The organism is Cypionkella psychrotolerans, from assembly GCF_001294535.1.
In the GTDB taxonomy this organism is placed as follows: domain Bacteria; phylum Pseudomonadota; class Alphaproteobacteria; order Rhodobacterales; family Rhodobacteraceae; genus Cypionkella; species Cypionkella psychrotolerans.
The window spans coordinates 56834-104908 of the sequence record NZ_LGIC01000091.1 but is presented as its reverse complement, the minus strand read 5'-3'; the positions used below and the strand labels follow the sequence as shown (position 1 = coordinate 104908).

Sequence of the window (48075 nt, the reverse complement as noted above, 5' to 3'; positions counted from 1 at the left end):
GGGCTATGGAAAAGAGTAAGACATCAAACCGTTATTCACCGGAGATGCGGGCGCGTGCCGTTCGCATGGTGTTGGAGCATCAAGGCTCCTATGAAACGCAATCTGCGGCAGTTGCTGCGATTGCCCCTAAGATTGGCTGCATCCCGGAGACATTGAGGGTCTGGGTTCGGCAGGCGGAAAAGGACAGCGGAGCACGGGAAGGTGCGACCAGTGCTGAGCGTGACAAGATCAAAGAACTGGAACGCGAGGTGCGCCAGCTTCGGCAGGCAAACGAGATCCTGCGCAAGGCGTCAGCGTATTTTGCACAGGCGGAACTCGACCGCCCGTTCAAGCCATGATCGACTTTGTTGATGATCATCGCGTGGTTTATGGGGTCGAGTCTATCTGCAGGGTGCTGCCGATTGCCCCATCGACCTACTACGCCTGCCTCGCTGTGCGCGCCGATCCGTCCAAGGCCTCGGCACGCCAGCAGCGGGATGCGGCTTTACGGCCAAAAATCCAGAAGGTCTGGGATGACAACTGGGAGGTTTACGGTGTCCGCAAAGCCTGGCGACAGCTGTGCCGTGAAGGTGAAGCCGTGGCGCGCTGCACCGTTGCTCGCCTCATGAAAGGCATGGGTTTACGGGGAATCGTTCGAGGAAAGGCCATGAAAACAACGATCCCCGACACGTCAGTGCCATGCCCACGCGACAAGGTGAACCGCAAGTTCCGAGCGCTAGCGCCAAATATGCTGTGGGTCAGTGACTTCACTTATGTCTCAACGTGGCAGGGCTTTGTCTACGTCGCCTTCGTGATCGACACCTTTGCCAACAGCATCGTCGGCTGGAAGGCATCGCGGTCTGCCAAGACCGACTTCGTTCTCGATGCACTTGAGCAAGCGCTTTATGCCCGCCGTCCAACCTATCAAGGCGGGCTTATTCATCATAGCGATCGCGGCGGGCAATACGTGTCCATTCGCTACACCGAGCGATTGGCAAATGCGGGCATTGAGCCATCCGTTGGCAGCGTCGGCGACGCCTATGACAACGCTTTGGCCGAAACGATCAACGGTCTCTACAAAACCGAGGTCATTCGGCGGCGCAGTTCATGGAAAACCATGGAGGAGGTAGAATTGGAAACGCTGAAATGGGTCGATTGGTTCAACAACAGGCGGTTGCTTGAGCCTATCGGAAACATCCCACCCGCAGAGGCAGAGGAGGCCTTCTATGAAAACCTGAACGCACTCGATATGGTCGCGTAACACGGACTAATTGGTCTCCGGAAAACCCGGAGCGGTTCATTAAGCAGCAGCGTACCGGTCAACTTACCGTCCAGTTGCCACCGCAGAATTTCTGCAGTCGATGAGAAACGCCGTGCGGCAACCGTCAGATTGACGTAGCCTTTCTCCTCTCCGGAGATGAAGACGGTATTGGGCAGCACATTCGTCATGAATGCGGATAGGTCGTCATGGTTGAAATACCCTTGCGTCAACCCGACCTTCCCCTCGATAGTCGGCACCACCGAGGTGATCAACCCGTACTGCGCCAACTGTTCCGCATGGGTCTTACTGCACCCGAGCGCATGCTTCACCTGATTCAAGGGAATGGAGTTTTGGATGCGGGTGATCAGCCTCTCCCCTTGGTCTGCCGGGAAGACCCACTGGTTGAACGCCGCCGTGTCGGCAGTTTCCGGGATCATCCCTGCCTTACGCATAACCCTGTAAAGACTAAAGCGGTTGATCCCGGTCGCGTTCACCAGCGAGTTGACGGAATGGACACGACGCTGCGTAACCATCTCTCCAAGAATGACTTCACCGGGGCCGATCGCAAAATTTTCGACGATGGCATCGCGTACAATCGCCCGCAGCGGGCCGAAATCGTCAGATCTTTGGGTGTATTTCAGCCGGTTAAATAGAAATCCGTATGCTCCCTGTGGCCCAGTCCGGCCGCTGCGTCGGCCGGCGCTGATCCGCAACTGTGGGAATGACTCCATGATAGCGTCTGGGCCGCGCGAACATATCTGGAAACCGATATCGCCGGTACGCGCCTAATCTAGCTCGGAATAACGGCCGATCTTTGCCTCGGGACCGCCTTCGACAAGCGCACCCAGCATCTCACAGGCCTTGCTTCCGGGGGCGATCCCCTGCCCATCGAGCCAAGCCGCCGCGTTCTTCGCACCCCAGAGCCGATCCTCGACGTATGTTTGCAAGGCACCGGGAACTTTAGGGCCATCTTCAGCCGTGTTCGGCAGTTTGAAATCCTGTTCAACGACGAGCTTCTGCAGGTCGAAGGCCCTCACCGGATCCGGCGCGGGCAGCTCAACCAAGATCGCCCGATGCCGTGTGCAAATCACCACCGGGCGCAACAACCACGCCCACTGGAATCGCTACGCACCGCTTCCAGCATCAACTTGCCCTTCGGCGTCCTGACGGAAGCATTGGGGGCAAAAGCGGACAAAGGTCCGCCGAACCACCGTGAGACCAAGCTGCTCGCCCCGCAGCTGCAACAAGTCATTCGAAATGACGCTCAGAGTGTTGAACGCGATCTCCGCTGGTTGAAGGTCGGCCAGAGCCGCCATCCGATCTACGAAAGCGCCAGTACCGTTGCGGAAATCCACATGGTCGACCCCAACCGTAGCGGTTAAAGGTGCTTACAGGCACGCCGGCGTGGTAATATCCGATCCTGACGAAATAGCCCTGACTCACCTCGTCAGCATGGAACGGCAAATGGGGCATCAGGGAGTCCGACGTCATTTCGTCTTCCCTGCGCTCTTCCGCGGCCGTCCACACTTTTTGGGCGGCGCTGGCGCGGAAACACCCTCGAAAAAGACATTTGAAGCGTCAGGCCCGTCGGTCGTTGCCGCATGCGCCCGTGAGACCAATCGCTGTGTTTGAATGGGTTCTCAGGGTTAAAATGCAGGTATTTCATGTCGAAGAATTCGCGGAAATCCTCGATATCCACCGCATCTCCGCCTTGTTCGACCGCGCGGATGGCAGAGTTCACAATCAGGAATATGCAGCGTCCAAAGCTGCCATGAACTCCATCATAGATCCGGTCGGCAAAGTAAGGATCATTCTTGATGCTCGGTGCGAGGCGCACTCCCGCATCATGGTTGACCTCTTTCAAGGCACGATTGACCCGCTCAATCGACGCTGTCCGCGCGAATGGCTTTAGGGGAAGGTCCAAATAGCGCTCGGCGAGTTCAAGGTGTTCGGGGTCATCATAGATCAAATTCCGCACTTTCGGGGGTGCCAATAAGGATGATGCAAAAGCCGCCACCATCCTGAACAAGGGTCTTGAGGAAGATATTGATCACAGCCTTTGGGTCGTTCAGGTTATGGACTTCATCGATGACGACAATCGTGATTCCGGCCATGCGCAATCGGTGCGCGGCAAGGTCATCGGCTTCAGGGCGGATCATTTTTGACGGGAACTTAGGGTAGCCGTTCGAACGGCATAGGTCCTCACAAACGCTTTTTACGCTCGCCGCATGCCTCAGCCGACAATACGCTATCCGCTCCCCGCATTTCTTCTCATCAAAGCTGTCATTGAAAAGCCGCTTGAGGACCTGCCAGACCATGGTAGTTTTTCCGTCTTGCGAAATGGCGGTCACGCACACTCCCTTCCGCTCGTTGCGGAACGCTTTTCCCTCTGGCAGCAGGTTGCCGTCCTTGTCGCGCTTCAGGACCACCTCAAGCCGCGCGACAAACTGATTATCCCAGTCGCTGACGTAAGACCGCCGCAAGAGCCAACCCGAGAGTGCCTCAGTGTCTTCCTGGGCGGGGCGCGGGTCGCCTTCGAGGGGCAGGTCGATCTGATCGTCTGCGTCAAGCAACGCTCCGACTTCGAGGTTCATATCATTCATCAACACTACTCCTTCATGCCCGGCGTCCAGCCCGTCGTCATGCGACGACGGCCGAGCGTTGCGGGTGGCGTCCGGCGGCTTGTGGCACTGTTTTCATCGTGGAGGCATACACCCCGTAAATGCGTCCATGATAACGGACATCTTCACCCGAAGCGGAGTGTCGAGCCTGATCCCAAGCGCATCCAGCTTTGCCCTGCCAAGTCAGTGAAGCAGGAAGTCATAGGGCACGATTGCCATTAGGTCTGCATCGTATTCGTCGATGATAAGAACCTGGCCCGCACGTTCGACATGGGTAATCCCCCCCCGGAAGTAAGGGTCTGCATAAGTAGAGTTTTCTCGGCAAGATGGATGAGGAGATTCTGAATGAAGACAAGCAGATACACTGAGCCGCAGATCCTCGCGATCCTGCGTCAGGCTGAAGGCGGCATGCCGGTGGCCGAGCTGTGCCGGGTGCACGGCATGATGCCATTGCCCGGCAATGGTTTGTCTTCAAACCATGAGAGGGAACGCGTCCTTTTACAAATGGCGGGCGAAGTAGGGTGGCATGGATGCGTCGATGATCACCCCGACGCAGGCCATTGCGGAGGAGAACCGGCGGCTGAAGACGATGTTCGCCGAGCTGAGCATGCAAAATGACCTGCTCAAGGAGGCTCTTGGAAAAATAGATCGGCCATCCGTTGCCCGAAAGGCAAATGCATGCATTTGCCGTGGGTCAACGCCGCGAGATGGCCGGGAATGCAGTGGCGCGGCGCGGGATCAGCATAGCGCTGGCCTGCCGGACTTTCGGGGTCAGGGAGACCTGTTATCGCTATGGCCCAAAGTTGCGGGCCGAGAACGATGAGATCGCCGATCCGCTGGTCGGGCTGACCGACGCCCGCAAGACGTGGGGGGGCTTACAACAACGACCGCCCGAACATCCCTTTCATGGTTTGCAAGCAAACCATTGCCGGGCAACGGCGCATCGGCGGCATCACACCCGCCCAGAAACTGAAAATGGCCGCATAAGCTCTACGAGTGCACCCCGTTAGAAATGGAGGGATTACCCCTTGGTTGCGTCCGCTATCCGACCTGTGTCGGGAAAACAAAAAGATCGAGTGGTCAAAACCAGTCGTCACCAAACCACGACGGCGAAGTGTGAGCTAAAATTCGGTACACAGGCCTGCCCATCGCCCCAACTCGCAGGCAAGAGCAGCCGCCCTCAGCGAAACTAATCAATACCGAGTCAGCAAAAAAGAGCTTTCTGACCCGTCAACCGCCGATCAAGCGATCATCAAGGATTCGGGATCCAATACATACCTGCGATCTTGCGGTGATCAGAACCAGCTTACTTATGCCGCGACCAAAAGCTGAAACCAAAAACACTCAGAAAACTGAACAAAAACAAGGCCCGGTGAAACCGATGCTTCCTTACGGAACCAAAACACCCATTTTTGTGCGTTTTATGGGTCGTTTTTCAGATCAGCCCCAAGAAGCGCCCTCAGGCGTCCAGTTCCGCATCCCAATACAGATAATCCATCCAGCTGTCGTGCAGATGGTTCGGCGGAAAGCGGCGGCCATGGCCCTGCATTTCCTCTGCCGTCGGCATCCTTGGCACTTTTGCCAGATGCAGCCCCGCCTGTTTCAGTGTCCGCGAACCTTTGCGCAGATTGCAGGGCGAGCAGGCCGCCACCACATTCTCCCAACTGGTCACACCGCCTTTGGATCGCGGCAGCACATGATCGAAGGTCAGATCACCTTTGGCCGCGCAATATTGGCAGCAAAATTCGTCGCGCAGAAAAAGATTAAAGCGCGTGAAGGCCACGCGCTTTTGCGGTCTTACATAGTCCTTCAGCACCACCACCGAAGGTATGCGGAATTCTTGTCGCTGGCTTCGCACGACATGATCGTATTCGGCCAAAATCTGCACGCGGTCCAAGACCGCCGCTTTGATCGCTTCTTGCCAAGGCCAAAGTGACAGCGGGTAATAGCTGAGCGGGCGGAAATCCGCATTGAGCACCAGCGCCGGAAATTGCTTCAGCGCCGCAGGGTCGCGTACAAACTGGGTCCTAAAATCGCCGTCCATTCCGCAAGAGACTCCGTATTTCAACAGTCGTCAACAGGGTGCAGTCGTCTTAAGGCCAACCATATCTGGCGTTTTGCCAAGCGCAAGCCCAAGATATGTGGTAATCTGACGCAATGAGATCACAACAGAATGACACGCGCAGCGGCCGCTGTCTGCGGGCAAGTTTTAGGCAATCCGCAAAACACATGACGCATTTTCCCGCCGATCAAAGGTGTTGGCTCTTTCCAGACCCAGCCCGGCTCGCTATCACGCGAAAAACCCGGAGGAACCTGATGCCCCTGTCGCGCCGCGCCCTGTTGTCATTAAGCCTCAGCGCCCTGACGCTGGCCGCCTGTGGCGGTCGCAGGCCAGAGGCGCGCGCGCCCGCCTCTGGGGATACGCCGGAAATGCACGCGCTGATCGCGAAATGGGCGCGGATTCATGGCATCCCGGAAAGCCTGCTGCATCGGCAAATTCGCCGCGAAAGCGGCTACAATCCGGCGGCGCATAATGGCCCCTATTATGGTCTGTTGCAAATCCACCCACAAACCGCCGCGACGATGGGCTATCACGGCCCGGCCTCGGGATTGCTCGACGCCGAAACCAATCTGCATTACGCCGGAAAATACCTGCGCGGCGCGTGGATGGTGTCGCGCGGCAATGAGGACCGCGCGATGATGTGGTATGCCAAGGGCTATTACTACGAGGCCAAGCGCATGGGCATCCTGAAGGAAACCGGACTGCGGGGCTAAGCGGAAAACGAACGCGTTTTCCGACACGATTTCTGTGCCCGAAATCGGCTGTTGCGCCGAAAGTGTTAATTTCCCCTTAAGTCGCGCAGGTTAAGCACCTGAAAACGCTTAACCTTTTTTGGTCCCGCGTTGGGACCTCAATACCAGGCATCCCCCATCGACGCTTTCTTGGCCTCGACAAACTCGGTCAATCCCTGTGCCACGCCCGCATCCAAAACCGGGGCCTCATATTCTGCCAGCCGTTTTTTCCACAACTTGTTGGCCCGATACGCCGCATCATGCGACCCAGCCGCTTCCCATTTTTCAAACGGCTCATTATCCGACAAATCGCTGTCCCAGAACGCGGTTTCATAGTGGGCCATCGTGTGGGAACAGCCAAAGAAATGATTGCCCGGCCCAACCTCGGCAAACGCCTCGACAGCCAGCTGATCATCATCAATCTTCACGCCGTCCAGATAAGTATGCAGGCTGCCGCACAGATCCGCATCCAGCATGAATTTCTCATAAGACATGCTCAGCAACCCATCCAGAAATCCCGCCGAATGCAGGATGAAATTCGCCCCGCAATGGATCGCCGCCAGCATCGACATCGTCCCCTCCATCATCGCCTGCGCATCCGGCAGCTTTGAGGTGGTGAAATTCCCCGAACACCGCAAAGGCAACCCCAACCGCCGCGCCAGCTGACCGATAACCATCGAGCCAATCGCAGGTTCCGGTGTCCCAAAGGTGGGCGAGCCAGACCGCAAACTCATCGACGACAGGAAGTTGCCAAATATCACCGGTGCCCCCTTCCGCTCCAACTGGGTCAGCGCACAACCGGCCATCGTCTCGGCCAAAGACTGCGCGATGCCGCCCGCACTGGTCACCGGTCCCATAGCACCCCCGAGGATGAACGGCACCACAACCGCCGCCTGATTGGCACGAGCATAGGCGCGCAGGGCGTTGGTCATGGTGCCGTCCCAGACCAAGGGTGAATTCACGTTCACATTGCCAAGAATAACGCAATTATCGTTCACAAATTCCCGGCCAAAGGCGATCCGGCTCATTTCGATGCTGTCTTCGGCACGATCTTCCGAGGTGACAGACCCCATAAACGGTCGGTCCGACAGCGTCAGATGCGCCAGCACCATATCGAGATGTCGCTTGTTCACCGGAATATCGGTCGGCTCGCAGATCGTGCCGCCAGAGTGGTGAAAATTTGGGGAGGATTGCGCGAGTTTGATGAAATTCTGGAAATCCTCCAGCGTGCCAAACCGCCGTCCGCGGTCGATATCCATCACGAAGGGTGAGCCATAGGCGGGCGCGAACACCACGTTTTTACCGCCGATCCGCACCGAATTGGCCGGGTTGCGGGCGTGTTGGGTGAATTCGCGCGGCGCGGATTTCAGGATCTCGCGCAGCATCCCCGGCTCGAATTTTACCAGCAGACCATCGACCTTGGCTCCCGCCCGCTTCCAGTGATCAAGCGCCACCGCATCGTCACGGAATTCGATGCCGGTCTCGGCCAAAATCCGGTCGGCGGCGTGTTCCACCTTCAGCAGATTTTCCTCGGACAGCACATCATAGGTCGGGATATTGCGCACAATATAAGGCCGCCCCATACCGCCGCCCTTCTTCGCCCGTTCCACTTGCCGCGCTTGCCGCCCTGAACGCACACCTTGCTCTGTCATCGCCATCTCCCTCGACACCTATGTCAAGGATGCGCCGAATGGGCGTGGCAGCGCAGCCAACTCCGACAGTTGAAGGTCAGTTTCCGCCGCATCTCAGCGGAAACCGACATTTTGGCCTCAGGTAATTACGTCAGGCGTCACACGGCCCGTGAAGCTTTCGATCTTCGCCAGCGCATGCGCAGCCCGGATCACCGGGGCGAGTGCGTCTTGTGGGTCAAGATCAAGCCCGTCCGGCCCTGCCGCATAGCGTTCCAGATAGAGCCGCAGCGTCGCGCCCTCAGTACCGGTGCCAGACAAACGCAACACGATGCGGCTGCCGTCCTCGAACAGTATCCGCACACCTTGGGCTTTCGAGACCGAGCCATCGACCGGATCTGTATAAGCGAAATCATCTGCAGCTTGCACCGTTAGGCCTTCGAGTTGCGTCCCCGGTAGGCTGGTCAAAGACCCCCGCAAAGCCGCCATCATCGCATCGGCTTTGTCGCTGGCAATCGCTTCGAAGTCGTGACGGCTGTAATAGTTGCGGCCAAACTTTCCCCAGTGTTCCGCCAAGATCGCGGCCACCGACTGCTTGCGCACGGCGAGGATATTGAGCCAGAGAAGTATCGCCCAAAGGCCATCCTTCTCGCGCACATGGTCCGATCCGGTGCCAAACGACTCCTCGCCACAGATCGTGGCGCGGCCTGCATCGAGCAGGTTGCCGAAAAACTTCCAGCCGGTCGGGGTTTCATAACACGCAATGCCCAGCGAGGCCGCAACCCTGTCCGCCGCAGCGGACGTGGGCATCGAGCGCGCCACACCTTTCAGCCCGGCCTTATAGCCGGGGGCAAGATGCGCGTTGGCCGCTAGGACCGCGAGGCTGTCGGAGGGCGAGACATAGGCGCCCGCCCCTACCACCATGTTGCGGTCGCCGTCACCGTCGCTTGCCGCGCCGAAATCGGGGGCATTGTCACCAAACATTTCATCCATCAGCGCCTTGGCCCAAGTTGGGTTCGGGTCGGGGTGCATCCCGCCAAAATCCGGCAAAGGTGTTGCGTTGATGCAGGTGCCCGCCGCAGCGCCAAGGCGTTTTTCTAAGATTTCAACCGCATAAGGGCCGGTCACGGCGCACATAGAATCCATCCGCATCCGAAAGCCGCCTTTGAACATCGCCGCAATCGCCGAGAAATCAAACAAGCTTTCCATCAGCGTGGCGTAGTCGGCCACCGGATCGACGACATCGACGATCATGCCCGCCAACTGGCTGCGTCCGATCACCGACAGGTCAACATCCTGCGATTCCACGATGTGATACTCGAAGATTTCTGTCGTACGCTTGTACATCGCCTCGGTGACGCCCTCAGGCGCAGGTCCACCGTTCGACATGTTGAACTTGACGCCGAAGTCTTCATTCGGCCCGCCGGGGTTGTGCGAGGCAGACATGATGATGCCGCCGTCGGTGTTGTTCAGCCGGATCAGATGGCTGGCCGCTGGCGTCGAGAGGATCGCGCCTTGGCCGATGATCACCCGCACCGCGCCGTTCGCCGCCGCCATCCGCAAGATCACCTGTGCGGCGCGGTCGTTGAAATAGCGCCCGTCGCCGCCCAGCACAAAAGTTTTCCCTTTCGCGCCGATCACATCGAAAATCGCCTGCACGAAGTTCTCAAGGTAATGCGGCCCCATGAACACCGGGGTTTTCTTGCGCAGGCCGGAGGTGCCAGGCTTTTGCCCGGCGATGGGTTGGGTGGAAATCGTGGTCATGCTGTGCCTCCAGAGAGCAGCGGTTCAAAGACGAAAACGGATTGCGGCGGCATATCCAGCCGCGTCGTATAGGGTTCGGGCGCAAGATCGGGCCGCGTGCTATCCAGCACCAACCGCCATTGTGCGGCGGTTTCGGGCAGGCGCAAAGCCACCACCCCGCCGCCGTTGAACACCACATAAAGCGCGTCCGGCGCGTCGGGGCCTTCGGCGGCCATGCGCAATTCAAGCCCAATGCAGCGAAACGCTGGGTCGTGCCAATCGTTTGGGCTGGGAATCGCGGCATCCGCGCGGCGCCAAATCACATCGGGCAGACCATCGGCCAGCCGCTTTTGCGAATGCAGGAAGCGGGTTTGGCGCAGCACCGGATGGGCTTTGCGCAACGCGGTCAGGCTGGCCACAAAATCAATCAGCACGGAGTCGGCGGCACCCCAATCAATCCGCGTCAGATCATTGTCCTGTGCATAGGCATTGTTGTTGCCCGCCTGAGAATGGCCCAACTCATCGCCTGCCAGCAGCATCGGCGTGCCTTGGCTGAGCAGCAAAGTTGCCAGCAGGTTGCGCTTGCGCAGATCGCGCGCGGCGCGGATCGCGGGATCCGGGCTGGGGCCTTCGACGCCCATATTATCGGCGTGATTGTCGTCATGGCCGTCACGGTTGTCCTCACCATTGGCGAGGTTGCGCTTGATGGTGTAGCTGACCAGATCTTCCAGCGTGAAGCCGTCATGTGAGGTGATGAAATTCACCGAAGCCGTGGCGGGGCGACGGGAGTGATCGAACTTATCTGCCGAACCCATCAGGCGGCGGGAAAATTCAGGTGCGAGGCCAGCATCATTGCGCCAAAAGCGGCGCACACCGTCGCGGTATTTGTCGTTCCATTCCGAGAAAGGTGCCGGGTAAGCGCCGAGTTGATAGCCGCCGGGGCCGATATCCCAAGGCTCGGCGATCAGCTTCACCCGCGCCAGAACGGGGTCTTGCCGGATCGCATCGAAGAAGCCGCCTTGGGGGTCAAAGCCCGCAGGCTCGCGCCCCAAGACCGAGGCCAGATCAAAGCGGAAGCCGTCGACATGCACCTCTTGCACCCAATAGCGCAGTGAATCCATCACCATCCGCAGCACCGCCGGGTTGGTCAGATCGAGCGTATTGCCTGTGCCCGCATCATTGGCATAGTGCCGCCCGCCTTGGATCAGGCGGTAATAGCTGGTGTTATCGAGGCCGCGGAAGCTGAGCGTCGGACCCCAAGCATCGCCCTCGCCAGTGTGGTTATAGACCACGTCCAGCACGACCTCTAACCCCGCTGCATGCAAGGTTTTCACCATCACCTGCATCTCACGCAAAGGCTGCGCCGTTCCATAGCGCTGTTCGGGCGCAAAGAAGCCCATGGTCTGATAGCCCCAGTGATTGCGCAGGCCCTTGGCGACCAGAAAGCGGTCGTCGAAATAAGCCTGCACGGGCAGCAATTCCAGCGTGGTCACGCCCAAGCGCTTGAAATGCTCGATCATCACCGGATGCGCGAGGCCTGCATAAGTACCACGCATCGCTTGCGGAATGGCAGGATGGCGCATGGTCAGCGCCTTGACATGCGCCTCATAGATCACCGTATCAGCCATCGGCACCTGCGGCGGACGGTCGTTGCCCCAGTGGAAACCGGGGTCGACCACCACCGATTTCGGCACCGCAAAGGCGCTATCGCGGGGATCAAACGAGCCATCGCCGCGCGAGGCGCCGATCTTGTAACCCATCACCGCATCCGACCAACGCAACCGCCCGGCAAGACCCCGCGCATAGGGGTCGATCAGCAGCTTGTGCGGGTTAAAGCGTTGGCCCTCATCCGGCGCATAGCGGCCGTAAGCGCGCAAACCGTAGAGTTGCCCGGCAGACAGACCCGCCACATGCAGATACCAGACATCGCCCTCGCGGTCCGCGAACGGCAAGCGCGCCTGTTCGCGTCGCCCGTCCGGCGAATACAGGCACAACTCCAACGCCGTGGCATGGGCCGAGAATACCGCAAAATTCACCCCGTCATCGGTCAGCGTCGCCCCCATCGGCCAAGGCCGCCCCGCAGAGGTGGCATATCCCGATAAGCTCACGCCAGCATTTCCGCATAGAGGGCTGCATAAGCGGCGGCAGAGGCCTCCCAGCCAACCGGCTGCTTCATCGCGTTTTTCTGCACCTGCGCCCATTGGGCTTTACTGGCGTAAAGCTGCACCAACTGCCGCAACGCCAGCCCAAAGCCCGTCGCATCGACAGGATGAAACACGATCCCCGTCGCCACCCCAGCCGTCAGTGCAGCCGGGCTTGCGTGGATCACCGTATCGGCCAAACCGCCAACCGAAGACACCAGCGGCACCGTGCCATAGGCTAGCCCATACATCTGGGTCAGTCCGCACGGCTCAAATCGGCTTGGCACCAGCACGGCATCACCTGCGGCAAACAACCGATGACTGTAAGCCTCATCATAGCCAATGCGCACCGAAACCCGGCCCGGAAACCGTGCTTCCAAGCGGCGCATCGCGGCTTCCAGCAAAGCATCGCCCGAGCCCAAAACCGCCAAACCACCGCCACCCGCGATGAAATCGGGGATGCAGGTTTCCAGCAGATCAATGCCCTTCTGATCGGTCAAACGGCTCACCAGAACCGCCAGCGGCCCCGGAACATCCAAACCCATTTCGGCACAAAACGCCGCCCGGTTGGCGGCTTTGCCTTTCAGCGACTTCACCGAATAGGGCATGGGTTCCACGGCGGGCGACCAAACCCCGGTATCCACCCCGTTCAAAATCCCCGACACCACCGAAGCCCGCTGGGCAATCACGCCCTCCATCCCCATGCCAAACTCTGGCCGCATCAATTCGGCGGCATAATTAGGGGACACCGTTGTGATCCGGTCGGCACAGACCAGACCGGCCTTCAGGCTGGACAACCCGCCGTAATACTCCAAAGCACCGGGGTAAAACTGATCAGGGGGCAACCGCAAATCCACCAAAGCCTGCGCTGGAGCCCAGCCCTGAAACGCGATGTTATGGATCGTCAGCACCGAGGCGACGCCGCCCGAACCGCCATAGTACAAATAGGCCGAGGCAAAGCCCGCCTGCCAGTCATGCGCGTGCAGAATATCAGGTTTCCAGCCATCAATGCCATCGCGCGCCATCCGGGCCGCGACCCACGACAAGGCCGCAAACCGCCGCGCATTGTCGAACCAGTCGCCCCCGGGGCCAGAATACGGCCCACCCTCACGGTCATAAAGATGCGGCGCATCCAGCAGCATCACTTGCAAACCGTCGATTTCACCCGCCATCACCCGCGCGTCACCGCCGAACAGGTTCTGCTCAAACCAGACCTCATCCAGATCATCAAGGCGAGCCCGCAACGCCCTGTAAGCAGGCATCAACACCCGCATATCCCAGCCAACTTTCGCCAAGGCCCCCGGCAAAGCCCCGACCACATCGGCCAGGCCCCCGGTCTTGATCAGCGGCACACACTCCGACGCGACAGACAAAACCCGCCCCCGAACCTGCATCTCTGATCCTTTCACGTTGGTCCAAATATCTTTGGGCGACCAGAGGCTAAGTCCCCGGTCGCCACCGCTTTTCTACTAAGTCAGGACAACGCCCGCGCCCGTTCGTCAAGCATATCCTGCGTAATCAGCACGATACCGCTGTCGGTGCGACGGAACCACTTCGCATCTGCCTCAGGATCTTGCCCCACCACCAGCCCATCCGGGATGATCACGCCACGGTCGATCACGCAGTTTTTCAGCTCGGCATTGCGATTGACAATCACCTGCGGCAACGCCACGACATAATCGAGTGTGCTGAACGAATGGGTCCGACAGCCGGTGAACAGCAGAGAATTGCGCACCTCGGACCCCGAGACGATACAATCGCCCGACACCAGCGACGATACTGCCATGCCGCGCCGGGCTTCTTCATCGTGGATGAACTTGGCGGGCGGCAGGATTTCCGAATAGGTCCAGATCGGCCAGCTTTGATCGTAGATATCAAGCTTGGGGATGAAATCGGTCAGGTCGATATTGGCCTGCCAGAACGCATCAATCGTCCCCACGTCGCGCCAATAGGGCTCCGTCTCCAACCCCGATTTCACGCAGCTGTCGGCAAACTTATGCGCCACCGCTTTGCCGTTTTTCACGATATCCGGGATCAGATCATTGCCGAAATCATGGCTGGAGTTGTCATCCGCCATATCGCGGATCAGAAGGTCACGCAGGAAGGCCCAGTCGAAGATATAAATCCCCATCGAGGCCAAAGCATTGTCCGGATCGCCGGGGATCGAGGGCGGATCGGCGGGTTTCTCAAGGAACGAGGTAATCCGCATATCCTTATCGACATGCATCACGCCAAAGGCCACAGCCTCCATCCGCGGCACGGTCAGACAGCCGATGGTCACGTCAGCTTTGCTGTCAACATGCTGCTGCAACATCACCTCGTAATCCATCTTATAGATGTGATCACCGGCCAGAACGACGATGTATTTCACACCATAAGAATCAACGATATCAATATTTTGCGCGACTGCATCGGCGGTGCCAAGATACCACTTATTCTCAGACACCCGCTGGCTGGCTGGCAAGATGTCCAGATACTCGTTGCGCTCGGCCCGGAAGAACCCCCAGCCGCGCTGCATGTGGCGGATCAGGCTATGCGCCTTATACTGCGTCGCAATCGCCATCTTGCGTATGCCGGAATTCAGCGCATTCGACAAAGCAAAGTCGATGATCCGGGTCTTGCCGCCAAAGTATACGGCGGGTTTGGCGCGCCGATCTGTCAGCTCTTTCAGCCGAGAGCCGCGCCCTCCGGCCAGAACAAAAGCCATAGCCTGCGATGACAGACGGGCATTGGGTCTTGGTTGCATCGTAGTCCTCCCTTTACGCAGGCCTGCGCCCGCTTTTATCCTGTGATTTCAACCCTGTTTCAGCCAAACCGCCGAGAGCGGCGGCACATTGACCGAAGCCGAGTGCGGGCGGCCATGATGCGGAATGGCCTCCGCCCCCACGCCACCCAGATTGCCACGGTTCCCTCCTCCGTAAACCGCAGCATCCGTGTTCAGTATTTCCGTCCAATGCCCACCGGCCGGCAGCCCAACCCGGTAGGCCCGATCAACGGGGGTCATATTGACCAGCGCCACCACCATCGGATCGCCCGGTTTGCCCTTGCGGACCCAAGCGTAGACCCCGGCCTCCGCGTCATTGCTTTCGATCCACTCAAAGCCTTCTGGGCGCGTATCGTTAACGTGCAAGGCAGGTACGTCGCGGTAAACCCGGTTCAGATCGCGGACAAGGTTTTGCATACCCTGATGCGCCGGAATCTCCAACTGGTGCCAATCGAGCGACTGGTTGTGGTTCCATTCCTTGCCTTGGGCGAACTCACAGCCCATGAACAACAGCTTCTTACCCGGATGCGCCCACATGAAGCCATAATAGGCCCGCAGGTTTGCGAACTTCTGTTCACCATCCCCCGGCATCTTCTCCAACATGCTGCCTTTGCCATGCACAACCTCGTCATGGCTGATCGGCAGGATGTAGTTTTCCGACCAAGCGTAATGCAGCCCGAAGGTCATCTGGTGGTGATGGAAGCGACGATAGATCGGGTCTTTCTGCATGTAGGACAGGGTGTCGTTCATCCAGCCCATGTTCCACTTAAAGCCAAAGCCAAGCCCGCCGTGGTTCACCGGACGCGACACGCCCGCAAACGCGGTGCTTTCCTCGGCCACCGTCATCACACCTGCAACCTCGCCATAGGCAGTGATATTCATGCTTTGCAGCACGGCAATCGCTTCGTAATTCTCGCGTCCGCCGTCTTTGTTCGGCACCCACTGCCCCGCTTCGCGGCTGTAATCACGGTAGAGCATCGAAGCCACAGCATCGACCCGCAGCCCATCCATGTGGTATTCTTCCAACCAATACAGCGCGTTAGAGACAAGGTAGTTGGAAACCTCGACCCGACCATAATTGTAGATCAGCGTATTCCAATCCTGATGGAAGCCTTCGCGCGGGTCTTGGTGTTCATAAAGTGCCGTGCCGTCAAAGCGGCCCAAGCCATGTGCGTCGGTCGGGAAATGCCCCGGCACCCAATCGAGTAGCACGCCAATACCGCGTCGGTGGGCGGCATCCATGAAGGCGCGGAATTCGTTCGGGGTGCCGTGCCGGATCGTTGGTGCAAACAGGCCCACCGGCTGATAGCCCCAAGAGCCATCGAACGGATATTCGGAAATCGGCATCAACTCGATATGAGTGAACCCCATGTCGGCAACATATGTGACCAGTTGTTCGGCAAGCTCGGTATAGGACAGCATCCGGTCGCCGGGAGCCCGTTTCCAAGACCCCAGATGTACCTCATAAACCGAAATCGGCGCATCAATCGTCTGCTTCGCCCCGCGCGTTGCCATCCAATCAGCGTCATGCCATTGCGGATTCTCTATCTGCCGTACCACAGAAGCATTTTTCGGCGCGTGTTCCGAACCAAAGCCCACCGGATCGGCCTTCAACGGCAGCAAAACCCCACCCGGGCCGCGAATTTCGTATTTATAGGCCTCGCCCTCGGCAATCGCGGGCAGGAAAGTCTCCCACACCCCGGTGCCGCCGCGCCTGCGCATCGGATGGCGGCGGCCATCCCATTGGTTGAAGTTGCCAACCACCGAAACCCGCTCGGCATTCGGGGCCCAGACCGCAAAATGCGTGCCCACAACCCCTTCATGGGTGATTACATGCGCGCCCAGCACCTGCCAAAGCCGTTTGTGGCTGCCTTCGCCGAGCAGATATTCGTCCAATTCGCCCAGCACCGGGCCAAATGCGAATGGGTCTTCACATTCCCATTCCGCGCCATGCCCTTGCCAGCGCAAACGATAGTCCGATTTGCGCGCAAGCTCGGCCACAAACAGGCCAGCAGCACCTTTGACCGGCGTTGCGGCCACGGGTTTGCCGGATTTCCCCGGCAATACGAACATCCGTTCGGCACCGGGATCAAACCCCAGCACCACCCATTTGCCGCCGCGTTTGTGCAGCCCCAACACCGAGAACGGGTCGCCATGCCGCCCCTCGGCAATCGCTTGTGCAGCACCGGGGTCAATGAGCAAGTCAGTCATGGCAACCTCTTGATATTAAAGCGCAGATGGGATCGTCCAGACGTCTTTCATATAGCTACGAATGGTGCGATCCGAGCTGAAAAAACCCGAACGCGCCGTGTTCAATGCCGCCATTTTAATCCAAGCCTGACGATCCGCATAGGCGGTATCGACCAGGTCTTGTGCCACGTCATACGAGTCGAAATCCGCAGCAACGAGGAAGTAATCATGGTGCCAAACCCGGTGTACCAGACCATGATAGCGGTCTTTCTGATCCAGGCTGAATTGGCCTTCGGCAATCGCCTGCAACACCAGTTGCAGCGCCGGGCTGGCATCAATCGCTTTACGCGACTGCTCGGGGTCTTCGCGCCGCTTCATCGCCTCATCGGTGGTCAGGCCGAACAGGAAGAAGTTCTCGGCACCAACCTCAGCGAGAATCTCAACATTCGCGCCGTCCAGCGTGCCAATGGTCGGCGCACCGTTGATCATGAACTTCATATTGCCGGTGCCGGAAGCTTCTTTGCCAGCGGTCGAAATCTGCTCTGAAAGGTCCGCTGCGGGCACCAAACGCTCGGCCATACTGACGTTGTAGTTCGCAGGATAGATCACCTTCAGCAAATCACCGACTTCGGCATCTGCATTAATAACCTGCGCCACATCATTGATAAGATGGATGATTTCCTTGGCCACAGCATAGCCCGGCGCCGACTTGCCGCCAAAGATTTTCACCCGAGGCACCCATGCCGCCTTCGGATTGGCCTTGATGCGTTGGTAATGCGCGACGGTTTGTAGGATGTTCAAAAGCTGGCGTTTGTATTCATGGATACGCTTGACCTGCACATCAAACAGCGCATCCGGTGAGACTTTCACGCCACATTCCTGCGCAATCCAACCCTCAAGTGCCACCTTATTGGCGCGTTTGGCGGCATCAAACTTGGTGCGGAACGCAGAGTCTTCGACCAATGGCTCCAGCCCTTTCAAACGGTCGAGATCATCCTCCCAGCCGCTACCAATCGAGTCCGTGATCAAGGTGGACAGCGGACGGTTTGACATTTTCAACCAACGGCGCGGCGTCACCCCATTGGTTTCATTGATAATCCGCCCCGGATGCAGCGCGTTCAACTCGGGGAACAGGTTCTTTTTCACCAGATCAGAATGCAGCGCCGAAACGCCATTGACCTTATGCGCCATCACGAACGCCAGTTCACCCATCCGCACTTCCTGGTGCTTGACGATGCCAATGTAATGCGGTGGGTTGAAGGTGCGGCGGTGCCAGCTGTCGATGCGCTCGACAATCTGCATATGGCGCGGCAGCGTGTTGCCGAAGGTGAAGGTCGCCCACCGCTCCAACGCCTCGGGCAGCAGGGTGTGGTTGGTGTAGCCAAGGCAATCGCGCGCGGTGTCCAGCGCATCTTCAAAGCCCATGCCGTTTTCATCGACCAACAGGCGGATCAGTTCCGGCCCGGCGATTGCCGGATGGGTGTCGTTCATCTGAATGGCGACATGTTTCGGCAGGTTGCGCAGATCGGAATGGCTGGCCTTGAAGCGGCGCAGAATGTCTTGCAGGGCGGCCGAGGTCAGGAAAAATTCCTGCTTCAGGCGCAATTCTTTGCCCTGATAGGTGGTGTCATCGGGATAGAGAACGCGCGACAAGGTGCGCGCCAAGGCCTCAGGCTCTGCCGCCGCCGCGTAATCGCCACGATTGAACCGCTCCAGATCGAACTGCTTGGTCGGTTTTGCCGACCACAGCCGCAGGGTATTTGCCCATTTGCCCTGCCAGCCGATCACCGGGGTATCATAAGCGCTGGCCAGAACTGTCTCCGCCGGAACCCAAATTTCCTTGCCGCCCTTGACCTCAACCGTGCCCTTGAACGGGATCACATAGGCGCTTTCGGGGCGCGCAAATTCCCAAGGGTTCGATTGCGACAACCAGTCTTCTGGCATCTCAACCTGTTGACCACGCTCAAAACTTTGCCGGAACAACCCGTGTTCATAGCGGATGCCATAGCCATAAGCCGGGCAACCCACCGTCGCCATGCTTTCCATGAAGCACGCCGCCAGCCGGCCCAGACCGCCGTTGCCCAAAGCCGCATCCGGCTCGCCTTCCACCAGCGCGTGGAAATCCTGCCCGAAGTCCTGCATCACCTCCTCGGCGATGTCACGCAGGCCAAGGTTGACCGTGGCATCTTCCAGCAACCGCCCAATCAGAAATTCCATCGACAGATAATACACCCGCTTGCGATCTTCCGCCCAAGTGCGGCGGGTCGAGGCGAACCACGGCTCCATGATCCGGTCACGAATGGCGAAAGACAGCGCCATGCGCCAATCGTACGCGCTGGCATTGGCTGGATCTTTACCAATCGTAAAGGTCAGGTGCCGCAGCACATCGGTTTTCAGCAAAGCGGGGGTCAGATCCATATCCTTCAAGGCGCGTTCCACATCTTTCCATTTCGGTTGGCTTTGAGCCTATCTCTCTGCCGTGTGGGGTCAAGCAAGCACCGTACTCCATCCGGCACGCCGCCATTTCACCCCAAGCCCGGTCTCAGCACAAATCCTTCAAACCGCTTTCTTGTTACCGCAAACAATTTGAGATTTCACCATGTTTTTCGTTTTATTAGATAGGTCTTTGCGATCAAAGCGCTTTGATCACACCCAAAAGGCGACCATCACGGCCCAAGCCCCGCGCAAGCTTGGCTCTGAGGCACAATGCTGTATCTGATCTGAATCAAGGCAGCCCAGCAAAAACTGCGCAAGACTGCGTCAAATCTTGCAGGATCGGAGAGCCCATGCGCCTGACCACACGCACCAATTTGGCGATGCGTACACTGATGTTTTGCGCGGTCAATCACGGTCGGATCGTGCGAAAGCACGAGATTGCCGTCGCTTGCGGCGCGTCCGAAAACCATTTGGCGCAGGTGATCCATCTGCTGGCACGGCAAGACTTGCTCAAGACCCGACGCGGACGGGCGGGCGGCATGACGCTGGGGTTTGATGCAGCCGAGATCAAGGTCGGCACGGTGTTTCGGATTTTTGAGCAGGTCTTGCCCTTCACCGATTGCGCCGAACACTCCAACTCTTGCCCATTGTCCGGCGCTTGTCGGTTGAAATGCGTGCTGACCAACGCCCTAGAGGGCTTCTACAAAGCCCTTGATGCGGTCAGCCTGCAAGACCTCGTCGTCGGCAACACCGATCTTGAACGCCTACTGCGGATCGCCTGAGCCCGGTTGTGACAGCCCGCGCAGAATCGGGCAATCCGGCCGATGATCGCCGCTACAGGCGTGAACCAGATCGGCCAAGGTCGCCTCCATCGCGCGCAGTTCCACGATCTTGGCGCGAATCTGCGCCAGATGCGTCACCGCCAGCGCTTTGACATCACCACTCGCCCGCGCGCGGTCCTCATAAAGCGCCAGCAGTGCCCGACATTCCACAATCGAGAACCCCAAAGATCGCGCCCGCCCGACGAAGGCCAGCTTGTGCAGATCAGCCTCGGCAAAGGCACGGTAGCCATTCTCGCTGCGCTTGGGTTGGATCAGGCCGATGTCTTCATAATAGCGGATGGTCTTGGCGGGCAGCCCCGCCGCCTTGGCAACTTCGGCGATATTCATGCGCGTGCTCCTTTGAAGCGCCGCAACCGCAGCGCGTTGAACAGCACAAAAACAGAGGACAAAGCCATCGCCCCTGCGGCCAGCATCGGCGACAGTTGTGGGCCACCAAACGGCACCAGAACCCCGGCCGCCACCGGGATCAAAGCGGCATTATAGCCAAAAGCCCAGAGCAGATTTTCCCTGATATTGCGCATGGTTGCACGCGAAAGTTCAAGCGCACGCAGCACGCCCAGCGGATCGCCCGTCATCAGCACCACATCCCCGGCCTCGATGGCCACGTCGGTGCCAGTGCCCATCGCAAAGCCCACCTCTGCCGCTGCCAGCGCGGGGGCATCGTTGATGCCATCCCCGACAAAAGCCACACCCGCGCCAAGGCCCGCGATCACCGCCGCCTTGCCCGCGGGCAGCACCCCGGCATGAACCTCCGTGATGCCAAGCACGCCCGCCACCGCCCGCGCCGTGGCCTCGGCATCGCCAGTGATCATCGCCACCTGCACACCCGCAGCTTGCAGTGCTGCCACCGCCGCCTGCGCGGAGGGCTTGATCGGATCGGCCACCGTGATCATGCCAATCGCCGTACCGTCCCGCCCCACAAACAAAACACCTTGCCCCTTGGCCTGCGCCGCAGCAGCTTGCGCGGCCAGCCCCATATTCAAGTCAGGGAACATCCGTGCCGAGCCAACACTGACCGCCACACCCTCTAGCATCGCCCGCGCACCCTGCCCCGGCACGGCTTCAAACCCCGTCACCGCAGCCACGCGCAACCCCAACCGCGCCGCCTCTGCAGCGACGGCCGCCGCTAAGGGATGCTCTGATGCCGCCTCGACCGCCGCCGCGATTTCCAGCACCTCCGCAGCGCCCACCACCGCTTGGACCACGGGCCGCCCCAGCGTCAGCGTGCCGGTCTTGTCAAACGCCACCCGTTGCACCGTCTCAAGCCGTTGCAAAGCCTCACCTTTGCGAAACAGAATCCCCAGTTCCGCCGCGCGACCCGTGCCAACCAAAATGGAAACCGGCACCGCCAACCCCATCGCACAGGGGCAAGCGATGATCAGCACTGACACGCCCGCGACCAGCGCCTCGGCCAGTCCCGGCCCAAAGATCAACCAGACCAGCACCGTCAGCGCCGCCACCACCATCACCACCGGCACGAACCACAGGGTGATCCGGTCCACCAGCGCCTGCACCGGCAGCTTGCCGCCCTGTGCCGCTTCGACCATCGCGATGATTCGCGCCAGCACCGTCGCCGCCCCGACCTCGGTGATCTGCATCACCAAGGCCCCAGTGCCGTTCACCGTGCCACCCGTCAGCCGTGCACCGTGTAGCTTTTCCTGCCCCAAAGGCTCTCCGGTCAACATCGACTCGTCCACCGTCGAATGGCCAGAGACCGCCAGCCCATCCGCCGGAATCCGCTCTCCGGGCCGGATCTGCACCTGATCCCCCGGCAGCAAAGATGCCACCTCGACCTCTTGCATCCCACCATCCACCAGCTTGCGCGCGGTTTTTGGCGCCAGCTTCACCAGCCGCGCTATCGCCGCCCCCGCCCGCCCCCGCGCCCGCGCCTCAAGACTGCGGCCCAGCAAAATCAACGTGACAATCACCGCCGCCGCTTCGAAATACACCGAGCGCGAGGCCTGCGGGATCAAAGCCGGCCAAAACGTCACCATGCTGGAATAGACCCAAGCCGCGCCACTGCCCACCGCGACAAGGCTGTTCATATCCGGGCCACCCCGCGCCAAGGCAGGCAGGCCCTTGCTGAAAAACCGCCGCCCCGGTCCCAACAGCACCAGCGTCACCAGCACAAACTCGACCAGCCACATCGTTTGCGGCGCGATCAGCCCGTGCAGCACCATATGAAAGCCGGGGATGAAATGCCCGCCCATCTCGACAACAAACACCGGCAGGGTCAGCAATGCCGCGATGCCCGTGTCGCGCCACAACGCGCGCTGCTCTGCCGCCGGGTCATGCACCACCGCTTGCGCCAAGGGTGTCGCCGCATAGCCCGCCTTGCGCACTGCCGCCGCCAGCACCGCCGGATCGACCGCCTGCGACACAGTTACTTCGGCCCGCCGCGTTACAAGGTTCGCCACCGCATCCAGCACACCCACTTGCGCCTTCAGCACCCGCTCCACCCGCCCGGTGCAGGCGGCACAGGTCATGCCCTCGACGCTGAGATCAATTTTCATCGCAAGCTTGTCCATCGGAAATCTCCTTCGACAGCTGATATGGGGGTTCCAGTGACGGGAAGGTCAAGCCCTGCAAAAAATTATTCGTGCCCCTTGACCTTCCCCCCACCGGAACCCCCATCTTCAACCCAGAAAAGGAGCCCATCATGACCCTACTTTCCGTTCCCGACATGAACTGCGGCCACTGCAAAGCCTCGGTGACCGAAGCGCTGACCGCCCTGCCCGGCACAAAAGCCATCACGGTCGATTTGACCCTGCGGCAAGTTGAGGTTGAGGGCACCCCCAGCGCCGAATCTCTATTGGCCGCCCTCAATGAGATCGGCTTTCCGGCACACATAATCGCAACAAAGTGAAACCAAATGCCTGCTTTCGAAGGCATATTCTATTGCGGGCGTCGCAGCTGGAGTATAATTGGCCGCAATCCTTCCTTGATCCGGTCGCAACACCGCCGCAAGGGTGGAGCAATTTACCATAATGGCAGAACGCCAAACAACGACCGGAGCAGTCCAATGTCTACCTCCAAGCCCACCCAACCTCAACAAGGTGGCGCGCAAGCCCCGGCCCCGCAACAGCAGGGCCAGCAGGGCGCATCCCCCCAGCAACAAAGCGGCACCGTGTTCCGCGACTGGGCGTCGATCTAAAGATTTCGCTTTTACGACACAAAGGCCAGCCAATCGGCTGGCCTTTGTGGTTGCACTGTTCGGGGGCCAGCCGCTAGGCTGGCCTTTGTCATTTGCAGGTGCCGTATGCCAAGCCCAGTTTCAACCATACCCAACCTCGGCCCCGCTTCGGAAGTGGCCTTCGCCAAGGCAGGCATCCATTCTGCAGAAGAAATCCGCGAACTCGGAGCTGACGAAGCCTACCGTCGCCTGCTTGATGCCGGCACCCAAGCCCATTTCATCGGCTATTACGTCTTGCACATGGGATTGCAGGGTCGCCCGTGGAACGATTGCCAAGGCGAAGAAAAGAAAGCCCTGCGTGCCCGCTTCGATGCGATCAAGGCCGAGCGCATTGGCTCAAAAGCACAAGGCCGCTCCGAATTGGAAGCGGCCCTGCAATTCTTTGGGGTGATTGAGAAGCCGCGAGCCTGACCGATTTCTGATCTCAGAAATCGTGCCGGAATTCGCGCGAATTCCGCCTCAGCCGACCAGTTCAAGGCCCGAGAAGAAGAACGCAATCTCACGTGCAGCCGAAGCTTCCGAATCCGAGCCATGCACCGAATTCTCGCCAACCGACAACGCAAATTCCTTGCGGATGGTGCCCGCATCGGCGTTCGCCGGGTTGGTAGCGCCCATCACTTCGCGGTTTTTCGCAATGGCAGACTCGCCTTCCAGCACCTGTACCACAACCGGCTCGGAGGCCATGAACTCGCACAGCTCACCGTAGAAACCACGCGCCGAATGCTCGGCGTAGAACGCGCCAGCTTGCGCCATCGACAGATGGATGCGTTTGGATGCCACCACCCGCAGGCCCGCATCTTCAAATTTGGCAATGATCTTGCCGGTCAAGTTGCGCTTGGTTGCATCGGGTTTGATGATCGACAGGGTGCGTTCGACGGCCATGTGGCTCTCCATAACAAGGGGCAAAATCGCCCCGAAATTCATAACGCGCCTGCTATCACGGGTCGTCTGGCTTGAAAAGCCGTCAACAGCGCCGCAATGCGCGCCAAAAGCACCGCCTTTGCCCTTCCCCGGTTGACGCCGCCCGCCGCTTAAGGCAATCCCCGCCCCATGCTTAAAATCGAAGACATCACCTATTCCGTCGAAGGCCGCCCACTGTTTGAGGGCGCTTCTGCAACCATTCCCACTGGCCATAAGGTCGGTCTTGTCGGGCGCAATGGCGCGGGCAAAACCACGCTGTTCCGGCTGATCAAAAAGGAACTGGCGCTGGAAAGCGGCGACATTTCCATGCCCAGCCGCGCCCGCATCGGCGGTGTCGCGCAAGAGGTGCCGTCATCCTCGACCAGCCTGATCGACACGGTTCTGGCGGCTGATACTGAACGCGCAGCCCTACTGCTGGAATCAGAAACCGCCCACGACCCGCACCGCATCGCCGAAATTCAGCACCGCCTGAACGACATTGACGCATGGTCCGCTGAGGGTCGCGCCGCCAACATCCTGAAAGGCCTGGGCTTTGATACCGAAGCGCAACAGCGCCCCTGCTCGGATTTCTCCGGCGGTTGGCGGATGCGTGTGGCCCTCGCAGGCGTTCTGTTCGCGCAGCCCGATTACCTGCTGCTCGACGAGCCGACCAACTACCTCGACCTTGAAGGCGCGTTGTGGCTGGAAAGCTATCTGCAAAAGTATCCCCACACTGTTCTGATCATCAGCCACGACCGCGGCCTGCTGAACCGCTCGGTCACCGGCATCCTGCATTTGGACAACAAAAAGCTGACCTATTGGTCTGGCCCCTACGACCAATTCGCCCGTCAAGTCGCCGAACGCCGCTCGGTTTTGCAGGCCGAAGCCCGCAAACAAGCCGATAAGCGCGCGCATCTGCAAGCCTTTGTCGATCGCTTTAAGGCGAAAGCCTCTAAGGCAGCCCAAGCCCAATCCCGCGTGAAAATGCTGGAAAAGATGGAGACGATCACCGCCCCCGAGGATGCGAAAAAGGTAGTGTTCACCTTCCCGGTGCCGGAAGAACTCTCGCCGCCGATCATTAACATGGAGGGCGTTGCTGTAGGATATGGCGGCCCGCCGATCCTGAAAAAGCTGTCCCTGCGCATCGACCAAGACGACCGCATCGCTTTGCTGGGCCGCAACGGTGAAGGAAAATCTACGCTTTCCAAACTGCTCGCTGGCAAGCTAGTCGCCTGCGAAGGCAAAATGGTACAATCGTCCAAGTTGCGCATCGGCTATTTCGCGCAGCACCAAGTCGATGAGCTGCACATCGACGAAACTCCGCTGCAACACGTCATGCGCCTGCGTCCGGCCGAGGGCCAACCGCGCCTGCGCGCCCGTCTTGCAGGCTTTGGCCTGATGGCCGATCAAGCCGAAACCGCCGTAGGTCGGCTGTCCGGTGGCCAAAAAGCCCGCCTGTCCTTGCTGTTGGCCACCATCGACGCGCCGCACCTGCTGATCCTCGATGAGCCCACCAACCACCTCGACATGGAAAGCCGCGAGGCTTTGGTGGAGGCCCTCACCGAATACTCCGGCGCCGTGGTTCTGGTCAGCCACGACATGCACCTTCTGGGATTGGTCGCGGATCGGTTGTGGCTGGTGAAGGGCGGCGCTGTGACGCCCTATACAGAAGATTTGGAAGCCTACCGTCGTCAGCTTCTGGCAGGCGATGAAGAAGCCAAGCCCGTCAAAGCCGTTGAAAAGCCTAAGAAGGTCAGCCAGGATGAGGTGAAAGCCCTGCGCTCGGAAGTCAAGAAATCCGAAGAACGCCTCGACAAGCTGAACCAAATGCGCGACCGTTTGGCGAAGAAACTCGCCGACCCCGAGCTCTACGAATCCGCCCGCGCGGGTGAGTTGGACACGTGGAACAAGAAATACGCCGAAGTGATGGACGCACTTGATCGCGCCGAGGCCTTGTGGGTTTCTGCGCAGGAAAAACTGGAGACAGCCACCAAACCATGACCACGGCGTTCCTGATCACCGCTTTCGCGACCCTGTTCGTGGTGATCGACCCGCCCGGTTTGGTGCCTTTGTTTATCGCCCTCACGCAAGGCATGGATGCCGAGCATCGCCGCCACATGGCGCGGCGCGCTTGCATCATCGCCTTTATCTTGCTGACCCTATTCGGATTGTTGGGTGAGGCTTTACTGGGTTTCATCGGCATCTCAATGCCCGCCTTCCGCATCGCAGGCGGTATCCTGCTGTTCCTCACCGCCCTAGACATGCTGTTTGAGCGTCGCACTCAACGGCGCGAGGGGCAGCAGGCTGACCCGGATCACGACCCATCGGTGTTCCCCCTCGCCACCCCGTTGATCGCGGGACCCGGGGCGATTGCGACAATGATCTTGCTGGTAGGCAAATCTGGTGATGGCTGGCTGGGGACCGCTGCCGTGCTGGGGTTACTGGCGGGGATGATTTTGGCGACCTATCTGTTCTTGCTCGCCTCGCCGTATTTAGAGCGGTTGTTGGGGCGGACGGGGACGATTGTGATCACCCGCCTGCTCGGGATGCTCTTGGCGGCGCTGTCGGTGCAGTTTGTGATTGATGGCGTCAAGGGCACTGGGTTGATCGGATGAATGGCGAGGATTTTGGACGGCTGGCGTATTTGGGGCTGCTTCTAGCGGCGGTCGGCGGCTGGGTCATTGTTGAATATCGGCAGCGTTTGGGTCAGGCGCTGCGGGTGGCGATGGCTTGGGGGTTGATCTTTGTGGGCCTCATGGCGGGATATGGGCTGTGGAACGATCTGCGGCGGGATGTTCGGTCTGATCAGGTGGTGCAGGCGGATCGGGTGGAGATTCCGCGCGATCGGGATGGACACTATTATCTGCGGCTGGCGGTGGATGGGCATGAGATGGAATTCATGGCCGACACCGGGGCGACCGGGATTGTTTTGTCGCCCGAGGATGCGGCCTCGGTGGGGATTGATCTGGGCGGCTTGAACTATCTTGGGCAGGCTGAGACGGCGAATGGGGTAGTTCGGACCGCGCGGGTATCTTTGGATAGCGTGGTTTTGGGACCGTTTGAGGATCGCGGCGTGACGGCTTTTGTGAATGAGGCGGCGATGCAGGGCTCGCTTTTGGGGATGGATTATTTGGGGCGGTTTTCGATCCAGATTTCCGGGGATCGGATGATCTTGACGCGCTGAATTGGGCGTGTCCACGTGTGGACAAGGGCTCGATTTATAATAAATCAAGGGGTTATGGGGGGCTCGGTAAGGATTGGTTAACCATGCCGCGGTGCGCTGAAGCACACCCTACCGGGCAGCTTTCTCGGTTTTTTTCTGCCAGCGACCGCTTTCTTCTGACCAGTATTGCGCAGCCAGACCTGCGGTGGTGAGGGTGGTCCAGAGGCGGCGGGCGCCGTTGAGGGCTACCTCGTCCGCGCCGTCAAACAACACCCAGACACGTTGCAGGGCCTCGGCCTCGGCTGCGGTGGTTTCGGCCCCGTCGATCAGCATCAGGCCTTCGGCGGCATTAGTGATGGCACCTTGGCCGAGCAGGATCGGTTGGTCGGCGTCATGCGGGCCACCTGCAAGGCCATGCGGCAGGAAGCCGTCATCAGGGTGTATCCACAGCGCGGTGTCGAGCGCCGTCAGTGCCTGTTCATCGGTGCCGCGCAGCATGACTTTCCAACCTGCGGAGAGGGCGCGCGGCAGGATTGTCACCATGGTTTCTTGCGGCGTGGAGCGGGTCAGGTGGTAGAACATCACAAGGCTCATGGCTGGGCGAGCCTTGCTAAGAAAGCTGAGTATTTAGGAAAGAGCAACTTGGGACGTGGGGTCATTTCGACTCGTATTTGTCACGGATCAGGCGGTTCAGCGCCATCACGCCCCAGCCAGTCGCCCCTTTGGGAGCCAAGGTGCTGTCGGTTTTCAGCAAAGCCGTGCCTGCGATATCAAGGTGGCACCACGGGGTTTCATCCTTGACGAAGCGGCGCAGGAATTGTGCTGCGGTGATTGAGCCGCCATCGCGACCGCAAGAGTTGACGATATCGGCGACGCGGGATTTCAGTTTGTCATCATAGGCTTGGCCCATTGGCATCCGCCAAGCACCCTCGCCTTCCGCCCCCGCGGCTTTCAGAAAGGCGTTGCACAAGGCGTCATCATTGGAGAATACGCCGGTGTTTTCATGGCCTAAAGCGACGATGATCGCGCCGGTCAGGGTGGCAAGGTTGATCATGCCCGACGGCTTGAAGCGTTCCTGCGCGTACCAGAGCACATCGGCCAACACGAGGCGGCCTTCGGCGTCGGTGTTGATGACCTCGATCGTCACGCCCTTCATCGAGCGCACCACATCGCCGGGACGCTGGGCGCGGCCATCGGGCATATTCTCGACGATACCGACGAGGCCGACGACATTGGCCTTGGCACCGCGCAACGCAAGGGTGCGCATGACACCCGCGACGGTGGCAGCGCCGCCCATATCCATCGTCATATCCTCCATCCCGCCCGCAGGCTTGATCGAGATGCCGCCGGTGTCGAACACCACACCTTTGCCGACCAAGGCAAAGGGCGGCTGATCTTTCGGGCCGCCGTTCCACTGCATGACGACGACCTTGGAGGGGCTTTCCGAACCTTGGCCGACGCCCAACAAAGCGTTCATCCCCAGCTTAGCGAGTTGGTCTTCCTCAAGGATTTCAACCTCAAGCCCGAGCTCCTGCATCGCGGCGAGGCGGGCAGCGAAATCATCGGTGGTCAGGATATTGGCGGGTTCATTGACCAGATCACGGGTGAAGAACACGCCTTCGGCGACCGCCGCCATCGGGGCGGCTTTGGCGGCGATCGCCTCGGGTTCGGCCACCGCGATCACCACCGGGCCGGGGCTTGGCGGCTGGCTGGATTTATGCGGGCTGAAATCATAGGCGCGCAGGGCGAGACCGAAGGACAGTTCAGCGGCTTGCGGATGCGCCTCGGCAATCAGCAAAGCGCCTGCGGGGGTCAGGCTGCGGGCGACGGCGGCGCCAGCTTTGCGCGCCTCGGTGACAGTGGCGCGGCGCGGCAGGCGGATCAGTTGCAGCGCATCGGCGGCAAGGCCCGCTGGAAAGGCCAGATCGAGGCTGTCGCCGGGTTTCAGCTTGGTCGCGGCCTCGGAGGCCATCGCGCGGGCCAAAGCGCCCTTGGTCAAGGCGTTCAACCTACGCGCCGCCGGGCTGGTCGGGCGATCTGCATCAAACAGCAGGGCGATGCGCCCGGTTTGCTTTTGCAGCGCCTCGGGGCTGAAGGCTTGAAATTGAATGGCGATGGGATGGGACAAGGGGCTTCTCCGGGGCAATGTCGGGGGGCTTGCGGCGCGCTTGAGCGCAAGCTAGCGAAGGGGGACGGGGAAGGCCAGATACCAGTTTTCCCCGCCGGGGTTTTCCGCTAGGTTCGCGGCCAAGAGTTTTGGGGGGTTTGGTTTTAGGTGTCGAGATTCGACCGCTATCTGCTATCGCAACTGCTAGCGCTGTTCGGGTTTTTCTCGCTAGTGCTTGTGGCGGTCTATTGGGTGAACCGCGCGGTGGGTCTGTTTGATCAGCTGATCGGCGATGGTCAGTCCGCGATGGTGTTCTTGCAGTTCTCCTTGCTGACGCTGCCGAATGTGATCCGGCTCGTGCTGCCGATTTCGGCGTTTATCGGGGCAGTTTATGTCGCCAATCGGCTGATGTCGGAATCGGAACTGGTGGTGATGCAGGCGACTGGGTTTTCGGCGTTTCGGCTGGCGCGTCCGGTGTGGTATTTTGGGTTGATCGTCACCGGAATGATGCTGGTGCTGATGCATGTGCTGGTGCCCGAAAGCCGCAGTGCTTTGGCAGAACGCTCGGAGGCTATTTCGCAGAATGTCTCGGCGCGGTTTTTGAAGGATGGCCAGTTCATTCATCCAAGCGACGGGGTCACGCTGTATATCCGTGAGATTGCGCCGACGGGAGAGTTGTTGGATCTGTTTTTGGCGGATGACCGTGTGGCGGAACAGCGCGCGCTTTACACCGCGAAGAAGGCGTTTTTTGCGCGGACTGATGCGGGGCCGAAGCTGCTGATGGTCGATGGCATGGTGCAGTTTTTGGGGCCGAAGGGGCAGTTGTCGGTGACGCGGTTTGCGGATTTCACCTATGATCTGGCGGGGTTGATGGCGGCTCCAGCTCTGCGGACGCGCAGTATGGCGGAATTGTCGACGCCCGAGTTGTTGGCCCCGACCCCGGCGGTGATGGCAGAGGTGCGGCAGACCGAGGCGAGTATGCTGTTTGAGGGCCATGACCGCATCGCGCAGCCGTTTATGGCGCTGGCGGCGGGGTTGATCGGGTTTTCCTCGCTGCTGCTGGGGGCGTTCAGTCGGTTCGGGCTGTGGCGGCAGGTGGGGGTGGCGGTAGGGTTGCTGCTGGTGGTGCAGGCGATTGCGACGGTGGTGACGAGTGTCGGGGAGGATGTGCAGGGCGGCTGGATGCTGGCTTATGTCGCCCCCGTGGTCGGGATCGTGATTGGGGTGTTTGAGCTGTGGTTGACGCAGAGACCACGGCGGGTGCCGAAGCTGGCGGTGGCAACATGACGCTGACCCTGTATATCGCACTGCGGTTTTTGAAGATGTTCGGGCTGGTGTTTGGCGTGTTCATGGCGATTTTGCTGCTGATCGACGTGATTGATCAGTTGCGCAAGGTTGGGGTGACCTTGGGCGGAGCGTTATATCTGTCGCTGCTGAATGTGCCGGAAAGCTTGTATCAGATCCTGCCGTTGATCATGATTTTGACGGCGATTGCGCTGTTTTTGGGGCTGGCGCGGTCGTCGGAGCTGGTGGTGGTGCGCGCGTCTGGTCGGTCGGGGTTGCAGTTTCTGCTGGCCCCGGTGGTGGTGGCTTTGCTGATTGGGGCGGTGGCGGTGGCGGTGTTCAACCCGTTGGTGGCCGCGACCTCGAAGGCCTATGACCGTTTGTCGGCGCAGCGTGGGCAAGAGGGCTCGCTGCTGTCGCTGTCAGAGGATGGCTTGTGGATGCGGCAGGGCAATGCGGCAGGACAATCGGTGATCAAGGCCGTACGCAGCGATCCCGATGGCACGACGTTGCAGGGCGTCACCGTGATCACCTTCAACCCGGAAGGCACGCCAACGCAGCGGATTGAGGCCACATCGGCGCAACTGCTGCCGGGCGAATGGCTGCTGCATGGCGCGAAGCGCTGGTCGTTGACCGATGCCAACCCTGAACAGACAGCGCTTGCGTCGGCTGTGGATATGCGCCTGCCCACCGATCTGACCCAAGACCGCCTACGCGACGGCTTTGGTGATCCTTCGTCTGTGGCGTTCTGGGCCCTGCCCTCGTATATCAAAGCCTTGGAGCGGGCTGGCTTTTCGGCGCGCAGCTATCAGGTGTGGATGCAGATGGAGCTGGCCTTGCCGGTCTTGCTTGCGGCGATGGTGCTGATTGCGGCGGGCTTTACAATGCGCCATGCGCGCTTTGGTAAGACCGGACAGATGGTGCTGCTTGCGCTGCTTGGTGGATTTTTGATCTTTTTTCTGCGCAACTTTGCGCAGGTTTTGGGGCAAAACGGCCAGATTCCAATCTTACTGGCGGCTTGGAGCCCACCGATTGCGGCGGCGTTTCTGGCGCTTGGGTTATTGCTGCATCTGGAGGATGGCTGATGTTGCGTCTTATTAGCCTACTCACTACGCTGTTGTTCGCCCTGCCCGCGCTGGCGCAGGACGCCATCTCTACGCAAGAACGGGCCACTCTGGTCGCCGATGCGCTGCAAATTCAGGACAACTCCACCCTGATCGCGCGCGGCCATGTCGAGATTTTCTACCAAGGCCAGAAGCTGACCGCACAAAGCGTCACCTATGATCAGGCCAATGATCGTTTGCTGATTGAAGGCCCGATCGTGCTGAGCGATGGCAAGGGCATGGTGATTTTGGCCAGCCAAGCCGAGATGAGCGCTGATTTCACACAAGGGGTTTTGACCTCGGCGCGGCTGGTGCTGCAGCAACAGTTGCAACTGGCCGCAGCGGAAATTCAGCGGTTGGATGGACGCTATACCGCGATGCAGCGGGTGGTGGCCTCCAGTTGTAAGGTCTGTGCGGGCAGTTCGACGCCGTTGTGGGAAATCCGCGCCCGCCGCGTGTTGCATGATCAGACCGAGCGGCAGCTTTACTTCGATCACGCACAGTTCCGCTTGGGCGGCGTCCCCATCGCCTATATTCCGCGTCTGCGGATGCCCGACCCGACATTGAAGCGTGCCTCGGGGTTTCTGCTGCCGTCGCTGAAGAACAATTCCAACTTTGGCACCGGGCTGATGCTGCCCTATTTCATCAAAATGGGCGACAGCCGCGATTTGACCGTGACGCCGTTTTTCACCACCAAGGGCAGCCGCACGGTCAATCTGCGCTATCGGCAGGCGTTTGCGATCGGCGGCATTGAAATTTCAGGCGGGGTGTCTCGCGATGATCTTCGCCCTGGTGAGACGCGCGGTTATGTGCTGGGCACTGGCGAATTTGCCTTGCCGCGCGGCTTTACGCTGGATTTGCGGGTCGAGGCGGTCAGCGACCCGGCATATATCCTCGATTATGACTATCCAACCGTTGACCGTCTGGAAAGCCGCGCCGAGGTCAGCCGGACGCGGCGCAATGAATATATCTCGGGGCGGTTGATCGCGTTTCACTCGATCCGCGACGGCGAAGACAACGCCACCCTGCCCTCACGCATGGCGGATTTGACCTATCACCGCCGCTTTACCTTGGGTGGTTGGGGCGGCGAAGGTGGCTTTGAGTTGCAGGCGCATGGCCATGAGCGCACCTCGACTGATGCATTGTCCGACAGCAACAGCGATGGCATCGCCGACGGCCGCGACATGCAACGGGTGTCGCTGCGCGCCGATTGGCGCAAGAACTTCCTGCTGGACAACGGCATGGAAGCGGCAGTGCTGGGCGAGGCTGCGGCAGATTTCTACATGATCGGGCAGGATGCGGTCTATGAAGGCAGCAAGACCCGATCCCACGCTGCAGTTGGGGCCGAGCTGCGCTGGCCTTGGGTGAAATCGCAGGCCAATGGCGTCAGCCAAGTGATCGAACCGGTAATGCAGATCGTGCTGGCCTCGCGCACCGGAAGCTCGATCCCGAATGAGGATTCGACTCTGGTTGAGTTTGACGAGGCCAATCTGTTTGATCTCAGCCGTTTTCCGGGGGCAGATGCGGTGGAGAATGGCACGCGGGCGAATTTGGGCGTCAGTTATTTGCGGCTGGACCCGAATGGCTGGACCTTAGGCGTGACCGTGGGCCGGGTGCTGCGGACCGAAGATTTGGGGCAGTTCAGTGCAGGATCGGGCCTTGGCGGGGTCAGTTCGGATTGGATGGCGTCTTGGCAGTTGGATATGGCTGGATTTAATCTGGCCAATCGGCTGTTGTTTGATGATAATTTCACCATGACCAAAGCCGAACTGCAGGCTGCCTATACCGGCGAACGCTTTGCGGTGATCACGGGCTATGTCCATACCGAGGCGGATGCGACGGAAAATCGACTGACCCCGATCTCCGAGCTGACCTTGGCCACCAGTTATCGGCTGACGGATAACTGGACGGGGCGCGTCGCGAGCCGCTATGATTTTGAAGCCGAGCGCGCGGCCAAGGCCGGGCTGGGGCTGACCTTCCGCAACGAATGTTTGCTGGTCGATCTTTCTCTCTCGCGTCGGTTCACGTCCTCGACTAGTGTGAAACCGACCACGGATTTCGGGCTTTCGGTGGAACTATTGGGCTTTGGCGGCAGCTCTGCGCCGGGGCCCGCGCGTCAATGCAGGCGCTAGGATAAGAAACGGACGACGGCAGGTGATCATGGTGCGACCCGCAGGTATAACGATGGTTTTGGCGCTGATGGCGTCGATTGGCTTTGGCGCAGCTGTAAGCGCCGGGCCTTTTACGCCGATCAAGATCGTCAACGATCAGGCGATCACCCAGTTTGAGTTTGAGCAGCGCGTGCTGTTCATGCAGCTGTTGCGCCAACCGGGGGATCTGGAAAAGGCGGCGATGTCATCGTTGGTCGATGACCGTCTGCGGATGTCGGCGGCCAAGCAGTTTGGCGTCAAGATCGGCCCAGAGCAATTGAAAGCCGGGATGGAGGAATTCGCCTCCCGCGCCAATCTGACCGCCGAGAAGTTTGTCGAAATCGTCGGTCAAGCCGGGGTGCAGCCGGAAACTTTCCGCGATTTTGTCGAATCCGGGCTGGTGTGGCGGGAAATTATTCGCGGTAAATTCGCGCCAACGGTGTCGATCTCAGAAACCCAGATCGACCGGGCTTTGGCGAATGGCAGGCCACTCGCGGCGTTGCAGGTGAAACTTTCCGAGATCGTGATCCCGGCTACAGGCGCTGGTCGCACGGCGGCGTTGCAGAAGGCCGATCATTTGCGCCTGCTGCTGCGCGGTGGTGAGGATTTCGCCGCTTTGGCGCGGCAGAATTCGAGTGCAGCTTCGGCGGGGCGCGGTGGGGCGTTGGATTGGATGCTGTTGACCGAATTGAAGCCCGATGCGGCGAAAGCGGTGCGGGGGTTGGCTCCGGGTCAGGTTTCAGCGCCGGTGGTGCTGGATGATCAGGTGGTGATCTATCAGTTGCAGGAACAAAAGCAGGAGATGGTGAAGCCTTCCGGCGGCATCGTGGTGGATTACGCCGCGTTTTTGCTGCCCGACGATGGGGCGTCGGTTGCCAAAGTGCGGACCAAGGTGGATACCTGCAACGATCTTTACGCGGTGGCCAAGGGGCTTCCGGCAGATCGGCTGATCCGGGAAACTTTGCCGCAGGGCCAAGTGCCGCGCGATATCGCGGGGGCGTTGTCGGTGCTGGATGCAGGCGAATCGTCTACCGCCGTCACGCGGGGCGGCTGGCGGGTGTTTTTGATGCTGTGCCGCAGAGGTCCGCCAGAAAACGAGATGCCCAGCCGCGATGAGGTGAAACTTCAGCTGACCAATCAGGTTTTGGGCGCGCAGGCGGATATTTATCTGGAAGAATTGCGCTCTGAAGCGATGATCCGCACGCCATGAGACTGCCCGCATGATACTTCCCGTAGCGCTGACCTGTGGCGACCCCTCGGGGGTCGGCCCAGAATTGGCATTGGCTGCACGCGCGGCTTTAGGGGCGAAGCTGCCACTGTTCTGGATCGGCGATCCGCGGCATTTGCCATCGGAAGCGTTTCAAGAGATTGCCCTGCCCGCTGAGGCGGCTTTGGTGCCCGCGCATCTGCTGCCGGTGCTGCCGCACCGCTTTGCCAGTCCTGCCCTGCCCGGCCAGCCTGCGCTGGAAAACGCCGCAGGGGTGATTGCGGTGATCGAACGGGCGGTGGCTTTGGTGCAGGCCGGGCAAGCCTCGGCTGTGTGCACCGCACCGATCCATAAAAAGGCGCTAAAGGATGGCGCTGGCTTTGCGTTTCCCGGCCATACCGAGTTTATGGCGCATCTGGCGGGCGTTGACCGCGTGGTGATGATGCTGGCCTCGCCCATGCTGCGGGTGGTGCCGGTGACGATTCATATCGCTGTGGCTGATGTACCTGCGGCTTTGACGGCTGACTTGCTGGAGGACACCATCCGCATCACAGACGCAGGCTTGCGGCGGGATTTCGGGCTGGCGCGGCCTCGGCTGGCAGTGGCAGGGTTGAACCCGCATGCGGGCGAAGGCGGGGCGATGGGAGTAGAGGAGATCACCCTGATCACCCCGGTGCTGGAGCGGTTACGGGCGGAGGGGTTTGATCTGCGCGGGCCGAGTTCCGCCGATACGATGTTCCATCCGCGCGCGCGCGAGGCCTATGATGCAGCGATCTGCATGTATCACGATCAAGCGCTGATCCCGATCAAGACGTTGGATTTCGATGGCGGGGTGAATGTGACTTTAGGTCTGCCGTTTGTGCGCACCTCGCCGGATCATGGCACGGCTTATGATATTGCGGGCAAGGGGTTGGCGCGGCCTGACAGTTTGATTGCGGCGCTGCGGATGGCGCATCAGATGGCAGCGGCGCGCTTGGGGTAAACCGCTGGGGTCAGCCCCAGACCCCGGGATATTTGAGCACAGAGGATGAGTTATGGGCACGATTGACGGGTTGCCGCCTCTGCGTGAGGTGATCAAGGCGCATGATCTGGTGGCAAAAAAGCAGTTGGGGCAGAACTTTCTGCTCGATCTGAACCTGACCGCCAAGATTGCGCGGTTGGCGGGGGATCTGTCGGCTTGTGATGTGCTGGAGGTAGGCCCCGGCCCCGGCGGGCTGACGCGCGGGCTGCTGGTGGAAGGCGCGCGGCGGGTGCTGGCGGTCGAGAAAGACCCACGCTGTGTGCCTGCGCTGCAGGAGATCGGCGCGGCCTATCCGGGGCGATTGGAGATTATCAACGCCGATGCGATGGAGATCGACGTGCTCGGGCATCTCAACGCGCCGGTGCGGGTGGTGGCGAACCTGCCCTACAATGTTGGCACCGAATTGCTGATCCGCTGGCTGACGCCGAAGGTCTGGCCGCCGTTCTGGCAGAGTCTGACGCTGATGTTTCAGAAAGAGGTGGCCGAGCGGATCGTGGCCAAGCCGCGCACCGATCACTATGGCCGTTTGGCGCTGCTGGTGGGCTGGCGCTGCGATGCCAAAATCGTGATGCATCTGCCGCCCGAGGCGTTTACGCCCGCACCGAAGGTCCATTCGGCGGTGGTGCATCTGACGCGGTTGGAGCAGCCTCGGTTTCCCGCCGATGAAGCGGTGCTGAACCGGATCACCACCATGGCCTTCGGGCAGCGCCGCAAGATGCTGCGCTCTAGTCTGAAGGGCATGGGGCCTGCGATTGAGGCACAACTGGAGGCGGCGGGGATACCGCCTACCGCGCGGGCCGAGGAAATTGAATTAGAGCGGTTTTGCGCCTTGGCGCGGATTGTGGCCGCAGGCTGACGCTTTTCTCCCAGCCTTGGAACGCAAAAAGCCCGCACTTGGCGGGCTTTTTGGTGGGGATTTGTTGAGCGTCTATTCTGCGGCTTCGGATTTGTCCGGGGTGGCTTCCACAGCGGCAGGCTTTTTCTGCCGGGGCGCGCGGGTGGTTTTTGGCGCAGCTTCCAATCCGGGCAAAGTCTCGGCCACTGGCTTAGGCGCACGCGGCGCACGGGTTTTGACCGGAGCAGCAGCGGCGGCTTCAACTTGGGCAACAAGCGCTGCGGGCGATTCAAAGCGCGGCGCTTCAACGCGGGGTGCTTCTGTGCGAGGGGCTTCAACGCGGGGCGTTTCAACTCGCGGGGTGTCGACGCGGGGTGTCTCAACGGCGGTTTCTTCGCGGGTGGTTACGAAACGCGGCGCCTCAGCGCGGGGTTGTTCGGCGCGCGGGGCATCATTGCGCGGCTGCTCTGCGCGAGGTTGATCGTTGCGCGGTTGCTCAGCGCGCGGCTGATCGTTGCGCGGCGCACGTTGCTCGCGGTTTTTGTCATCCCGCGGGCGGTTGTTGTCTTGGCGGCGCTGTTGGTTGTTGTCGCGCTGTTGGTTATTCTGCTGATTGTTGTCGCGCTGCTGGTTGTCGCGCTGCTGGTTGTCGCGGCGGTAATTGTCTTGGCGCGGCGCTTGGCGGCTCACCTCGGGCAAATCAACCAAAGTATGTTCGTCTTCATCAACCACGCTGAAGCCGCCGGTATAGGGCTGCTCGGCATCACCCGCCTCGCTGCGTTCGGGGCGGTAATCGCCACGCTCATTGCGGTAGTCTTGCCGATCGCGGTTGCCGTTCTGGTTGTTTTGGTTGTTCTGGCCGCTCTGATTATTTTGACCGCCCTGATACTGCTGGCGGCTTTCTTGCTCGGCCGCCATCTCACGCGTGGCTTCGGCCAGCATGCGGGTATAATGCTCGGCGTGTTGGCTGAAGTTTTCAGCGGCCACACGGTCGTTCGACCGATGGGCGTCACCCGCCAGCATTTGATATTTCTCGATGATCTGTTGCGGCGTGCCGCGCACTTTGCCTTCGGGGCCAGAGCTGTCGAAGACGCGGTTGATGATATTGCCGAGGGTGCGCGGGCGGTTCGTCTTTGAACGCGAACGGGACTTGGAAGAGCGCATCTTGTCCTTTGATCCAGATGGTCCGGGAGGTTGCGCCTGATCCTTTCGGGATCGTCAGCCCCGTGGGGCATGGCAGCAATGACCGGGTTTGCGCGGGTCAGTGCCGAATTGCACCGAATGTCGCGTGGGATTGAATAATCACAGGGGCGGGGTTCTGACAAGCAGATTCTTGTCGGATTGGTTAGAGAGTGTCGGAGTTGGCAGAGTCTTGCGGTTTTTCGGCCCAGATCACGCGGTCGCGACCGTCGAGGTCTTGTAGGGTGCGGATGTTGATCAGGCCTTGGGCTTGCAGCAAAGCGGTGACGGCGGCGCTTTGGGTGGGGCCGATTTCCAGTAGCAGACGGCCTTGGGCCATTAGGCGGGCGGGGGCTTGGGCGGCGATTTTGCGGTAGGCATCCAAACCATCACCGCCGGGAGTCAGGGCGGCGTGGGGTTCCCATTGCAGCACATCAGGGCCGAGGTTGGGCATCTCGTCGGCGGCGATGTAGGGCGGGTTCGAGGTGATCAGATCGAAGCGGCCTTGGATATTGGCGCACCAGTCGGATTGGATGAATTTGGCGCGATTGGAGAGGTTGAGAGCGGAGGCGTTTGCTTGCGCAACCTCTAGGGCTTTGGCCGAAAGATCAGAGCCGATACCACTCGCCATCGGCATATCGGCAAGGCAAGACAGCAGAATGCAGCCGGTGCCGGTGCCGAGGTCGAGCAGTTTCAGGAACGGGCGGGTTAGGGCTTCGGCCACCAGAATTTCGGTTTCGGGGCGCGGATCGAGGGTGTCTTGCGTGACTTTGAAGCTGCGGCCCCAGAATTGGCGCTGTCCGGTGATTTGCGATACGGGTTGGCGGTTGGCGCGGGCGGTGATTGCGGCGGCGTAAGCCGCCTTGGCCTGATCGGAGAGTGCGTCGGGCAGATGCAGGGTCAAGCGATCAGCTGCGATGCCCATCGCATGGGCCAGCAGCAAGCTGGCGTCGCGCGGGGCGTTGTCGATGCCTGCGGCAGTTAGCTGCGGAATGGCGGCGCGCAGGGCGTCTTGCGCCGTCATCCTTCCATCTCGGCCAGTTTGCTGGCTTGGTCGTGGGCGACCAGAGCATCGACCACTTCGCCCAGATCGCCCTGCATGATTTGGCCCAAAGAATAGAGCGTCAGGTTGATGCGGTGATCGGTCATCCGGCCTTGCGGGAAGTTATAGGTGCGGATGCGCTCGGAGCGATCCCCCGAGCCGACCTGAGATTTCCGTTCAGCGGCGCGTGCGTTATCGACGCGGGCGCGTTCCAGATCGAACAGCCGGGCGCGCAAAACCTGCATGGCGATTTCTTTGTTGCGGTGCTGCGATTTCTGCGCCGAGACGACAATCATGCCGGTGGGAATATGGGTGATCCTCACGGCGCTATCGGTGGTGTTGACGTGCTGACCACCTGCCCCAGAGGCGCGCATGGTGTCGATGCGGATGTCAGAGGCCGGGATCACCAGATCAACCTCCTCGGCCTCGGGCAGCACGGCGACGGTGGCGGCAGAGGTGTGGACGCGGCCCTGCGCTTCGGTTTCCGGCACACGTTGCACGCGATGCACGCCGGATTCGAACTTCAGTTTGGCAAATACGCCCTCGCCCGCAATGTGGACTTGCACATCCTTGATGCCACCAAGTTCGCTGTCTTGCTGTTCAAGAACCTCAAACGTCCAGCCCATTTTCTCGGCATAGCGCTGATACATCCGAAGCAAATCGGCGGCGAACAAGGCGGCCTCGTCGCCACCCGTACCGGGGCGGATTTCGAGAATCGCCGGGCGGGCATCGGCGGCGTCTTTCGGCAGCAACGCGATTTGCAGCCGGGATTCCATCTCGGGGATGCGGGCTTTCAGCAGCGGCATCTCATCTTCCGCCAAAGCCTTCATTTCGGGATCGGCGAGCATGATCTCGGCTTCAGCCAGATCATCCAAGGCGCGGCGGTAGGCGACGATTTCATCCGCGACGGGCTTCAGATCGGAATATTCGCGCGACAACGTCGCAATGTCGGCGGGCGAGGCGCCTGCGTTCAGCTTGGCTTCGAGAAACTCGAAACGCTGGGTGATCTGGGCGAGTTTTTCTAACGGAACCATGCGGGGGGTTTGCAGAGTTCGGCGGCTTTGGTCAAGTCCAAGAGCGACACCTGCATCTTTGGTGCAACCACTAGGGCGTGGTTGCAAGCAACGTAGCCCGCGGTGCCGGTGGGTTCCAGATAAAGCCGTCAATCTGATAGGGTCGACCCAAAGTGTCGCCCGCGCTTGCGACTTTCACCACTGACCAATCGTTCTTGGTCGAGACATCCACCACGGTCATACCCAGCGAAATCTGGCTGGGCTTCCAGTTGGCATGGTCAATCAAAATCTCCCGATCCGACACCACTTGCGACACCACAGCGACATGGCCCTTCGGCAGTTTGCGGGTCGACGAAAACGCCATCACCGCACCCACAACAGGCTCGTGGCCACGGACGAATTTACCCTTGGCCTTGTCCCACCAAGTGCCCGCATTGCCCATGATCTCAACCCCGCTGGCATCACGCGCAAACGGCACGCACCAGACCTTCTGACCCTTGGCGCGTTTCGCTTTGGCATTGCCAATGGCTTTCGAGACGAAGTTCGGGTTCAGCCCGGGCTGGATCAGATCAGGGTGAGCGGAGAGCATCGTCACTTCCGAATTGCTCGGCACGCAGGCGGCACTGAGGGCCAGAACGCCGCACAAAGCGGCCAAGCGTGGCAAATTACGGAAGGTTACAGCCATGTGAGTGTCCCAAGTCTTTTTGTGTTCTGTTTGGCGCAGAGGGCCTTGGTTAATCCAAGTTGTTTCTGCGCTGCGGCAGACATTCACTGATCCGTGACAAAGTTCAACAAACTGAAATATCTGTGGGCGAGAATCCGCCGCAGGTTTTCGCGCAATCGGCGAATTATGGACGATTCAGCGGAACCAAACGCAGTTTCAGGCGTTAAGTGCGCTGATCCATGCCGTCAAACGGGCCGCATTGACGCCCCAATCGCCTTTGCCAAAGCGCTGGCGGGCATAAATCGTCACGCCCTCGGGGGTAGATTCGGCGGTGGTATAGTCAGGAAACCCCCAGAACGCTGAGCGGGTTTGCCAGGTGATCCGCCCGGTTTCCGCACTGCCCGCGATGCGCAGGGTGCGCGGGCTGGCCAACGCGATGCCATCCAGTTTGGCCAGCAGCGCCTGCGTCTGATCGGCTGCGGCTGTCAGATCGACATAGGCCCCATTCGGCAAGGCGGTGACCCTATCCGGGCTCGGGGTGGCGATATCCAGAGGGCGCGGATTGAGGGCCACATGCCACAAGGATGGATTGGTCGGGGCAAGGCGAACAAACGCCATGGCCCCCGCCGCAACGATCAGGATCAAAACGGCGAGGGTCATGATTTTGGTCATCTTTGTGTTTTCGCCCAATGATAGAGACAGATCAATTCGTAGCCGACATGCGCGCCCGCGATGGCAGTAGCGCCGGTGGTGTCATAGGGCGGCGAGACTTCAACAATATCGCCGCCGATCATGTTGATGCCAGCCAGATCGCGCAAGATGGCTGCGGCTTGCCAAGAATGTAAGCCACCCCAGACCGGCGTGCCCGTACCGGGGGCGACCGAGGGGTCGAGCGCGTCGATGTCGAAAGTGAGATAGGTCTGGTGATCATCGACGATGTCTTTGATCTTGGCGACCACCGCCGCCGTGCCGTTTTCATGCACCCAGCGGGCGTCGATGACGTTAAAGCCGAGATAATCCTCGGTCGTGGTGCGGATGCCGATCTGCACTGATCGTGTCGGGTCAACATAGCCCTGCTTGACCGCCTTATACATCATGGTGCCATGGTCGATGCGGGTCATGTCGTCATCGGGCCACAGATCGGAATGGGCGTCGAAATGGATCACGCTGAGGGGGCCGAATTTCTCGGCATAGGCGCGCAGAATCGGCAGCGTGATGTAGTGATCGCCGCCTAAGGTGATGGTGCCTGCGCCCGCCGCCAAGATTTTGCGAATATGCGCGGTGAGGGTATCGGGGAAATCTGAGGTCTTGGCATAGTCAAACGCGCAATCGCCGTAGTCGATGATGTTCATCTCATCAAGCGGGTTGGTCGGCCAGCCGTAGGGCGGATCATAGGGCTGCAAGCTGGAAGCCTCACGGATCGTGCGCGGGCCAAAGCGCGTGCCGGTGCGGTGGGTGACGGCTTGGTCAAAGGCGACGCCGGTGATGGCCAGATCTACCCCGGTCAGGTCTTTGGTGTAGCTGCGGCGCAGGAATGAGGTCGCTCCCGAGAATGCGTTCTCAAAGGCATAACCGCGCTGGGTGGTGCGGGTGAAAGCGGTGTCGATTTCGGTTTTAGCGTCTTCTAGGGCCATGATTCTCTCGGAGATAACGGCGCTTGCGTCTTTATCCTCGGGCCGCAGCCCCAGCCGGAGACGCGCGGATCCGGGTGGTTCAAAGGACGGCAGGCTTGCGGGGATGTCAAGCCTGCTGCGGGTGCAATTTGGTGTTCGGGCGGAGCCTCCGGCGGGAGTGTTTAGGCCAAGATGAAATTGCTCTTTCTCAAATACTCCCGCGCGGAGCGCTTCGAGATTGGCCAGCCATGGGTCGGGCGGGGTTCACCCCGCCATGCGTTTTACCCCAGCCGGTGCCCCTCGCGCACCAGATCATCGCTGACGCGGCGGATCGCGACCTCCAAAGTATCGACCACGAAATCGACTTCCGCCTCGGTGATGATCAAGGGCGGTGACATCACGTTCAGATGGCCAATGGGACGTACCAGCAGGCCCAAAGATTCCGCCACGTCTGAGATGCGTTTGCTTTCATTGACCTCATCGGGGAGCAGTTCTTTGGTGGTCTTGTTGGCGACGTTTTCAACGCAGAGCATCAAGCCCTGCCCGCGCACATTGCCGACGAGGGGTAAGGATTCGAGGTCTTTCAGCCGGGTGTTGAAATAGGCGCCGACCTTCGTGGCATTGGCGAGCAGCCCTTCGCGATCAAGGATGTCGATGTTCTTTAGCGCGCAAGCGCAGGACACCGGATGGCCGGAATAGGTTAGGCCCGTTGTAAACCAGCGGTGCCCACCCTCCGCCATCGCCGCCCAAATCCGTTCCGACAGGATCAGCGCGCCCAAGGGCAGATAACCCGAGGTCAGGCCCTTGGCGCAGGTGATCATGTCGGGCTGCACCCCGAAGGCATCGTCCGAGGCGAACCAATGGCCGATGCGGCCAAAGGCGGTGACCACTTCATCGGCGATGAACAGGATGTCGTGGCGTTTGCAGATCTCCCACATGCGGCGCAGGTAGCCTTGCGGCGGGATAATGATGCCGCCCGAAGCTTGGATCGGTTCCGCGATAAAGCCGCCGATGCGGTCGGCACCGACTTTTGCGATCAGCGCTTCAAACTCGGCGATCAGATCATCGCAGAATTGCGCTTCGGTCTGCCAATCCGGGCGGCGGTAGGGGTTGGGGCAGGAGAGGTGGTGGATGCCCTCGGTCTTGTAGCGGAATTCCTCAATACGGTCGCCGTTGCGCTTGCCGACCGATTGGGTGAGGTAAGTTGAGCCGTGGTAAGAGTTTTCCCGCGCCACAATGTCGGTTTTATCGGGGTTGCCGCGGGAATGGTGGTAATAGCTGACCACGCGCACGGCAGTATCGACGGCGGTGGAGCCGCCGGTGGTGAAATGCACGCGGTTCAGATCGCCCGGCGCGAGTTCCGCCAGTTTCGCGGCCAGACGCGCCGCCGGATCGTTGGTCATATCGACAAAATGGTTGGCGAAGGCGAGGCGTTCGGCTTGTTCGGCAATCGCATCGGCCATCTCACGGCGGCCAAGGCCGATATTGGTGCACCACATACCACCGACGGCGTCGAAATACTCGCGGCCCTGTTCATCCCACAGCCGCGCCCCCTGCCCGCGCGCGATCACCAAGGAACCGGCCTTTTCAAACGGCCCAAAGTTCGCCCAAGGGTGCAGCACATGGGCGCGGTCCATCTCGAAGGCGGATGTGTTGGGCAGACTTGCGGGGGCGTTCATTTTGAATCTCCAGTCAATATGATTTGGCCAAGATAGCCAAAGCGCATAAAAACACCAGAGGATTTTTGATCAAATTTCAGAACAGCTTTTGCTTGGCTTTTGAGATCTTAAAGCCATGCCCGCCGAGGTTGCTACATTCCATGCCCGATTTCTCGGAGGTGCAGGTGAACGGCCCCAGCGAGATCGACTTGCCGTAACTGAGCTCAATCCCGCCCGGATCGGCGACGGAATCGGAAACGCAGGCGAGATAGCCCGAGCCGCCCGCGTCGACCGCAAAGCTGCTGCCCCAGTCGAATTCGCAGTTGGCGGGGGCTTGGCGGTAAGTTGGCGTCAGCGCCGACATATCGCAACGCACTTGCGCGTAGTCGCCGGTGGACATGCCGCATTGGATGTTGCCGGAAGGTGAGTGGAAGGCGAGGTAATCATCGGCAAAGGCGGATGTTGCCAGAATGGGGGCTGCCAGCAGGCCAAGGGCAGAGGCGAGGCGGATCATAATGACTCCTTTTCAAACGATAGGAGCAGTTTAGCGCGACATCAGGCTGCCGCGCTAATTTTCTTTGCCGAAATCGTCAAATCCGGCGGGACGCTGCGCCCTTACGCCAAGGGCTGCGCGCGTTCGACCAGCCTTGCGAAGAAGGATGCGCCAATCGGTGCGGCCTCGTCGTTGAAATCATAGGCGGCGTGGTGCAGTCCCGCGCCGGGGCCAGTGCCCATGAACAGATAGGCGCCTTTGCGGGCTTCCAGCATGTAAGAGAAATCTTCCGAGCCCATCTCGCGCACCGAATTGCCATCGACCGAGGTTTCGCCAACGATTTCAGCGGCGACTTCGGTTGCAAAGGCGGCTTGATCGGCATGGTTGATCGTCGCCGGATAGCCCCAGTCGTAGTCAATCCGCGCCTGCACACCGTAGGCGCTCGCATGGCCTTCGACGATCTCATAGAAGCGCTTTTTCAGCAATGCGCGGACTTCGGGCTTAAAGCAGCGGATGGTGGCGGCGAACATCGCTTCTTCCGGGATGATGTTGGAGGCGGTGCCCGAATTCACCATCGTCACCGACAACACCGCCTCGTCCAAGGCATAGATGTTGCGTGGAATGATGGTCTGGATGGCCGAGATCATCCCCACCAAGGCCACAATCGGATCGACGCAATCATGCGGGGTCGCGCCATGGCCGCCCTTACCCGTCAGATAGACATAAGCCGTATCGACGCTCGCCATAAGCGCGCCCGGCGTCGTCAGGAAATGCCCGAACGGCACGTTGGGCGCGTTGTGGATGCCGTAGACCTGATCGACGGCGAAACGGTCCATCACGCCTTCATTCACCATCTCTCGGCCCCCCGCGCCGTCTTCCTCGGCGGGTTGGAACATCAGCGCGACGCGGCCTTTAAAACGCCGGGTCTCAGCCAGATATTTCGCGGCCCCCAGCAGCATGGTCACATGGCCATCATGGCCGCAGGCGTGCATTTTGCCGGGGATGGTGGAGGCGTATTCGGCCCCGGTGATTTCCTGGATCGGCAGCGCATCCATATCAGCGCGCAGACCGATGGTCGGGCCATCACCCTGCCCGTTGATGATGGCAACGATGCCGGTTTTGGCGATACCGGGGTGAATTTCATCGACGCCGATCTCTTTCAGGCGCTCGACGATATAGGCGGCAGTGGTGAAGCAGTCGAAAGACAGTTCAGGATTCGCATGCAAATGCCTGCGCCAGCCCTTCATTTCCTCGGCATAAGCGGCGATACGGTTGAGGACGGGCATGGGGATCTCCTGATTTGCTGGCCTTTGATCAAATCTTATCTGGAAGGGATCGGCAATGCCCCTGCCCCATTCTGACGACGCGTCTGATCAACTTGTCCGTGATCAACTTGTGCGTGACCCGGACGGCGGCATCGCGCGTTTGCTGGAAATCATGCGGCGGCTGCGCGATCCGGTTGCGGGCTGCCCATGGGATATCGCGCAGGATTTTGCCTCGATTGTGCCCTACACGATTGAGGAAGCGCATGAGGTTGCCGATGCGATTGCGCGGCAAGCTTGGGATGAGTTGCCGGGGGAATTGGGCGATCTGCTGTTGCAGGTGGTGTTTCATGCCCAGATGGCCAGCGATCAAGGCCTGTTTGGCTTTCAAGACGTGGTGCAAGCGATTTCCGACAAGATGGTCGCGCGACATCCGCATGTGTTTGGCGACGAGAGCCGCGACAAAACGCCCGCGCAGCAGACGGTGGATTGGGAGAGGATCAAGGCCGCCGAGCGCGGCGCGCAGAACGCCCGCGTGCTGGATGGTGTGGCACTGGGATTGCCGGGGCTGACGCGGGCGGTCAAGCTGCAAAAACGGGCGGCTCGGGTGGGGTTTGACTGGCCCTCGACCGATGAGGTGGTGGCCAAGATCGCCGAGGAATCTGCCGAATTGGTTGAGGCGCGCGATCAGCTGAGCCACGCCGAAGTCACTGAAGAATTTGGCGATTTACTGTTCGTGATGGCAAACTTGGCGCGGCATCTGGATGTAGATCCCGAAGCCGCTCTGCGCGCCGCCAATGCCAAATTCAGCCGCCGCTTTGGCCGGATTGAGGACTGGCTGGCAGAGGCGGGCAAGGCTCCGGCAGACAGCGATCTGGCGGAAATGGATGCGCTGTGGAACCGCGCCAAGGCCGAAGAAAAGGCCGCCAAGGCTGGATAAGCGGCGGCGTGCGCGGCGGAAAAGTTATTTACTCAGGTATTGACGCCTCCCGGTGGTTCCGCTTTAAGCGCAGCCAGATACCTGACAAAAGGACTCAACCATGAAGCTGCGTTTTTCCTTGTTCGCGCTTGCGCTCGCCAGCACCGCTTTGCCCGCCTTGGCCGAGGAGGTGAATATCTACTCGCACCGCCAGCCCGAACTGATCCAGCCGCTGATTGATGCCTTCAGCAAGGAAACCGGCATCACGGTGAATATTGCCTTTGTCGACAAGGGCATGGCCGAACGTCTGGTGGCCGAAGGCGACCGCTCGCCTGCAGATCTGATCCTGACGGTGGACATTGCCCGCCTGACGGAAGTGGTAAATGCAGGCGTCACCCAGCCCGTCGACTCCGCCGTGCTGGAGAAGAATATTCCGGCAGAATACCGCGATCCGGGTAAGCAATGGTTCGGCCTGACCGCCCGTTCGCGCGTGGTTTACGCGGCAAAAGACCGGGTGAAGGATGGCGAAGTCACCACCTATGAAGACCTTGCCAATCCGAAATGGAAGGGTCGCATTTGTATGCGCTCGGGGACCAGTGATTATAACGTGGCGCTGACCGGGGCGATGCTGGCGCATCACGATGCGGCCTTTACCAAGACTTGGCTAGAAGGTCTGAAGGCCAACCTCGCCCGCAAACCCAATGGCGCGGACCGCGATCAGGTCAAGGCGATCTGGGCGAACGAGTGCGACATTGCTATCGGCAACACCTATTATCTGGGTCAAATGCTGGCTGACCCCGAGCAGAAAGAATGGGCGGACTCGGTGCGTATCGTGTTCCCGGTGTTTGAAGGCGGCGGCACGCATATGAAC

General features: G+C 60.0%; 43 protein-coding genes, 2 pseudogenes and 1 other annotated feature (1 of these 46 running past the window's edge). Of the genes and pseudogenes, 19 read left to right on the top strand and 26 right to left on the bottom strand.

What is annotated here, in order from left to right:
* Positions 1–5 precede the first annotated feature (5 nt).
* Positions 6–1240 (top strand): IS3 family transposase gene (locus AKV04_RS25070; protein ID WP_156317376.1). Its coding sequence is split into 2 segments (ribosomal slippage): positions 6–300 and positions 300–1240, totalling 1236 coding nucleotides; the frame shifts between segments, so codons are not numbered across the junction.
* Positions 293–409: a sequence feature (AL1L pseudoknot), on the top strand. Its footprint overlaps the gene before it by 117 nt.
* Here AKV04_RS25070 and AKV04_RS25065 read toward each other — a convergent pair.
* Both AKV04_RS25065 and AKV04_RS25060 read right to left on the bottom strand, forming a co-directional pair.
* Positions 1204–1971, bottom strand: a complete 768-nt coding sequence (locus AKV04_RS25065) for a hypothetical protein (protein ID WP_054009130.1) — start codon at positions 1969–1971, stop codon at positions 1204–1206. The genes AKV04_RS25070 and AKV04_RS25065 overlap by 37 nt on opposite strands.
* Positions 1972–2025: 54 nt before the next feature.
* The gene (locus tag AKV04_RS25060) at positions 2026–2304 is read right to left on the bottom strand and encodes a hypothetical protein (protein ID WP_156317844.1); all 279 of its coding nucleotides are present in this window, start codon (positions 2302–2304) and stop codon (positions 2026–2028) included.
* A 9-nt stretch (positions 2305–2313) separates the two neighbouring features.
* On the opposite strand from AKV04_RS25060, the gene AKV04_RS26445 reads away from it, so the two are divergent.
* Positions 2314–2622 carry a hypothetical protein gene (locus tag AKV04_RS26445; protein ID WP_156317842.1) on the top strand — a complete coding sequence of 103 codons (309 nt, stop codon included), beginning with the start codon at positions 2314–2316 and terminating at the stop codon, positions 2620–2622.
* Between the two features lie 65 nt (positions 2623–2687).
* On the opposite strand, the gene AKV04_RS26440 is transcribed toward AKV04_RS26445, so the two are convergent.
* Both AKV04_RS26440 and AKV04_RS25045 read right to left on the bottom strand, forming a co-directional pair.
* A complete protein-coding gene (locus tag AKV04_RS26440; RefSeq protein WP_156317840.1) occupies positions 2688–3209 on the bottom strand; it encodes a hypothetical protein in 522 nt (173 codons plus the stop codon).
* Entirely contained in the window at positions 3199–3843 is a 645-nt protein-coding gene (locus AKV04_RS25045) for an ATP-binding protein (protein ID WP_054009126.1), read from the bottom strand. Before AKV04_RS25045 ends, AKV04_RS26440 begins: the two co-directional genes overlap by 11 nt.
* Positions 3844–4206: 363 nt before the next feature.
* Between AKV04_RS25045 and AKV04_RS25920 the strand changes: the two are divergent.
* Positions 4207–4733: pseudogene (locus AKV04_RS25920) on the top strand (transposase); the annotation flags it as partial.
* Between the two features lie 587 nt (positions 4734–5320).
* On the opposite strand, the gene AKV04_RS25030 reads toward AKV04_RS25920, so the two are convergent.
* Positions 5321–5905 (bottom strand): HNH endonuclease, encoded by a 585-nt coding sequence (locus AKV04_RS25030; RefSeq protein WP_054009124.1) that lies wholly within the window; start codon positions 5903–5905, stop codon positions 5321–5323.
* A 272-nt stretch (positions 5906–6177) separates the two neighbouring features.
* Between AKV04_RS25030 and AKV04_RS25025 the strand changes: the two genes are divergently transcribed.
* Positions 6178–6636: a lytic transglycosylase domain-containing protein gene (locus AKV04_RS25025; RefSeq protein ID WP_054009123.1), complete on the top strand. Its 459-nt coding sequence runs from the start codon at positions 6178–6180 to the stop codon at positions 6634–6636.
* A gap of 137 nt (positions 6637–6773) precedes the next feature.
* Here the strand turns inward: AKV04_RS25025 and AKV04_RS25020 are convergent, their stop codons facing one another.
* From AKV04_RS25020 to AKV04_RS24990, 7 genes are all read right to left on the bottom strand, one after another.
* Positions 6774–8306: a trimethylamine methyltransferase family protein gene (locus AKV04_RS25020; RefSeq protein ID WP_202905690.1), complete on the bottom strand. Its 1533-nt coding sequence runs from the start codon at positions 8304–8306 to the stop codon at positions 6774–6776.
* Positions 8307–8423: 117 nt separating this feature from the next.
* Positions 8424–10046, bottom strand: a complete 1623-nt coding sequence (locus AKV04_RS25015; protein ID WP_054009121.1) for an alpha-D-glucose phosphate-specific phosphoglucomutase — start codon at positions 10044–10046, stop codon at positions 8424–8426.
* Positions 10043–12133 (bottom strand): glycogen debranching protein GlgX, encoded by a 2091-nt coding sequence (gene glgX / locus AKV04_RS25010; protein WP_054009120.1) that lies wholly within the window; start codon positions 12131–12133, stop codon positions 10043–10045. Before glgX ends, AKV04_RS25015 begins: the two co-directional genes overlap by 4 nt.
* Positions 12130–13560: a glycogen synthase GlgA gene (gene glgA, locus AKV04_RS25005; protein WP_054009119.1), complete on the bottom strand. Its 1431-nt coding sequence runs from the start codon at positions 13558–13560 to the stop codon at positions 12130–12132. The genes glgX and glgA overlap by 4 nt, the downstream gene beginning before the upstream one ends.
* 80 nt (positions 13561–13640) lie before the next feature.
* Positions 13641–14912 (bottom strand): glucose-1-phosphate adenylyltransferase, encoded by a 1272-nt coding sequence (gene glgC, locus AKV04_RS25000; RefSeq protein WP_054009118.1) that lies wholly within the window; start codon positions 14910–14912, stop codon positions 13641–13643.
* A gap of 48 nt (positions 14913–14960) precedes the next feature.
* On the bottom strand, positions 14961–17141 hold the full coding sequence (gene glgB, locus AKV04_RS24995) for a 1,4-alpha-glucan branching protein GlgB (RefSeq protein WP_054009117.1): 2181 nt from the start codon (positions 17139–17141) through the stop codon (positions 14961–14963).
* Between the two features lie 15 nt (positions 17142–17156).
* Positions 17157–19538 (bottom strand): glycogen/starch/alpha-glucan phosphorylase, encoded by a 2382-nt coding sequence (locus AKV04_RS24990; RefSeq protein WP_054009116.1) that lies wholly within the window; start codon positions 19536–19538, stop codon positions 17157–17159.
* A 368-nt stretch (positions 19539–19906) separates the two neighbouring features.
* On the opposite strand from AKV04_RS24990, the gene AKV04_RS24985 reads away from it, so the two are divergent.
* A complete protein-coding gene (locus AKV04_RS24985; RefSeq protein WP_054009115.1) occupies positions 19907–20338 on the top strand; it encodes an RrF2 family transcriptional regulator in 432 nt (143 codons plus the stop codon).
* Here the strand turns inward: AKV04_RS24985 and cueR are convergent.
* Positions 20321–20725 (bottom strand): Cu(I)-responsive transcriptional regulator, encoded by a 405-nt coding sequence (cueR, locus tag AKV04_RS24980; protein WP_054009114.1) that lies wholly within the window; start codon positions 20723–20725, stop codon positions 20321–20323. The two genes, AKV04_RS24985 and cueR, sit on opposite strands and share 18 nt — an antisense overlap.
* Positions 20722–22926 carry a heavy metal translocating P-type ATPase gene (locus AKV04_RS24975; RefSeq protein WP_054009113.1) on the bottom strand — a complete coding sequence of 735 codons (2205 nt, stop codon included), beginning with the start codon at positions 22924–22926 and terminating at the stop codon, positions 20722–20724. Before AKV04_RS24975 ends, cueR begins: the two co-directional genes overlap by 4 nt.
* Before the next feature lie 131 nt (positions 22927–23057).
* On the opposite strand from AKV04_RS24975, the gene AKV04_RS24970 reads away from it, so the two are divergent.
* The 3 genes from AKV04_RS24970 (at position 23058) to AKV04_RS24965 (ending at position 24002) form a co-directional block, all read left to right on the top strand.
* A complete protein-coding gene (locus AKV04_RS24970) occupies positions 23058–23264 on the top strand; it encodes a heavy-metal-associated domain-containing protein (RefSeq protein ID WP_054009143.1) in 207 nt (68 codons plus the stop codon).
* A 156-nt stretch (positions 23265–23420) separates the two neighbouring features.
* A complete protein-coding gene (locus tag AKV04_RS27650; RefSeq protein ID WP_268871824.1) occupies positions 23421–23552 on the top strand; it encodes a hypothetical protein in 132 nt (43 codons plus the stop codon).
* A gap of 105 nt (positions 23553–23657) precedes the next feature.
* Positions 23658–24002, top strand: a complete 345-nt coding sequence (locus AKV04_RS24965; RefSeq protein ID WP_054009112.1) for a TfoX/Sxy family protein — start codon at positions 23658–23660, stop codon at positions 24000–24002.
* Between the two features lie 48 nt (positions 24003–24050).
* On the opposite strand, the gene ndk is transcribed toward AKV04_RS24965, so the two are convergent.
* Positions 24051–24473, bottom strand: a complete 423-nt coding sequence (gene ndk, locus AKV04_RS24960) for a nucleoside-diphosphate kinase (protein ID WP_054009142.1) — start codon at positions 24471–24473, stop codon at positions 24051–24053.
* A 168-nt stretch (positions 24474–24641) separates the two neighbouring features.
* Between ndk and AKV04_RS24955 the strand changes: the two genes are divergently transcribed.
* From AKV04_RS24955 to AKV04_RS24945, 3 genes are read left to right on the top strand one after another with little or no spacing between them, the layout of a single operon-like run.
* Positions 24642–26492, top strand: coding sequence for an ABC-F family ATP-binding cassette domain-containing protein (locus AKV04_RS24955; RefSeq protein WP_054009111.1), 1851 nt, complete (start codon positions 24642–24644; stop codon positions 26490–26492).
* Positions 26489–27106 carry a MarC family protein gene (locus tag AKV04_RS24950; protein ID WP_054009110.1) on the top strand — a complete coding sequence of 206 codons (618 nt, stop codon included), beginning with the start codon at positions 26489–26491 and terminating at the stop codon, positions 27104–27106. The genes AKV04_RS24955 and AKV04_RS24950 overlap by 4 nt, the downstream gene beginning before the upstream one ends.
* Positions 27103–27675 carry a retropepsin-like aspartic protease family protein gene (locus AKV04_RS24945; protein WP_054009109.1) on the top strand — a complete coding sequence of 191 codons (573 nt, stop codon included), beginning with the start codon at positions 27103–27105 and terminating at the stop codon, positions 27673–27675. Before AKV04_RS24950 ends, AKV04_RS24945 begins: the two co-directional genes overlap by 4 nt.
* A gap of 108 nt (positions 27676–27783) precedes the next feature.
* Here AKV04_RS24945 and AKV04_RS24940 read toward each other — a convergent pair whose 3' ends face one another.
* Both AKV04_RS24940 and AKV04_RS24935 read right to left on the bottom strand, forming a co-directional pair.
* Positions 27784–28248 (bottom strand): DNA polymerase III subunit chi, encoded by a 465-nt coding sequence (locus AKV04_RS24940; RefSeq protein WP_054009108.1) that lies wholly within the window; start codon positions 28246–28248, stop codon positions 27784–27786.
* 61 nt (positions 28249–28309) lie between these two features.
* Complete coding sequence (locus AKV04_RS24935) at positions 28310–29782, bottom strand: leucyl aminopeptidase (protein ID WP_054009107.1); 1473 nt, start codon at positions 29780–29782, stop codon at positions 28310–28312.
* Between the two features lie 147 nt (positions 29783–29929).
* Here AKV04_RS24935 and lptF point away from each other — a divergent pair, with 147 nt between their 5' ends.
* Genes lptF through rsmA form a run of 6 tightly spaced genes read left to right on the top strand, consistent with a single transcriptional unit; the run spans position 29930 to position 37382 of the window.
* A complete protein-coding gene (gene lptF / locus AKV04_RS24930; protein WP_054009106.1) occupies positions 29930–31048 on the top strand; it encodes an LPS export ABC transporter permease LptF in 1119 nt (372 codons plus the stop codon).
* On the top strand, positions 31045–32130 hold the full coding sequence (gene lptG, locus AKV04_RS24925; RefSeq protein ID WP_054009105.1) for an LPS export ABC transporter permease LptG: 1086 nt from the start codon (positions 31045–31047) through the stop codon (positions 32128–32130). The genes lptF and lptG overlap by 4 nt, the downstream gene beginning before the upstream one ends.
* Entirely contained in the window at positions 32130–34280 is a 2151-nt protein-coding gene (locus tag AKV04_RS24920; protein WP_054009104.1) for an LPS-assembly protein LptD, read from the top strand. Before lptG ends, AKV04_RS24920 begins: the two co-directional genes overlap by 1 nt.
* The gene (locus AKV04_RS24915; protein ID WP_268871823.1) at positions 34234–35508 is read left to right on the top strand and encodes a peptidylprolyl isomerase; all 1275 of its coding nucleotides are present in this window, start codon (positions 34234–34236) and stop codon (positions 35506–35508) included. Before AKV04_RS24920 ends, AKV04_RS24915 begins: the two co-directional genes overlap by 47 nt.
* 10 nt (positions 35509–35518) lie before the next feature.
* On the top strand, positions 35519–36487 hold the full coding sequence (gene pdxA, locus AKV04_RS24910) for a 4-hydroxythreonine-4-phosphate dehydrogenase PdxA (RefSeq protein WP_054009102.1): 969 nt from the start codon (positions 35519–35521) through the stop codon (positions 36485–36487).
* Positions 36488–36539: 52 nt separating this feature from the next.
* Positions 36540–37382: a 16S rRNA (adenine(1518)-N(6)/adenine(1519)-N(6))-dimethyltransferase RsmA gene (gene rsmA, locus AKV04_RS24905; RefSeq protein ID WP_054009101.1), complete on the top strand. Its 843-nt coding sequence runs from the start codon at positions 36540–36542 to the stop codon at positions 37380–37382.
* Between the two features lie 896 nt (positions 37383–38278).
* Here the strand turns inward: rsmA and AKV04_RS27965 are convergent.
* The 9 genes and pseudogenes from AKV04_RS27965 to AKV04_RS24860 all read right to left on the bottom strand — a co-directional run.
* Positions 38279–38525 (bottom strand): annotated as a pseudogene (locus tag AKV04_RS27965) (DUF4167 domain-containing protein); the annotation flags it as partial.
* A gap of 181 nt (positions 38526–38706) precedes the next feature.
* The gene (gene prmC / locus AKV04_RS24895; protein WP_054009099.1) at positions 38707–39564 is read right to left on the bottom strand and encodes a peptide chain release factor N(5)-glutamine methyltransferase; all 858 of its coding nucleotides are present in this window, start codon (positions 39562–39564) and stop codon (positions 38707–38709) included.
* Positions 39561–40616, bottom strand: coding sequence for a peptide chain release factor 1 (prfA, locus tag AKV04_RS24890; RefSeq protein ID WP_054009098.1), 1056 nt, complete (start codon positions 40614–40616; stop codon positions 39561–39563). The genes prmC and prfA overlap by 4 nt, the downstream gene beginning before the upstream one ends.
* A gap of 70 nt (positions 40617–40686) precedes the next feature.
* Positions 40687–41280 carry a CHAP domain-containing protein gene (locus AKV04_RS24885; protein WP_054009097.1) on the bottom strand — a complete coding sequence of 198 codons (594 nt, stop codon included), beginning with the start codon at positions 41278–41280 and terminating at the stop codon, positions 40687–40689.
* A 195-nt stretch (positions 41281–41475) separates the two neighbouring features.
* Positions 41476–41931 (bottom strand): DUF1499 domain-containing protein, encoded by a 456-nt coding sequence (locus tag AKV04_RS24880; RefSeq protein ID WP_054009096.1) that lies wholly within the window; start codon positions 41929–41931, stop codon positions 41476–41478.
* Positions 41928–42893 (bottom strand): agmatinase, encoded by a 966-nt coding sequence (gene speB, locus AKV04_RS24875; protein WP_054009095.1) that lies wholly within the window; start codon positions 42891–42893, stop codon positions 41928–41930. The genes AKV04_RS24880 and speB overlap by 4 nt, the downstream gene beginning before the upstream one ends.
* A 260-nt stretch (positions 42894–43153) precedes the next feature.
* The gene (locus AKV04_RS24870) at positions 43154–44551 is read right to left on the bottom strand and encodes an aminotransferase (protein WP_054009094.1); all 1398 of its coding nucleotides are present in this window, start codon (positions 44549–44551) and stop codon (positions 43154–43156) included.
* A 76-nt stretch (positions 44552–44627) separates the two neighbouring features.
* Complete coding sequence (locus AKV04_RS24865) at positions 44628–45044, bottom strand: DUF6636 domain-containing protein (protein WP_054009093.1); 417 nt, start codon at positions 45042–45044, stop codon at positions 44628–44630.
* 101 nt (positions 45045–45145) lie between these two features.
* Positions 45146–46309 carry a M20 aminoacylase family protein gene (locus AKV04_RS24860; protein ID WP_054009092.1) on the bottom strand — a complete coding sequence of 388 codons (1164 nt, stop codon included), beginning with the start codon at positions 46307–46309 and terminating at the stop codon, positions 45146–45148.
* Between the two features lie 55 nt (positions 46310–46364).
* Here AKV04_RS24860 and mazG point away from each other — a divergent pair, with 55 nt between their 5' ends.
* Both mazG and AKV04_RS24850 read left to right on the top strand, forming a co-directional pair.
* Positions 46365–47225: a nucleoside triphosphate pyrophosphohydrolase gene (gene mazG / locus AKV04_RS24855; protein WP_082351852.1), complete on the top strand. Its 861-nt coding sequence runs from the start codon at positions 46365–46367 to the stop codon at positions 47223–47225.
* A 100-nt stretch (positions 47226–47325) separates the two neighbouring features.
* Positions 47326–48075, top strand: the 5' portion of a protein-coding gene (locus tag AKV04_RS24850) for a Fe(3+) ABC transporter substrate-binding protein (protein WP_082351851.1). The gene runs 258 nt beyond the window's last position; only the first 750 of its 1008 coding nucleotides appear in the window; its start codon is at positions 47326–47328; the stop codon falls past the right edge of the window.

Bases quoted from the DNA above. Each gene is read 5' to 3' on its own strand.
- lptG (WP_054009105.1), top strand. From the start codon at position 31,045: ATGACGCTGACCCTGTATATCGCACTGCGGTTTTTGAAGATGTTCGGG.
- ndk (WP_054009142.1), bottom strand. From the start codon at position 24,473: ATGGCCGTCGAACGCACCCTGTCGATCATCAAACCCGATGCAACCAAG.
- AKV04_RS24985 (WP_054009115.1), top strand. From the start codon at position 19,907: ATGCGCCTGACCACACGCACCAATTTGGCGATGCGTACACTGATGTTT.
- glgB (WP_054009117.1), bottom strand. From the start codon at position 17,141: ATGACTGACTTGCTCATTGACCCCGGTGCTGCACAAGCGATTGCCGAG.
- AKV04_RS24955 (WP_054009111.1), top strand. From the start codon at position 24,642: ATGCTTAAAATCGAAGACATCACCTATTCCGTCGAAGGCCGCCCACTG.
- AKV04_RS24870 (WP_054009094.1), bottom strand. From the start codon at position 44,551: ATGAACGCCCCCGCAAGTCTGCCCAACACATCCGCCTTCGAGATGGAC.
- AKV04_RS24990 (WP_054009116.1), bottom strand. From the start codon at position 19,538: ATGGATCTGACCCCCGCTTTGCTGAAAACCGATGTGCTGCGGCACCTG.
- mazG (WP_082351852.1), top strand. From the start codon at position 46,365: ATGCCCCTGCCCCATTCTGACGACGCGTCTGATCAACTTGTCCGTGAT.
- AKV04_RS24880 (WP_054009096.1), bottom strand. From the start codon at position 41,931: ATGACCAAAATCATGACCCTCGCCGTTTTGATCCTGATCGTTGCGGCG.
- AKV04_RS26445 (WP_156317842.1), top strand. From the start codon at position 2,314: ATGCCGTGTGCAAATCACCACCGGGCGCAACAACCACGCCCACTGGAA.
- AKV04_RS24865 (WP_054009093.1), bottom strand. From the start codon at position 45,044: ATGATCCGCCTCGCCTCTGCCCTTGGCCTGCTGGCAGCCCCCATTCTG.
- AKV04_RS24860 (WP_054009092.1), bottom strand. From the start codon at position 46,309: ATGCCCGTCCTCAACCGTATCGCCGCTTATGCCGAGGAAATGAAGGGC.
- AKV04_RS25025 (WP_054009123.1), top strand. From the start codon at position 6,178: ATGCCCCTGTCGCGCCGCGCCCTGTTGTCATTAAGCCTCAGCGCCCTG.
- glgA (WP_054009119.1), bottom strand. From the start codon at position 13,560: ATGCAGGTTCGGGGGCGGGTTTTGTCTGTCGCGTCGGAGTGTGTGCCG.
- AKV04_RS24970 (WP_054009143.1), top strand. From the start codon at position 23,058: ATGACCCTACTTTCCGTTCCCGACATGAACTGCGGCCACTGCAAAGCC.
- speB (WP_054009095.1), bottom strand. From the start codon at position 42,893: ATGGCCCTAGAAGACGCTAAAACCGAAATCGACACCGCTTTCACCCGC.
- pdxA (WP_054009102.1), top strand. From the start codon at position 35,519: ATGATACTTCCCGTAGCGCTGACCTGTGGCGACCCCTCGGGGGTCGGC.
- AKV04_RS24920 (WP_054009104.1), top strand. From the start codon at position 32,130: ATGTTGCGTCTTATTAGCCTACTCACTACGCTGTTGTTCGCCCTGCCC.
- AKV04_RS24950 (WP_054009110.1), top strand. From the start codon at position 26,489: ATGACCACGGCGTTCCTGATCACCGCTTTCGCGACCCTGTTCGTGGTG.
- AKV04_RS24940 (WP_054009108.1), bottom strand. From the start codon at position 28,248: ATGAGCCTTGTGATGTTCTACCACCTGACCCGCTCCACGCCGCAAGAA.
- prmC (WP_054009099.1), bottom strand. From the start codon at position 39,564: ATGACGGCGCAAGACGCCCTGCGCGCCGCCATTCCGCAGCTAACTGCC.
- AKV04_RS25065 (WP_054009130.1), bottom strand. From the start codon at position 1,971: ATGGAGTCATTCCCACAGTTGCGGATCAGCGCCGGCCGACGCAGCGGC.
- cueR (WP_054009114.1), bottom strand. From the start codon at position 20,725: ATGAATATCGCCGAAGTTGCCAAGGCGGCGGGGCTGCCCGCCAAGACC.
- AKV04_RS27650 (WP_268871824.1), top strand. From the start codon at position 23,421: ATGTCTACCTCCAAGCCCACCCAACCTCAACAAGGTGGCGCGCAAGCC.
- AKV04_RS24945 (WP_054009109.1), top strand. From the start codon at position 27,103: ATGAATGGCGAGGATTTTGGACGGCTGGCGTATTTGGGGCTGCTTCTA.
- AKV04_RS24965 (WP_054009112.1), top strand. From the start codon at position 23,658: ATGCCAAGCCCAGTTTCAACCATACCCAACCTCGGCCCCGCTTCGGAA.
- AKV04_RS24885 (WP_054009097.1), bottom strand. From the start codon at position 41,280: ATGGCTGTAACCTTCCGTAATTTGCCACGCTTGGCCGCTTTGTGCGGC.
- AKV04_RS25020 (WP_202905690.1), bottom strand. From the start codon at position 8,306: ATGACAGAGCAAGGTGTGCGTTCAGGGCGGCAAGCGCGGCAAGTGGAA.
- AKV04_RS25030 (WP_054009124.1), bottom strand. From the start codon at position 5,905: ATGGACGGCGATTTTAGGACCCAGTTTGTACGCGACCCTGCGGCGCTG.
- AKV04_RS25015 (WP_054009121.1), bottom strand. From the start codon at position 10,046: ATGACCACGATTTCCACCCAACCCATCGCCGGGCAAAAGCCTGGCACC.
- prfA (WP_054009098.1), bottom strand. From the start codon at position 40,616: ATGGTTCCGTTAGAAAAACTCGCCCAGATCACCCAGCGTTTCGAGTTT.
- glgC (WP_054009118.1), bottom strand. From the start codon at position 14,912: ATGCAACCAAGACCCAATGCCCGTCTGTCATCGCAGGCTATGGCTTTT.
- rsmA (WP_054009101.1), top strand. From the start codon at position 36,540: ATGGGCACGATTGACGGGTTGCCGCCTCTGCGTGAGGTGATCAAGGCG.
- AKV04_RS25045 (WP_054009126.1), bottom strand. From the start codon at position 3,843: ATGAATGATATGAACCTCGAAGTCGGAGCGTTGCTTGACGCAGACGAT.
- AKV04_RS24975 (WP_054009113.1), bottom strand. From the start codon at position 22,926: ATGGACAAGCTTGCGATGAAAATTGATCTCAGCGTCGAGGGCATGACC.